Here is a 57,435-nt window from a genome sequence, read left to right on the forward strand (position 1 = left end):
CGACAAGATCGACTGGCTCGCGTACAAGGACGACTACGCGAAGATCCGCGATGCGATCGAGGCGACGCTCGACGGCTTCGACGACTACAACACGCGCATCGCGCGGCCCGGCGGCTTTCACCTGCGCGTGGCCTCGCGCGACCGCGAGTGGCTCACGCCGACGGGCAAGGCGAACTTCATCGCGCACGCGCTGCCGACCGACACGCCGATCCAGCGCGCCCGCGCGCTGCACGGCGAACGGCTGATGACGCTGATGACGACGCGCTCGCACGACCAGTACAACACGACCGTCTACGGGCTCGACGACCGCTATCGCGGCGTGTTCGGCCAGCGCCGCGTGGTGTTCGTCAACCGCGACGATCTCGCGATGCTCGGCCTTGCGGCCGGCGAATGGGTCGACATGGAAACCGTGTGGCACGACGGCATCGAGCGGCGCGCGGCGGGCTTCCTGCTCGTCGAGTACGACATCCCGCGCGGCTGCATCGGCGCGTACTACCCGGAAACCAACCCGCTCGTGCCGCTCGACAGCGTCGGCGACGTGTGCAACACGCCGACGTCGAAGTCGGTGCCCGTGCTGCTGCATCGCGCGGCCGCGCCAGCGTCGATCGCCGCCTGACGGAGCACGACGATGATCGTTCGGCCGCGCGAGCACTGGCTGCGGATGCTGCTCGTCTGGAACGGCTCGGTACTGCCGACCATCCTGCCGCAGCTCGTGCTGACGCTCGCGATCAGCCTCGTCGCGGTGTGGGGCGGCGGCCGCGTGCTCGGCGAGAAGGTGCCGCTGAACCCGACGCCGTTCACGCTGATCGGCCTCACGCTCGCGATCTTCGCGGGGTTTCGCAACAACGCCAGCTACGAACGCTATCGCGAGGGCCGGCAGCTGTGGGGCGGCGTGCTGACCGCCACGCGCACGCTGGTGTCGCAGGCGCTCTGCTACGGCGCGGTCGACCGTGACGACGCATCGCGCCGCGCGTTCGTGCGTACGGTCGTCGCGTTCGTCTACGCACTCAAGCACCAACTGCGCGGCACCGATCCGGCCGCGGACCTGCGCGGGCTGCTCGACGGCGCGACCCATGCGCGCGTCGCCGCTTCCCGGTTTCGCCCGGTCGTCATCGTGCACGCACTGCGCGAAGCGTTCGCCGCGCGCGCCGATGCAGGCCATCTCGCCGACACGCGGCTGTGGATGCTCGATGCGCGCCTCGACGAGCTCGTCGCGATGGTGAGCGGCTGCGAGCGCATCGCATCGACGCCAATTCCGTTTTCATACGACGTGCTGCTGCACCGGACCATCTACGCGTATTGCGTGCTGCTGCCGTTCGGCCTCGTCGATTCGATCGGCGCGGCGACACCCTTCGTCACGGTTTTCGTCGCCTATACGCTGATCGCGCTCGACGCGATCGCGCATGCGATCGCCGAGCCGTTCGGCGACGGGCCGAACCATCTCGCCCTCGATGCGATGACGCGGCAGATCGAGCGCACGCTGCTCGAACTGAACCGCGAGCCGCTGCCGGCCGAGGTGACGCCCGGCCCGTCCTACCGCCTCACCTGACCGGCCGCACGCTCAATCGCGGCGGCCGCGCAGGAAGTCGCCATGCTCGGCGGCCGCGTCCGCGATCCGCCGCAGCAGGACCACGCCGCTCAGCAACGCATGCGCGTCGTCGCCGTCGCGCGCGGCCACGCGACGCCGCAACAGGCGGGTCGCTGCCGCGCAGGCCTGTTCGAGCCGCGCGAAATCGGCTCGCGCGATGCGCCCACGCACCACCGCCGCTGCGCGGCGCGCAGCCGGTTCGCGCGTGGCTAGTTCGGCGAGCGACAGCAGGCTGTCGCCGAGTCCCCAGATCGCGAGCAGATCGCGCATGTCGCGCTCGATCAATGTCTGCGGCAGGCTGCCCGCGAAACCGAGCTCGCGCGCGAGACGGTCGGCCGTGCGGCTCAGCCACGCGCTCGCGGGCCACGCCCGCGGATCGCGCGCGATCCCCGTCAGATCGCGGCGCACCGCGCGATGCAGGCGCCGCCGGCTCGTGCCGGGATCGCCGGGAAACACCAGCGCGAATACCAAAGCGCCGAACGCGATGCCGAGCAGCGTCGCGAGCGCGCTATTCAGGAACGCGGCGTCGCCGATGCGCGTCGTGTTGTCCGGCGACGTGAAATTCCAGAAGAAGATCGAGAACGCGCTGCCCATCGAGGCCGTGCGCGGATGGCGCATCGCGAGGCCGGTGCCGATCAGGAACACGCCGAGGATGTAGGCGAGCATTTCGAAGCCCGACACCGCCGGCAGCAGGATGAAGTTGCAGACGACGCCCGCGACCGCCGCGCATGCCGTGCCTTTCAAGAAACCGACGATCGCACGCACCGAATTGGGGCGTGTCGAGAACAGTGCGCTCACCACGGCCGCGATCGCGACGAACCCGCCGCCCGCCGGCCACGCAGTGAAGATCCAGATCGCCGACGCGGCCAGCACCGCGATGAACGCGCGGATGCCGTTGTGGCACGCGAGCACCGGATCGCGGTGGAACGCGTAGCGCACGCGTGTGGGTGCAGGCACCGGCCCGTCGAGCAATGCCTGGCTCGCGAACGCGCGGTCGAACCCGCCGAGCAGTGCCGACAGCCGGTCGAGCGTGAGCAGGCGCGACGTGTCCGGAGCGGCCGGCGCGGCGGCCTCGGCGCGCAGCGCGTCGTCCACGCGTGCGCGCAGTGCGGCCATCCGGTGCCCCGCGTCGCCCGATGCGGCGATACCGTCGAGCACCTGCGCCACCTCGTCGACCAGCGGGTCCGGCGCATCGCCCGCACGCGCCGCGTGTTCCCCAATCGCCTGCCCCGCCGCGTGCGCAGTCAGCACACCGAGCGCCGCCGCGCGCAAATGGCCGATCGCGTTGCGCACCGGCGGTGCGCCGGCCGCCGCATATTCTGCCGCGGTGTCGAGTTCGAGCGCATCCGCGAACAGCCGATGCACGGCCGCGGCGTTCGGCTCGCGGCGCAGCGCGCCCGCGCCGACCGCCACCGCACGGTCGAGATAGCGCGCGAGCCGCGTCCGGACATCCTTCAGCGGCGCGCCCGGCGCGAACACCGTTTCGAACAGCGCGCCGCACAGGATGCCGACCACCACGTACAGGAACCGCGCGACCGCGATGTCGAACGCCTGCAGCGGCGCCGACACCGCGTCCATCGCGATGATCGCGGCCGTATAGCCGGCCAGTACCGCCGCATACGCGCGAAAATTCCGCTGGAACGTCGCGACGCCCGCACACAGGCCGATCCACGCGGCAAGCGCCGGCAGGAACAGTTCGGGTGTCTGCGCGAACGCGCCGGTCAGCGCGAGCGCGACGGCCGCACCGATCGCGGTACCGAGAATCCGATACTGACTCTTCGACAGCCCCATCCCGCGACTGCCCTGCGCGACGATCCACACGGTCGAGGCCGCCCACATCGGATCGTCGAGATTCATCCGGAACGCGATATAGAGCGCGAGCAGCGACGCGGCAGTATTGCGGAGTGCGAATGCAAGCGCGCCGGGCGGCAACGTCGGGCGCGCGTCGCGCAGCGCGGCCCGGACGGCCGCGAGCGGCGGCATGCTGGGGAATGCGAATTTCATCCGGCGAGCATACGGTCGCGTGCCGGCCGCCACTACGGGGCAGCGGCGGAATGCGTTATTGCGCCGAGCGGGATAATCGGCTCGACCTGCAGTGATCCGGCCCGCGACGGTAAGATGCGCGCATGCCGACTACTGAAACGAATCGCATGGACCTCGAGAGCATCCGGATATTCTTGCGCGTGGTGGAACGCGGCAGCTTCACCGCCGCCGCCACGCAAATCGACATGCCGCTCAGCCGCGTGAGCCGCAAGATCAGGCAGCTCGAGGACGATCTCGGCGTCCAGTTGCTGTACCGCACGACGCGCCGCGTGTCCGTCACCGAAGCCGGGCGCGACTATTACGAACGTTGCCTGCGCGCCGAGGAGATCCTGCTCGACGCGGACCGTCAGGTGCGCGCGCTGCGCACGGAACCCGAAGGCACGCTGCGCGTGCTGGTGCCCTACGCGATCGGCCTGTTCGAACTGGAACCGGCGCTCGCCGAGTTTCGCCGGCGCTACCCGCTGGTCCAGCTCGTGCTGATCTACGACAACAGCGCGCTCGACCTCGTCGAACACGGCTTCGACGTCGCGCTGCGCGCCGGCGTGCTGACCGATTCCGGCTATGTCGCGCGCTCGCTCGGCTGGTCGCACGCGAAGTTCGCGGCCAGCCCGCGCTATCTCGACCGCGCCGGCCGGCCGCACACGCCGCAGGATCTCGCCGATCACGACATCCTGTTCGTCGGCCGCGACACGCCCGGCCTGACGCTGCGCCTCACCAACGCGGCCGGCGACGTCGCCGACGTGCCGGTGCGGCCCGTGCTGATCTCGAACGAATCGCTCACGGTGCTGCGCCAGGCCGCGAGCGGCGGCGGCATCGCGCTGATTTCGACCCACTTCACCACCCGGCGGCTCGAGAGCAACGAACTCGAAATCGTGCTGCCCGACTGGCATCGCACCGACGACGTCGAGCTGCACGCGCTCTACCCGAAGCGCGCGACGCTCGACAGCAAGGTGCGCGCATTCGTCGAGTTCCTGACCGAGATCTTCACCGCGTGGCGGACCGCGCCGTAGGCCTGCAATCGATGCACGTCGACTGCATTATTGCGGCGCAGGAAAGGAATTAATGAGCGCGCAAGCGTTGATCGCCGTTCGCCGCATCGTTAGCCTGTGACGATGAAAAAAGACCACGCACGCTACGGCAGCCACGCGAGCGCTGCCCGCCGACGCGTCACGCGCGTCGCGCCTTCCTGACCGGCCTGCCTGCTTGCCGAAGCCCGTCACGGCTTCGCCGATCCGATTGAACGCCTGAACCGCACGCTGTGCGCGAGCGGCCCCTCGTTTGCCGGGCCGCTCGCGCGCGGTGCGTGTCTGTCCGCTTCGCGGCCCGCCCGCGCAGGCGTCGCACGCGCGTGCGCGGCTGCCGGCGCGTGCGCCCCGCGGCCTCTCCTTCATCACGCAGGAACACCATGTCATCTCCGTCACCCCAGGCGCCGCTGTCGGGCGCCAAGCTCGCGATCGGCTCGATCGCGGTATCGCTCGCCATGTTCATGAACGTGCTCGACTCGTCGATCGCGAACGTCGCGATCCCGACGATCTCGGGCGACCTCGGCGTGTCGGTCGACGAAGGCACGTGGGTGATCACGATCTTCGCGGCGGCGAACGCGGTGTCGATTCCGCTGACCGGCTGGCTCACGCAGCGCTTCGGCCAGGTTCGCCTGTTCGTCACGTCGATCCTGCTGTTCGTGTTCGCGTCGTGGCTGTGCGGGATCGCGCCGAACCTGCCGACGCTGCTGGCCGCGCGGATCCTGCAAGGCGCGGTCGCGGGGCCGCTCGCGCCGTTGTCGCAGGCGCTGCTGCTCGGCGCGTGGCCACGGCAGAAGTCGTCGGCGGCGCTCGCGCTGTGGTCGATGACGGCGCTCGTCGGGCCGATCGCCGGGCCGTCGCTCGGCGGCTGGATCACCTACGACTACAACTGGTCGTGGATCTTCTACATCAACATTCCGGTCGGTTTCTTCGCGGCGGCCGTCACGTGGTTCGTGTTCCGCGATCGCGAATCGGCCACGCGCCGCATGCCGATCGATACGGTCGGCCTGCTCCTGCTCGTGCTGTGGGTCGCGTCGCTGCAGATCATGCTCGACAAGGGCAAGGATCTCGACTGGTTCAACTCGCCTGTCATCGTCGCACTGGGCATCGTCGCGCTGATCGGTTTCGCGTTCTTCCTCATATGGGAGCTGAACGAAGCCAACCCGATCGTCGACCTGCGGCTCTTCACGCAGCGCAACTTCGCGGGCGGCACGATCGCGATTTCCGTCGCGTACGGGATGTTCTTCGGCACGCTCGTGCTGCTGCCGCAATGGATGCAGGGCTATCTCGGCTACCGCGCGGTCGATTCGGGGCTCGCCACCGCGCCGCTCGGGGTGTTCGCGATCCTGCTCACGCCGGTCATGGGGCGCCTGTTGTCGCGCACCGATCCGCGCTATCTCGCGACGCTCGCGTTCGTCGGCTTCGCGGTCGTGTTCACGATGCGCACGACGTTCTACACCGACGTGTCGCACTGGGATCTCGTGCTGCCGACGCTGCTGCAAGGCATTCCGATGGCGATGTTCTTCGTGCCGCTGACGTCGATCATCCTGTCCGGGTTGCCGCCGGAAAAGATTCCGGCCGCGGCCGGCCTGTCGAATTTCGGCCGCACGTTCTGCGGCGCGGTGGGGACGTCGCTGATCAGCAATGCGTGGAACGACCGCACGATCCTGCACCACGTGCGGCTCACCGAACAGGCGAGCGTCACCAATCCGGTCTTCACGCAGCAGCTCGACACGACCCGTTCGCTGATGCACCTGAGCCCCGATTCGGCGCTCGCGTTCTTCAATGCGTCGGTCGATTCGCAAGCGGCCGTGATGGGATTGAACGACATCTTCTACGTGTCGGCGATCATCTTCATCGCGATCATCCCGCTCATCTGGATCACGAAACCGGCGCGCTCGGGCGGCGGCGAGGCCGATGCGGCGGCGGCCGGCGCGCATTGATCCGCATGCGCGGCGGCGGACTGCGCGCCGGCATCGCGACGACCGAGTGATCCGCCAGTAACGGTGATAACCGGAGCAAGCGCCCGCCCGACAGCGGGCGCTTGTTGTATCGAATCGTTTCAACGCGCCAACGGCGTCAAATGCTGCGGGTATACTCCGTCGTCAGCCGCCTGTTGCATCGCGTTCCGTCAAAAACGGCCCGATTCCGGGCGGTTTCGTCGCGAAGCTTCGCGTTTCGCCACCCCGCGCCCCAGCCTCGATACGAGACACCCGACGACCGACCATGAAACGATTCCTGCTGCTCCTTCCCGCCACCCTGCTCGCCGCCTGCGGTTCCGCGCCCTCGTCCGATTCGGCTAGCTCGGGCGCCGCGCCGATGATCTACGTGTCGTCGCAACGTCCGGCCTACGCGGTCGCGAACTGCCTCGACAGCCGCCTGTCGGGCACCGAACAATCGCAGCACAACGGCGTGACCGACATCGCCGTCGGCTCGAATTCGTACTTCGTCACGCTGACGCCGTCCGGCAACGGCTCGGTGATCAAGGTCGTGCGCGGCTCGGGCAACGAGCCGGCCGAGGAAGCGATGCGCTTCGCCGTCGCGCGCTGCGCGATCTGACGTCCTTCGGCACCGGGCGCCCGCCCGGCCCACCTGCCTGCCGCTGCGCGCCAACCGGCGCGCCTGCCGAATATTTTCATCCGGGTGCCCGTCGATGAGAGAATCGCACCACGATTCCTTTTCGATGGAGCCCACATGAAGCACCTGCTGTCCCGGCTGTTCGTCAGCGCCGCGCTCGTCGCGCTTGTTCCGGCGCTGCCGGCGCAGGCTGCCACGCCGCCCGGCATCTTCGTCGTCGCCACGCAGCTCGGCGAATTCACGACCCTCGACCCGAGCGGGATCTACGAGCTGGTGCCGTCCGAATACGTCGCGAACACCTACGAACGGCTGGTGCGCGTCGACCTGAAGGACCCGACGCGCTTCGACGGACAGATCGCGCAATCGTGGACGGTCGGCGCCGACGGCGTGACCTACACGTTCAAGCTGCGCCCGGGCCTCACGTTCCATTCCGGCAACCCGGTCACCGCCGACGACGTCGCGTGGTCGCTGCAGCGCACCATCCTGCTCGACAAAGGGCCGGCCGGCGTGCTCGCCGATCTCGGCCTGACGAAGGCGAACGTGACGCAGAAGGTGCGCGTGGTCGATCCGCAAACCGTCGTGCTCGAAACCGACCGCAAGTACGCGCCGAGCTTCGTGCTCAACGTGCTGAGCGCGTGTCCGGCCTCGGTCTTCGACAAGAAGCTGCTGCTGTCGCACCAGCAAGGCAACGATTTCGGCAGCGGCTGGCTGCGCACCAACGACGCGGGCTCGGGCCCGTACCAGCTCGTCAAGTGGACGCCGAACGAGACCATCGTGCTGCAGCGCTTCGACAAATACCGCACGCCGTACCCAATGAAGCGCGTGGTGCTGCGCCACGTGCCCGAAGCGTCCGCGCAACGGCTGCTGCTGGAGAACGGCGACGCCGACGCCGCGCGCAACCTGAGCCCCGACAGCCTCGCCGCGCTGTCGAAGGCCGGCAAGATCAAGATCGCGTCGTGGCCGGTGTCGGCGCTGCTGTACCTGAGCCTGAACACGAAGAACCCGAACCTCGCGAAGCCCGAGGTGCAGCAGGCGATGAAGTGGCTCGTCGATTACGACGGCATCCAGCGCAACATCGTCAGTACGACGTACAAGGTACATCAGAGCTTCCTGCCCGAAGGCTTCCTCGGCACGCTGAATGCGCGGCCGTACAAGCAGGACGTCGCGAAGGCGAAGGCGCTGCTCGCGAAGGCCGGCTTGCCGAACGGTTTCGACGTGACGATGGACATGCCGAACGACTATCCGTACCTCGAGATCGCGCAGGCGCTGCAGGCGAACTTCGCGCAGGGCGGCATCCGCGTGAAGCTGATCCCCGGCGACGCGAAGCAGGCGATCGGCAAGTACCGCGCGCGCCAGCACGACATCTTCGTCGGCGAATGGTCGCCCGACTACATGGACCCGAACAGCAACGCGCGCGGTTTCGCGTGGAATCCGGACAACTCGGACCAGTCGCCGACCAAGATGCTCGCGTGGCGCAACAGCTGGGACATTCCGCAACTGACGAAGGACACCGAGGCCGCACTCGTCGAGCCGTCGCCCGCGAAGCGCGCGCAGCGTTACGAAGCGCTGCAGAAGGCCGTGCTCGCGAACTCGCCGTTCATCATCATGTTCGAGAAGGTCGTGCAGGTCGCCACGCGCCCCGGCGCGACCGGACCGGAAATCGGGCCGATCAACGACCTCGTGTCATACCGCACGCTCGCGAAGTAATCGCGGCCGCCCGCGCGCGCGGCCACGCCGCCGCGCAGGTATCGCCGCGGGCCGCCGTGCCGGCGCCGGGCCTGCGCCGAGCCGTGCGGCGGCGATTTACAATGACCGACATCGCGCGGATACCGCGCCGGGCACACGTAACGGGACGAGAACATGCATTCGAGCGAGCACGCAGTCTGCGTGGCGATCAACGACAACAACCGCGCGTGGTACGAAATGCTCGTGCCGTTCCTGCTGTCGCTTCGGCACGCCGACTACGACGGGCGGATCGCGGTGATCGGCTACGGGCTGTCCGACCGCAAGCGGCAAATCCTCGCGAGCCAGTCGGTCGACGTGATCGACGCGTCGGGCGCCTACGCGCTGCCGGTCGGCCGCTTCATCGAGGCCGCCGGGTATTGCGCGCGCCATCCGCAGATCCGCAAGCTCGCGCTGTACGACGCGGACATCTGGTTCTGCACGCCGCCGTTCGACCTGTTCTCGCAGATCGGCGACGACCGGCTCCACGTGTGCCCCGACCCGCTGTTCTGCACGTTCGTGGTCACGCCGCTGATCGGCGAGCGGCGCGACCATCACTGGCGCCTCGTCGTCGACGAAGTCAACGCACGCCACGGCGGTGCGCTGCAGGCCGGGCTCGTCGCCGGGACCGCCGACGCATGGGCGCGTTATGCCGACCACCTGCGCGACTGCATCGCCCGCATCGGCACCGATTTCCAGGAATGCTTCGGCATCGATACGACGTTCCTGCATCTGTGGAGCGCGCAAGGCGAAACGGCGCTGCTCGACCCGGTCCAGAACTTCGTCAGCAAGTACGGCATTCACGAATCGTTCGATGCGGGCAGCGGCAAGACGACGCTCAGGTATCACGGTGAGCCGATCCGCGCGCTGCACATGACCGGCGACATCCGCTTCCTCGACCGGTGGCGCTACTACGCGAGCCACGCCGACGCCGCGTTGCGCGACGGCCGGCCGTTCGCGCTGTCGGACGGCACGCCGGCGCCGTCCGATGCGCTCGCTGCACGCATCGCGGCGGCGGATTACGTGCAATCGGCCGGGCTGACCGTTGCGTCCGCGGCGATCGAGGCAAGCGCGGGCGCCTACCTGCAGGCGATCGACGAACCGGGCGGCACGATGCTCGTCGGCAGCGGGAACCACGAAGTCGTGTTCACCGCGACCCGCGACATCGCACGGCTGAACGTCTACGTCACGCACCCGTCCGGCTCGCCGTCGCCGCTGCTGTGCGAGGTGCTCGTCGACGGCCACGCGCAGCGCAAAGGCACCGAACTGATGGCGCATTTCTGGTACCAGGTGGCAGCCGGCGCCGTCATCACGCTGCGCGCGACGAGCCTCGGCGGCCAGCAGTGCAACGCGATCTGGCGGCTGCGCGAAGCGCCGGACATGCAGCAGTGAGGGCCGGCCCGCCCCCGTTCAATTGAAGGCCGCCCATACCAGGTACGCATTCAGCCCGACGATCACGACCGTCGCCGCGCCGGCGACGATCCGCAGCGGCATCCGCATTGCATAAGCGCCCATCACGTCCGCGCGCGCCGACAGCATCAGCAGCGCGATCATCGGCATCGGCAGCACGAAGCTCAGCACGACCTGGCTGGCCACCATCGCCCGCGTGACGTCGCAGCCGAGCGCGACCACCGCGAACGCGGGCGCGATCGTCACCGCGCGCCGCACCCAGATCGACATGCGGCGGTGGATGAAGCCCTGCATCACGACCTGCCCGGCCATCGTGCCGACCACCGAGCTCGACACGCCCGAGGTCAGCAGCGCGACGAGAAACAGCGCGCCGGCCGCCGGCCCGAGCACCGGGATCAGCGTGTGATAGGCGTCGCCGATGTCGGTCATGCCCGGCGCGGCCACGTGAAACGCCGACGATGCCATCATCACCATCGCGAGATTCACGAACCCGGCGAGCCCGAGCGCGACCACGACCTCGCGGTTCGAGAAACGCACGAGCCGCCGCCGCTCCCCGTCGTCGCGCGGCGCGGTGCGATCCTGCGTGAGGCCCGAATGCAGGTACAGCGTGTGCGGCATGATCGTCGCACCGATGATCCCGACTGCGATCGTCAGCGCCGCATGATCCGGAATCTGCGGGACCACCAGATGGAACGCGGCCGCATGCCAGTCCTGCGGCGCGATCAGCAGTTCGCCGAGATAGCACGCGCCGATCACGCCGACCAGCGCCGCGATCGCCGCTTCGAGCGGCCGGAAGCCGCGCTTTTCGAGCGCGAGGATCGCGCAGGTCGCGAACGCGGTGGCGATCATCCCCGCGAACAGCGACAGGTGGCACAACAGTCCGAACGCGAGCGCGCCGCCGAGGAATTCGGCGAGGTCGGTCGCCATCGCGGCGATCTCGGATGCAATCCACATGCCCCACACGACCGGCGCGGGGAAGCGGTCGCGGCACAGTTCGGCGAGATTGCGGCCGGTCACGATGCCGAGCTTCGCCGACATCGCCTGGAACAGCATCGCGATCGCGTTCGCGGCCAGCACGACCCACAGCAGCCGGTAGCCGTACGCGGCGCCGGCCTGGATGTTGGTCGCGAAGTTGCCGGGGTCCATGTAGCCGATCGACGCGATCACGGCCGGGCCGACGAACGGCAGCCACGCGGCGACGCCGGTGCGGCGCCCTTCCAGCGCGGCCTGCGCCGCGCCGTCGGTGTGCTCCGTGGACAGGCCCGGCAGCGCGAAGCCGCCGGCAGGTTTGCTCGGGACGGGAATCATGGTGGAGTTTCCGTTCGAATGAGAAAGGCTGATTCGGGCGCACGTGCCGCGGCCGGCCTGCCGCGTGCCGGCCATGGCAGGACGATGGCGGCGTTACAGCGGCACGACGTCGGGACGATTGCGCGGAAACTGCGCGATCACGTCCGGCGCGACGTTCAGGTGCGCTTCGACGAGCTTCGGCGGCGTATGCGCGAGCCAGTCGGACAACGACACCTCCGCATAACGGTCGGTCTTGAAGATCTCGAGGAACACGAGATCGGTCTGGCCGGTGTTCTGCACGTAGTGCCCGAGGCTCTTCTTCACATAGCCGACGTCGCCCGCGCGGAAGTCGGCCGTCTGCGCCTTCGGCCCCGTATCGAACACCGTCATCCGCGCGTCGCCTTGCAGGTAGTACTGCCATTCGTCGGCGTTCGGGTGCCAGTGCAGCTCGCGCATGCCGCCCGGATGCACGGTGACGAGTGCCGCCGCGACGGTCGTCGACACGTTGAAGTTGGTGCTGTCCGCGATCCGCACTTCGCCGCCGCGCGTCTTCCTGACCGGCTTCATGTCGCCGAGCGAAAAGACGAACGGATGCGGCGGCGCACCGGCCGACGCGGCCGACGCGCGCTGCGCGTCCGCGAGCGGGCCCGGTTCGTCGCCCTGGAAGATCCACAGGTTGTCGAGCGGCACGTTCCTGAACGCGTCGGCCGGCACGCCGAAGTTGAGCGCGAGCACGTCGGGCGGCGTATGCGCGATCCAGTCGGTCAGCAACAGCGTGTTGAATTCCGATGCGCGGCCGTTATCGAATGCGAGCAGGAATTCGGCGCCGTCGCTGCCGAGGCCCTGCAGCGAATGCGGCAGGCCGGGCGGGAAATACCAGAGATCACCGGTCTTGACGTCCTGCACCGACGGCCGCCCGAGTTCGTCGAGCACCGTGATCCGGCAGCGGCCGTCGAGCATGATGGCCCACTCGGCCTGCTGGTGCCAGTGCATCTCGCGAATGCCGCCGCGCGTCAGCCGCATGTTGACGCCGGAAATGGTTTCGGAAATCGCGAAATCGTCCTGCGTGACTTCGCGCGCCCACCCGCCATTCTGAATCCGTTTATGGGCATTATTGAAAGACGCCCAGAATAACGGCATCCCGTTGATATCGGTGGCCGGCGGATCCTGAAAAGACGGAAATTGATTGGCGATGGCCGGATTTTTAGGTCCCGGGTCGGTCAGGCTCTGGCGGTTGCGCGCATTCACCGCGCCTTCCGGCGGGCGGTCCGGATTACCGAACGAGGCGGCCTTGGCCGATACCGCGATGCCCGCGGCAGCGATGGCGCCGGCCGTACCCGCCAGCATCTTGCGTCGAGAAAGATTCGTCATGATTTCCTCTTCATTCCTACAATCGAGAGAATTTCCATTACGGAACACTTGCCGTTTTTCGAATTACCGAAAATCAAACATCCCGTGACGCAAGTTAAATCCAATTTCCACTAAAAATTAAATGAATTATTAACCTTGATTCATGAGTTAATCTGATCGGCTTTAATTTTGTAATGATTGCGATGCAGCGGGAGGGACGAATGGCGACGAGAAGAGATCGATAGGCGCACCGCGCGATGGCGGCCCAATGCCATTGATTCGGGTTTCCTGGCGCGCAAACCGGAACGGGAAAATGCGGATGCGCCGGCTTTCACCTGCCCGGCCGAGACCGGGACCGGGTCACTCTCGCGGCATGTCGGCAAGTCGTTGCGCGGCGAAGCGCAATCCGCCGAGAATGCGTTCCGCGATCCTCGCCGGAAACCCGGCCGGCAGCGCCGCGCCGACCGATTCGATCACGTGCGGCGTCATCGCGATGAGTCGTTCGACGATCGGCGTAGCGATATCGCCAAGCAGGCAATACTCCGCCATCGCTGTGAAGTGCCGGCGCGTGATATCGCGCATCGCATAGTGCTTGCGCTTGCCGTGCACGGCCATCGCGAGCTTCGCCTTGTGCCACGACCACTGGTTCGCGCCATCTCCCTCGACCGGCCAGATCGACATCACGTCGTAGAGCGGCGTCAGACGGAAGCGGCCGCCCGGCAGCAGGCGCAGACTGAAGTTCTTCGCATGCCCGTCCGGTGCGGCGAGCATCCAGAACACCACCAACGCGGCGAACAACGTGTCGAGGTCGGCCTGCGCCGTTTCCGACCGGCGCAGGATGCCGGCCAGATCGGGCACGCCGGGGCCGCCCTGCGATTCGTATTTCAGATGCGGCGGCACGCCGAGCGCCTGGCAAAAATCCTCTTGCGGCAAGCGCAACAGCCATCCGCCGTCACGATGCAGCGCACGATCGAAGCGCGCGACCGACAGCACCTTGTGTTCGCCGAAACGCAGGATGTCGGCAGCCGCCGTCGGCAGGCCGAACGCGCGCAGGATCGCGAGGCACAGCCACTCGTTTTCGACGGATGTCGTCAGATCCGTACGCTTGTTGCCGACCAGCCCGAGCGGCAACTTGAGGATATGCGTGGTCGGCGTCGCGCCATGCGGACGCATCCATCGCCCGTCGTGAAACAGCAGCGCGGTCTTTTCCTGCGCGCCGGCCAGCGACAGGCGGAAGTCGTCGTCGTCCTGCGCACCGCCCGCCGCCCCGCTCGCCTGATCGAGCACGCGCGCCACCTCGTCGTCGGACAACGGCGTACCGTCGATCCGGTCATGGCCGGTCGGGGTTTCATCCTCGCCGAGCAACTGCACCGCGCCGACACAGTCCCGGCCGAGCGCGGCGAGCAGATCGAACGGCTCGATCGTCGCCGTGCCGAACCGGGACGCAAGCCGGCGCCGAATCGCGTCGCTGTCGGGCAGCAGATTGTCGAAGTAGTGGTTCACGCGCTCGCCGCGCAACGGCGCAGGGCCGACGCCGAACGGCAGCGACAGCGACAGCGGGCGGCCGGCATCCGACTGTTTCCAGCCGGCGTCGTACAGCAGCTCCATGTCGCCGCGCGCGGGAATCCGCCACGTCCCGACCCGCTGACCGTTGGCCCAGATCGACAGCGCGCGGGTGTGCGATTTGCGCCCCATCGCTTACCACTCGACGTCGGCAGCGCCGCGCCCGTCCTTCGTGCGGATGCAGAGATCGAGACCGTACAGCGCGGTCAATTCGAGCAATTGGCTGAGCGACAGGCTTTCGGTACGCGTGGTCTCGAGCGACGACAGGCGCGACTGGCCGACGCCGATGCGCGCCGCCGCCTCAGCTTGCGTCAGCCCCTTCGCCTGACGCGCGGACGACAGAATTTCGCCCAGTTGAGCGGGGGTATTGACGATGAAATTCACGGGGGGTGTCCTGGATGCAATCCATGCAGTATATCTCTGACAGGCATAAACGCAAATTATCTCTGATAGGAATAAACGCGCAATATTTCTCACAGGAATATTTCCACGTTACGGTTCCTTGCTGCCCGGTCGTGGCGCGCACGTGCCTCGCTCCTATCACACACTGCCAAGTCATAGTTTTTATCCGCTGGCGTGATTGATTTTGGCTTTGTTAGATAGATGACATTGAATCGTTCAATGACAACGATCTAACAGACCCATGACCTGTGCATTCGCCCATACCGTCGAATCCCGCTTTGCCGAGCTGACGCCGACGGCCAAGCGCATCGCGAGCTACATGCTCGCGAACCTCGATCGGCTCGGGCTCGAAACGGCCGACCAGATCGCGCAGCAGACCGGCACCAGCGGCATTTCGGTCGGGCGTTTCCTGCGCAGCGTCGGTTACCGGAATCTCGACGACCTGAAACGCGAACTGCGCGGCGGCAGCGACCGCCCGTGGATGATCACCGACCGCCTCGACGAGTACCGCCGCGTCGCCGCCACGCAAACGACCACCGGCGAGCGCGACAGCAACGGCAGCGACGGCACGCTCGCGTCGTCGCTCGAGCGCGAGCTCGACGCGATCCGCCACGTGTACCGCCTCGCCGAAAGCCCGGTGTTCGCGCAGGTGGCCGACCGGATCGCACATGCCGACGCCGTGTTCATCCTCGGTATCCAGTCGACGCGCGGCATCAGCAACGCATTCAGCAGCTACCTCGAATACCTGCGCCCGCGCGTGTTCTATTCCGACGGCCAGTCGGGCTCGTACGTCGATTCGCTGAACTCCGAATTCGAGCGGCCGTACTGCGTCGTCACCGATACGCGCGCGTATTCGCGCAGCGCGCGCCGCTATTGCCAGGCGGCCGCCGAGCGCGGCCAGCCGTTCGCGCTGGTCACCGACCTGTCGTGCCCGTGGGCGCGCGAATGGCCGGCCGACCTGCTGCAGGTGAAGACCGACGTCGGCCAGTTCTGGGATTCGCTCGCGCCGCTCACCTGCCTGTTCAACCTGCTGATCACGGCCGTGGTCGACCGCCTCGGCCCCGCGATCGACCGGCGCGTCGCGCGCAACCGCGAACTGCAGCGCACGTTCGACCAATTCGAATCATGAGCGAGCCCACCCTGCCGATGAACGATCACCGCCTCGTCGAAATCACGCCCGCCACGCATCGCGTCGAGATCGATCTCGTCTATGCGACCGAGCGCAACCTGACCGGCAAGCCGATCTACCGCCATGCGCACTGCCTGCTGCTCGAACCGGCCGAAGCCGCATTGCGCCGCGCGGTCGACGTCGCCGCGCAGGCCGGCTTCACGCTGCGCCTCTACGACGCCTACCGGCCGCCGCAGGCGCAGCAGGTGCTGTGGGAGTTCCTGCCCGATCCGAACTTCGTCGCCGATCTCGGCCGCGGCTCGAATCACAGCCGCGGCACCGCGCTCGACCTGACGCTCGTCGGCGCGAACGGCGCGCCGCTCGACATGGGCACGGGCTTCGACGAGATGGTCGCCGCGTCCGGCCACTTCCACGCGGGGCTGCCCGAAGCCGTGCAACGCAACCGCCTGTTGCTGCTCGGCGTGATGCATGCGGCCGGCTTCGCGCATATCGATAGCGAATGGTGGCACTACGAACTGCCCGGCTCGCACGCGTTGCCGCAGATCGACAACGCGGCCAGCGGCCCGTGGCGCCTGATGTAACGACGCTGCACGCCCCCCTTTCCGTTCACGTTCAACGACTTCAACGCCCCATGGAGCGCACATGAAATTCCCGATCTCCCGGCTCGTCGCGGCGCTGGCCGCCGCGTCCGTACTCGCCGCCGTTCCGCTTTCCGCCGCCCATGCGGAAACGCCGAAGGACATGTTCGTGATGGCCACGCTGCTCGACGAATTCACGACGCTCGACCCGGGCGAGATCTACGAGCTGGTGCCGGAGGAATACGTCGCGAATACGTACGACCGGCTCGTGCGCGTCGACCTGCGCGATCCGTCGAAATTCAACGGCGACGTCGCGCAATCGTGGACGGTGAGCCCCGACGGCCTGACCTATACGTTCAAGCTGCGCTCGGGCCTCAAGTTCCACTCGGGCAACCCGCTGACGGCCGACGACGTCGCGTGGTCGATCCAGCGCGCGGTGCTGCTCGACAAGGGGCCGGCCGCCGTGCTGACCGGCATCGGCCTCACGAAGGCGAACGTCGTCGCGAACGTGAAGAAGCTCGACGACGCGACGGTGTCGGTCACGACCGACCGCAAGTACGCGCCGACCTTCGTGCTGAACGTGCTCGGCTCGTGGCCCGCGTCGGTGCTCGACAGGAAGCTGCTGCTGTCGCACCAGCAGGGCAACGACTTCGGCAACGCATGGCTGAAGACCAACGAAGCGGGCTCCGGCGCATACAAGCTGGTCAAGTGGGCGGCCGGCGACAGCATCGTGCTGCAGCGCTTCGACGGCTACCGGCTGCCGCTCGCGATGAAGCGCATCGTGCTGCGCCACGTGCCCGAAGCCGCGAGCCAGCGCCTGCTGCTGGAAAACGGCGACGTCGACGCGGCGCGCGACCTGAGCCCCGACGATCTCGCGTCGGTGGTGAAGTCCGGCAAGGCGAAGGTCATGGCATCGCCGCAGGCGACGCTGCTGTATCTCGGCCTGAACACGAAGAACCCGACGCTCGCGAAACCCGACGTGCAGGAAGCGCTGAAATGGCTGGTCGACTATGCGGGCATCCAGGGCAACGTCGTGAAGACGACCTACAAGGTGCACCAGACCTTCCTGCCCGAAGGCTTCCTCGGCACGCTGAACACGAACCCGTACAAGCTCGACGTCGCGAAGGCGAAGGCGCTGCTCGCGAAGGCCGGCGTGCCGAACGGCTTCTCGGTGACGATGGACGTGCGCAACGACTATCCGTACACGGAGATCGCGCAGGCGGTGCAGGCGAACTTCGCCCAAGCCGGCATCAAGGTCCAGCTGATCCCCGGCGACAACAAGCAGACGCTCGCGAAATACCGCGCGCGCCAGCACGACATCTACATCGGCGAATGGTCGGCCGACTACATCGACCCGCACAGCAACGCGCAGGGTTTCGCGTGGAATCCGGACAACGCCGACAAGTCGAGCTATAAAATGCTCGCCTGGCGCAACAGCTGGGACATCCCGCAACTGACGAAGGAAACCGACGCCGCGCTCGCCGAACCGACCGCCGCGAAGCGCGCGCAGTTGTATCAGACGATGCAGAAGGAAGTGCTCGCCCGCTCGCCGTTCGTGATCATGTTCGAGAAAGTCGCGCAGGTCGCGACGCGGCCCGGCGTGAGCGGGCTCGACGTCGGGCCGATCAACGATCTGGTGTCGTACCGCAACCTGAAGAAGCAATAAGGTTCGCCGCATGTCGACTCCCGCCTCCTCCCTCGAAGCACTGCGCACGCTGCCCGCGCGGCGTCCGGCCGTACGCTGGGCACTGCGCGTGCTGCGCTGGGCGCTCACGCTCGCCGTCACGTTCGCGGGGCTGCTCGCGCTGACGTTCGTGATCGGCCGCAAGGTGCCGATCGATCCCGTGCTCGCGATCCTCGGCGATCGCGCGTCGGCCGAGGCCTACGCGGCCGAGCGCATCGCGCTCGGCCTCGACAAGCCGCTCGTCACGCAATTCCTGATCTACGCGCGTGACGTGCTGCACGGCAATCTCGGCGTATCGCTGCTGACCGCGAATCCGGTGCTCGACGACATCAAGCGCGTGTTTCCGGCCACCCTCGAACTGGCGACGATCGCGACGCTGGTCGGCATCGCGATCGGCGTGCCGCTCGGCGTCGCGGCCGCCGTGAAGCACAACCGGCCGATCGACCACATCGCGCGCTTCGTCGGCCTGATCGGCAATTCGGTGCCGGTGTTCTGGCTCGGGCTGATGGGGCTGCTGCTGTTCTATGCGCGGCTGCACTGGGTCGGCGGCCCCGGCCGGCTCGATCCCGTGTACGACGGCATGGTCGACCCGCGCACCGGGAGCCTGCTGATCGATGCGGCGCTCGCGGGCGAGTGGGACGTGTTCCGCAACGCGGTGTCGCACATCGCGCTGCCGGCCGCGATCCTCGGCTACTACTCGGTCGCGTATCTCAGCCGCATGACGCGCTCGTTCATGCTCGACCAGCTGAGCCAGGAATACATCGTCACCGCGCGTGCGAAGGGCTTGTCCGAGCGTCGCGTGATCTGGCGGCATGCGTTCGGCAACATCGCGGTGCCGCTGCTCACCGTGATCGCGCTCACGTACAGCAACCTGCTCGAAGGCTCGGTGCTGACCGAGATCGTGTTCGCGTGGCCGGGGCTCGGCTCGTACCTGACCGGTGCGCTGCTGAACGCCGACATGAGCGCGGTGCTCGGCGCGACGCTCGTGATCGGCGTGATGTTCATTACCGTCAACCTGCTGACCGACGCGCTGTACCGCGTGTTCGATCCGCGTGCGCGCTGAGGGCCGCATCGACATGACCGCTTCCACTCCGCTTCTTTCATCGTCCATGCCGAAGGTCGTCCAATCATGAGCGCCGAGCGTCTCTCCCCGCGCGCGTGGCTGCTGTCCGACGCACCCGCGTCGCGCTCGCAGGCCGCGTTCGGCCTCGCGTACCGCCGCTGGCGCCGGTTCGCCACGAATCCGCTCAACCTGTTCGGGCTCGCGATCCTGGTCGCGCTGATCGCGATCGCGATCGTCGGCCCGCTGATCATGCCGCACGATCCACTGCGCCAGGTATTGTCCGATCGCCTGCTGCCGCCCGGCTCTGCATCGCACTGGTTCGGCACCGACCAGCTCGGCCGCGACATCCTTTCGCGGCTGATCGCCGGGTCGCGCCTGACGCTCGGCATCGCGCTGCTCGTCGTCGTGATCGTCGTGCCGATCGGCCTGTTGATCGGCACGACGGCCGGCTATTGCGGCGGCTTCGTCGACAGCGTGCTGATGCGCATCACCGACATCGCGCTCGCGTTCCCGAAGATCGTGCTCGCGCTCGCCTTCGCGGCCGCGCTCGGCCCCGGCGTGATCAACGCGGTGGTCGCGATCTCGATCACCGCGTGGCCCGCGTATGCGCGGCTCGCGCGCGCCGAAACGATCCGCATCGCGCAGGCCGACTACATCCACGCGGCGCGGCTGCAAGGCGCGTCGGGCCCGCGCATCCTGCTGCGCTACATCATGCCGCTGTGCATGTCGTCGGTGATCGTGCGCGCGACGCTCGACATGGCCGGCATCATCCTGACCGTCGCGGGCCTCGGTTTTCTCGGCCTCGGCGCGCAGCCGCCGAGCCCCGAGTGGGGCTTCATGGTCGCGTCGGGCCGCAACGTGCTGCTCGACGCGTGGTGGGTCGCGACGCTGCCCGGCATCGCGATCCTGCTCGTGAGTCTCGCGTTCAACCTGCTCGGCGACGGGCTGCGCGACGTCTTCGATCCCCGCCATGGAGCATGACATGCCGATGATTTCCACCGCCGCCCCGGCACCGCTCTGCGAGATCGACGGGCTGAAGATCGGCTTTCGCGGGCACGACGGCACCGTCACCGACGCCGTGCGCGACCTGTCGCTGACGCTCGCGCCCGGCGAGCGGCTCGGCATCGTCGGCGAATCGGGCTCCGGCAAGTCGCTGACGGGCCGCGCGCTGCTCGGTCTGCTGCCCGACGCCGCGCGCTGCTCGGCGCGCACGATGCGCTTCGCCGGGCACGATCTGCTCGCGATGTCGGCGAATGAACGCAGGCAGCTGTGCGGCAGCCAGATGAGCATGATCCTGCAGGACCCGAAGTATTCGCTGAACCCGGTGATGACGGTCGCGAAACAGATGGGCGAAGCGTTTCGGCAGCGTGAACCGGGCTTGCGCGGCCGCGCGCTGCGCGAGCGGATCGTCGACGCGCTCGCGGCCGTGCAGATCCGCGACCCGGCGCGCGTCGCCGATGCGTATCCGCACGAGCTGTCGGGCGGCATGGGCCAGCGCGTGATGATCGCGATGATGGTGTCGACCGGCCCGCGCCTCCTGATCGCCGACGAACCGACCTCCGCGCTCGACGTCGCGGTGTCGATGCAGGTGCTCGCGGTGCTCGACGCGATGATCGCGCGGCATGGCACGGGCCTGATGTTCATCAGCCACGACCTGCCGCTCGTGATGTCGTTCTGCGACCGCGTCGCGGTGATGTATGCCGGCCGCGTGGTCGAAACCTGCGCCGCGCGCGACCTGCGCGATGCGTCTCATCCCTATACGCGCGGGCTGCTCGCGGCGAATCCGCCGCTCGCGAACCCGCCGGACGAACTGCCCGTGCTGCGGCGCGACCCGGCGTGGCTCGATTCCGCGCCGCCGGCCGCCGCGCGCACCGATCGACAGGAGCCCGCACGATGATCGACGTCGATCACGCATCGATCCGTTTCCCGACCCGCACTGGTCATGTCGACGCCGTGCGCGACGCAAGCTTCGCGGTACGCGACGGCGAAGTGTTCGGGCTCGTCGGCGAATCGGGTTCCGGCAAGTCGACGCTGCTGCGTGCGCTGACGGGCCTCGTGCCGCTCGCGTCCGGCAGCCTGTCGATCGACGGCCGCCCGGTGGGCGGCACGCCCGATCGCGCGTTCCGCCGGCACGTGCAGATGGTGTTCCAGGATCCGTACGCGTCGCTGCATCCCCGCTTCACCGTCGACCAGACGCTGCGCGAGCCGTTGTCGATCCATGCGATCGGCGACGCCGATGCGCGGATCGCCCGCGCGCTCGCCGAGGTCGGCCTCGGCCCCGCGTTCCGCTTCCGCTATCCGCACCAGTTGTCGGGCGGCCAGCGGCAGCGCGTCGCGATCGCGCGCGCGCTGATCGTCGAGCCGCGCGTGCTGCTGCTCGACGAGCCGACCTCCGCGCTCGACGTGTCGGTGCAGGCCGAGATCCTGAACCTGCTGCGCCGCCTGCATCGCGAACGCAACCTGACGATGATCCTCGTCAGCCACAACCTCGCGGTGATCGGCTTCCTGTGCCAGCGCGTCGCGGTGATGCAGCACGGCGAGATCGTCGAGCAGCTGCGGATCGAGGACGTGCGGGCCGGGCAGGTCGCACGCGACTACACGCGCACGCTGCTGAATGCGACCGAAGGCTACCGCCGCCTCGATCCGGTGGCCGACGCGTCTGCCACGTGACATCCGCCGGACGCGGACGCATGCGATACTGCGCACGCCATGCGCCGGCTTGCCGCCGCATGGAACCCTTGTGCACCGCACGGGTCAATTTCCTTTCGTCAACAGCACAGCAATAGGGAGGCGTTCATGCTGCAATTCATCGAAACCCTGGTCGTGGGGCTCATCGTCGGCCTCCTCGCCCGCGCGCTCAAGCCGGGCGACGACAAGATGGGCATCCTGATGACCGTCGTGCTCGGCGTCGTCGGCTCGCTGGTCGCCGGCTACGTCGGCCGCGCGGCCGGCTGGTATGCACCGGGCCAGGGCGCCGGCTGGATCGCGTCGATCATCGGTGCGATCGTGCTGCTCGTCGTGGTGGGTGCGATCCGCAAGCGCGCGGGCTGAACACCGCCCACCCCGCTCCAGCGCAAAACGGCCGCTCGTTACACACGAGCGGCCGTTTTCTTTTCGCGCATCGCCATTCTCAGGATCGTCGAATCGTTGAGCGCTCAACGGTTCACCGGCGAATCCCACATCCATTGACGTGCCTCCTTCGAGCTTACGTCATCGGCAATACCCTGACTTGCGGCCACGCAAATTTGAGATAAATTGATTGAAGGAACACGGCGTCGTTTGCTCATCGCCGCTATTTCCGGTTTCTCACTCAAGAGGTTCGATGAAGTTGCCGTTTACGCATACAGCACCGCAGCGTTGACGGACTGCCATTCGAGCGGCCTCGCTGCGACGCGCTTCCTCTCTGGAGCCTGTCATGAAGCATCGTCTGTTTGCCGCCTCGTTCGCCCTGGCTGCCTCGCTTCTGGCCTCGTCCTCGTCATTTGCCGCCGGCGCGTCCGGCATCATCCACTTCACCGGCATGATCGTCGAGCCGCCGTGCGCCTTCGCGCTCGATACGGCCGACGCCGCGCATGCACACGTGCGCCCCGACTGCCCGCGCCCGGCGAGCGGACAAGTCGCGTTCGTCGACGCGGCCAGCCTGCGCACGATCAAGACCACGACCTTTACGCAGGCCTCGCGCGCAATCGTTTTACCTGACCGTCCGGGCAACGCGCGCGCGCCGATGATCGCCGTCGTGACCTACCAGTAGAGCCGCTGCCGGAGCCGCCACGCGTCAGTCGCGGTGGCGCGCGATCCAGTCGCTGAACGCGCGGATCTTCTGCTGGCTGCCGAGGTTCTCGGGGTAGACGAAGAAGTAGCGTGCGCCCGTTTCGAGCACGATGTCGAACGGCCGTTCGAGCCGGCGCGCGCTGACGTCGTCGTCGACGAGCGTCACGTCGCCGATCGCGACGCCGAAGCCCTGCATCGCCGCGTTCGTCGCGAGATCGAGCGTGTCGAACGTCGGCCCGCGCGCGGGATCCACACTACGCTCGCCCGCATGGTCGAGCCATGCGCGCCAGTCGCGGTGGTCGCGCGTCGGATGCAGCAGCGTATGGCGTGCGAGATCGCCGACCGCGCCGAGCGGCGACGCCTGCCGCAACTCGGGCGCGCAAACCGGCGTGAGCCGCTCGTCGAACAGCGGCAGCGCGACGACGCCCGGGCCCGGCGACGTCCCGTAGACGATCGCCGCATCGAACGGCTCGCTCGAGAAATCGACGACGTGCTGCCACGCGGTCGTGATCTGCACGTGCAGATCGGGATGTTCGCCCTGGAAGCGCATGATGCGCGGCAGCATCCACCGTATCACGCAGGTCGGCACCTTCAGCGCGAGATCGGTGCGCTGCCGCGTGAGCTTCATCGAGATGTCCTCGATTCGCGCGAAGCTCTCGTCGACCACCGGCAACAACTGCTCGCCTTCGGCCGTCAGCGTGAGGCCCTTCGCATGCCGCTTGAACAGCGGAAAACCGTAATGCGCCTCGAGCGTCTGGATCTGCCGGCTCACCGCGCCCTGCGTGATGCACAGCTGCTCGGCCGCGCGCGTGAAGCTGCGGTGGCGAGCCACCGTCGAGAAGATCTGCAGCGCGTGCAGGGGCGGAAGTCGGCGCATGGCGAACGGGAAACGGAAAACGGCGCGGAAGGACCACGCGCCGATACCGGCGCGCGCTGACCGACACGATAAGCCAAACGCCGGCTTTGCGCGAGCCGCCGAAGGTTCAGGCCGTCGCGGTGAGTGCGCCCGCCGCGATGCGCGCCGCCGAAGCGACGACATCCGCGCGCGCGGCGGCAGCGGCCTCCGGCTGCGTGAACGACACGGCCATCACGATCGGCGCGCGCGACGGCGGCCACAACACCGCGATGTCGGTCGTCGTGCCGAAGCCGCCGGTGCCGGCCTTGTCGGCGACACGCCAGCCGGGCGGCACGCCCGCCGCGATGCCGGTCGCCCCGCGTGCGCCGCCGACCATCCATTCCGTCAGTTGCGCGCGCTGCGGCTCGCGCAGCGCGTCGCCGAGCAGCAGCCGCTGCAGCGTGTCGACCATCGCGACCGGCGTCGACGTGTCGCGCTCGTCGCCGGGCGCGGCCTGGTTCAGTTCGGGCTCCCAGTGATCGAGGCGGAAGGTGGTGTCGCCGCTTTCGCGCGCGAATGCCGTAACGGCCTGCGGGCCGCCGAGCACGCCCATCAGCAGGTTGCCCGCGCCCTTGTCGCCCGACTGCAGCATCGCCTCGCACAGCTGCGCGATCGTCATGCCGGTGTCGACGTGGCTCTCCGTAATCGGCGAGCCGGACACGACTTCATAGCGGCGATACAGGATGCGGCGCGGCAGCAGCGACGCGTCGAGCGAGCCGCGCGCGAGCATCGCGGCGGCCGCCATGACCGCATACGTGCCGCACAGCGGGAAGCGCTCGCGCGCATGGTGCGCGATGCGCACGCCGTTCGACGTATCGAGCGCGGCGACGCCGAGCCGCCCGTTCGAGGCTTTTTCGAGCGCGGCGAGTTCGGCTTGTGCGGTGTGGGCGCGCCCCTGGTCGGCGACCGGCGCGGACGTGCATGCGGCAACGAACGGCGCGGCAACGGCGGCAAGCAACAGCGAGCGGCGTGTCGGAGAGTGTTCCATGAATGAGATCTGTTCTGTCGGAAACGGTGGCGCGAAGCAACGCGGCCGCGCATCGGCGACGCGCGACCATTCACGCCGACGGCCGGCCCGCGACGGCATTCGCCGCGCATCCCCGAAAGACGCCCGTCGGCCCCGCGCGATGGCGGGATTCGCATGAACACCTAGCGTAGCAGCGACCGCCGTCGCGTTCCAGCGAAACGGCCCTGCTTCACCCTTGCGACGAAGGCAGGTACGGCATCGGATTCACCGGCTTGCCGTCGCGTCGCACCTCGAACAGCAGCGCGACGCGCGAGTTGTCGAGGTCGCCCATCTCGGCGATCGCATCGCCCTGATGCACGATGTCGCCCGTCTTCACGAGCAGCTTGCGGTTGTGCGCATAGGCGGTCAGGAAATCCGCGTTGTGCTGGACGATGATCAGGCTGCCGTAATCGTTCAGGCCGGTGCCCGCATACATCACGCGGCCGTCGGCCGCGGCGCGAACCGGGTCGCCCGGCCGGCCGGCGATCTGGATGCCGCGGTTCTGCCCCGGCCGGAACCCTTCGACGATCTTGCCGTTTGCGGGCCACTTGAGCGCGACGCCGCCCGCATGGCGCCTGGTTTCCTTGACGACCTGGCGATCGCTCGCGGTCGATGCGGCGGCTTGCGAAGTGACTTGTGAAGCGGCCTGTGAACCGGCCTGCGCAGTGGCCTGATCACCCGCCGCGCCATTGCTCGCGACGGCCTGCGTGCCGGCCGCGCCCGCAGGCGGCAGCGGCTGCTGCTTGACGATGCGCAGCACCTGCCCCATGCGCAGCCTGCCGTTGGCGGTCAGCTTGTTCCAGGTGCGCAAGTCGGCCACGCTGCACTCGTTCGCGGAGGCGATGCCCGTCAGCGTGTCGCCGCGTTTCACGACGTACTTCTGCGCGACGAGAATCGGCGCGGGCGGCATGGCGGCGGCCGACGGTGCGGCAGGCGGCCTCGAATCGGAAGGCTGCCCCGCCAGCGTGTCGCTCGGCGGAACGGACTGCGGACTTGCACAACCGGCCATGACGAGCACGGCGGCCAGGCCCGACAGCCACGCCGCCTTGCGGTGAATCTCGCGCGTTTTCATGGACGATCCGACTCCGGTTTGACAATCTTTCAAGCATCTCAAAAACGGAACGGCCGACGTGTAACCGGATGCAAACAATGATGACAAACGATCACGCACCGGATGCCGGCCGGCATTCGCTACCGGTAATACGGTCCGATCCGGAAAAACTTGATGGTCTTTTCGCAGAAAAGCGGAAGAATTTTCGTCTCAAAAAACTATGACTGGCTTGTTTCAATAGGCGCGAGCCACGCCGTTCACCGCAACCATGCGACGAATTCGGCACCGGCCCATGCGACGCCGATGCACAGGAACAGCAGATGCAGCGCGATCTTGAACGACACACCCCAGGACGAATCGATCTGCATGACAGGCTCCCGGTTGACGTGCGTCCATCATCGGCCATCGATCGCACCCCGAAAATGCGGAAGCGGCGAACCGGGTCTCAGGCTGCCCCTGAGACCGGCGCGGCGGTTCCTGCTAACTTATCGGCCATTCCCACCCATCGCTTCGCCCATCATGCGCTTCGACCTGACCGACCTGCGGCTCTTCCTGAACATCTGCGAAGCCGGCACGATCACGAGCGGCGCCGAACGGACGCACATCACGCTGCAGGCGGCGAGCGAACGCATTCGCGGGATGGAGGACGAACTCGGCGTGCCGCTGCTGCACCGGACCAAGTCGGGCGCGCAGGCAACCGATGCAGGCCGCGCGCTCGAACACCACGCGCGCACCGTTTTGCAGCAGATCGACCACATGCGCGGCGAACTGCAGCAATACGGCCAGGGGTTGCGCGGCCATATCCGGCTGCTGTGCAATACCGCGTCGCTGAGCGAATACCTGCCGGACGCGCTGGCCGATTACCTGCCGCGCCATCCGAAGCTGTCGATCAGCGTCGAGGAACGCTCGAGTCAGGAGATCGTGCATGCGATCCGCAACAAGACGGCCGAGGTCGGCATCGTCGCCGATTCGGTCGGGCTCGGCGGGCTCGAACAGAAGCCGTTCCGCGAAGACTGGCTGATTGTCGTCGTGCCGGCCGCGCATCCGCTCGCGTCGCACGACAAGGTCGCGTTCGACGACATCGCCGGCGAAGACTTCATCGGCCTCACCGATGGCAGCGCGCTGCAGGTGCATCTCGCCGACCAGGCGCGCGCGCTCGGCAAGCGGATCCGCTACCGCGTGCAGTTGAAGAGCTTCGACGCGATCTGCCGCGTAATCGCGAGCGGCGTGGGCATCGGCATCGTGTCGCGGCATGCGGCCGAGCGCGCGATGCAGACGATGGACGTGCGGCTCGTCGAACTGTCCGATCCGTGGAGCCATCGGAAACTGACGCTGTGTGCGCGGTCGTTCGACGCGCTGCCGAAGTACACGCGCGAGTTCGTCGCGTTCTTGTCCGGCGACGCACCGCCGCGATAACGCGCGCCGCACTCGACTCGCCCCCCCTCGACGTACGGAGACATGCCCATGACCGATACCGACCTCGCCACCCGCTATCGCGCGTATATCGACTGCCTGAACCGGCAGGACTGGCCGGCGCTCGGCGAGTACGTGTCCGACGACGTGATCCACAACGACCGGCCGCTCGGCCTCGCCGGTTACCGCGCGATGCTGGAACAAGACTTCCGCAACATTCCCGATCTCCGTTTCGAGATCCGGCTGCTCGCGTGCGAGCCGCCGCACGTCGCGTGCCGCCTCCGCTTTGCGTGTGCGCCGAAAGGGACGTTCATGGGGCTCGCCGTCAGCGGCCGCAAGGTCACGTTCGCCGAGAACGTGTTCTACGAGTTTCACGAAGGCAAGATCCGCCAGGTGTGGTCGGTGATCGACAAGGCGGCGATCGAGAAGCAGCTTTGAACGTCGTCGAAACGGCGGGCCGTCGCCCGCGGCGGCCGGTGGCCGGTGGCGGCTCAATGCACTTCGGTTCTTATGGATAACGTTTTCTCTCGTCATGCATCGAGAACCCGTTTCCATGCCATGCGCCCGCCCGCCGCTTCAAAGCCGCTCTCTCTCACGCGATGAACACTCTATCATCAGGAAAAATCCCGATGATTTCCGCATAATTCCGATTCCCCTCCCGCACCCTCCGCTCTCGCCATTCGGGTTTCTACCGGCGCATCCGATGTGAAAGTTCATTGACATCACACCGCTCGATGCCTAAATTTGGAAAACGTTTTCTATCACTCGAGCGCGACGCCGGTCATGGCCCGCGCAGGGGGAACGTTTGCCCGCTCGATGTGTGATTCAGGCCGACCGTCTTCAGGGAACAGGTTGCAAGACGGAGGCCGGGTACGGGCCTCGAGCGCGGCGTCGGCCACACGTGCCCGTCCTTCACCATTATTCAAAATCGGAGACACCATGCATCCCCGCAGCAGATTCGCGCTCGGCGCCGCGCTCAGCGCCCTTTCCGTCGTGCTCGTCAGCGCGTGCGGCGGCAACGACGTGACCGACACGCCGCCGTCGCCCCCTTCGCCCACCCCGCCCGCGCTCGCATCGAACTCGCTGCAGGCGCTCGTCTATGGCGCGCCCGACACCAGCGTGCCGGCCGGTGCGAACATCCCGGTCACGATGATGGGCCAGATGCGTGCGCTGTTCGACCTGATCCGGAAATCGCCCGATTTCACGCAGGTCGTGATGGATCTCGGCGACGGCACGCCCGTCCACGTGCTCGACACGAATACCGGCGACAAATTCCTGCCCGGCAAGCTCGCGCTCGGCCTGTCGTACATCCTGATCGACATGAAGTCGAAGAACGACCCGCAATACGCGAGCTACCTCGCGACGTACCAGACGATCACGACCGCGATGATGGCGCAGTCGGGCAGCAACTACACGTATGCGAACACGTCGTGGGGCGAGTACTACTACCTCGTCGCGCTGAACAACCTGAAGGCGCACGGGATGCTCAACGAAGTCTTCAGCGACGCGATGCTCGCGACGCTGCAGCAACGGCTCACCTTCTGCGACATGTTCGGCCCCGATGCGAGCGGCAAGACCACGACGTGCCCGGCCGCCGGCACGCCGATCGACATCGCGTCGCTCAACACCGCGCAGAACTACTATGCGGTGTCCTACGGAATTGCCGGGCTGCGCCAGAAGCTCGGCTGGAGCAGCCCGTCGTTCGCGTCGAAGACCGATCCGGCGGTCGCGACGATGAGCGCACGCGACGCGCTGCTGTACACGCTGACGAACCACATCCGCAACGACTCGTCGGGCGGATTCTCCGACGAAGCATCGAACACGCACACGACCTACTACGACCAGGCGCGCTTCGACCGCTACAGCACGCTGCTGATCGGCGAAGTGGTCGAGCGCACGTTCGAGATGGGCAACGAAGCGAATCTCACGCCGGAGCTGAAGGGCTATCTGCGCAAGTCGGTCGACCTGATCCTGCCGCAGCTGAACGCCGACGGCCAGGGCTTCAACTACGGCCGCTCGATCGGCCCGTACGGCGATTCCGCGTTCATGGAGGTGCTGACGGCCGCGGCCAATGCCGGCGTGCTGACCGATCGCGAGAAGCAGGTTGCGTATGCGTTCATCTACCAGGCCGCGCGTCGTTTCGACACGTACTGGTACGACCCGTCGCTGCCGACGCCGTCGGTGAACATGTGGGTCAAGGGCCGCGGCACCGACACGTATCGCGGCAAGCCGCGCGTGATGGGCGAGAACTTCAGCCTGCTGCACCAGTACCTGTACGTGAACGCGTGGTGGAACAAGCTCGGCTTCGGCGGCCAGGCGCCGATGGCCGATACGGACTACCGCGCGTGGCTCGACGCGCTGCCGCGCTACACGCTCACCTGGTACAACCAGCCGGGCGACGCCGCGCATCCGTACAGCGCCGCGCTGCTCACCGTACGCGACGGCCGGCGCGTGATCAACCTGAACCTCAGCCAGGCGCCCGACTACAACGCGTACACGCCGTATTACCCGGTGCCGTTCTCCGACAAGCTGATCTACGGCACGACCGACCTCGGCTATGCGCTGCTGCTCCCGCAGGTGACGTACAACGCGAAGACCTATATTCCCGTCACGTATTACAAGAACCTGAACGTGCAGCAAGGCAACGGCCAGGTGATCGTGTCGTTCGATACGACGAAGTTCCGCCTCGCGTCGAAGAACGCCGCCTACACGACAGATCTCGACCTGCAGGTGCACACGGTGCTGACGTTCGCGCACGGCACGGTCTCGCGCAGCGATACGCTGAGTTCGGGCACGCTCGCGGGCAACCTCGCGGTCGAGACGGACTTCACGTCGTTCGCGGATTTCGCGTCGACGCAGGCCAATGGGGACGGCGTGTCGGTGACGTACGCGAACAGCGCCGCGACCGGCTATGCGGCATCCGGGTTCGACACCTGCGCGCTGTCCGCCTTCGACACGGCAAACGGCACGACGAATCCGCTGTCGACGACGCCGGTCGGGCAACTGCATTCGAACTTCGCCTGCACGACGAAGCCGTTTGCGCTCGGCGCGGGCGCGACCCGCACGGTCGGGTGGACGCTGAGGTACGCCGATCCTGCGTAAGCGGAGTAAGCACCACCACGTGACCGATCCCGAAGCCGGCCGCCGATACCGGCTTCGGGATCATTCAGCGCCCGGGCGCGCGTTCACCACCACCCCGACCCCGCCATATACGCGCCGAGCGCAATCAGCCCGACGAAGAAGCAGCGCTTGAACATCTTCTCGCTCATCACGCGTCGCGCATATTGCCCGCCGGCCATCCCCGCCAGCGCGGACACGAGCGCGAGCGCCGACACGCCGAGATCGACCGTCTGCAGTGCGCCCGTCACGCGCAACTGCAGGCCGAGCACGATCGTCGATGCGGTGAACGACAGCCCGAGCGCCTGGATCAGATCGTCCTTCGACAGCCGCAGCGCCTGCAGGTACGGCACGGCCGGTACGACGAACACGCCGGTCGCGGCCGTGACGACGCCCGTCAGGTAGCCGACCACGGCCGACAGCCATTTTTCATGGCGCCCCGGCGCGGGCAGCCGCGCCGCCGCCAGCCCCCACAGCCCGTACAGCACCAGCACGACGCCAAGCGCCGCGTGCGTCCACGTGCTGCCGGCCGCGAGCGCCGGCAACCCGCCCGCCAGCGTGCCGACCGTCAGGCCGGCGAGCAGCGGCCACAGCCGGCGCAGCAGCGCGCCGAACGACGGGCCGAGCCCCAGCTGCCACACATTGGTGATGAACGACGGCACGAGCAACAGGCTCGCCGCGGCCGACGGCGGCATCGCGAGCGTCAGCAGCCCCATCGCGATCGTCGGCAGCCCGAGACCGATCATGCCCTTCACCGCGCCGGCCAATAGGAAAACCAGCACGATGATCGTCAGCGTATGAATTTGCATGGCAGGCATTCCGTCCATTGAGTACGGCGCCGATAGTGCCTGCCCGCCATGCCGCCCGCCATCTGGCTTTGCCTGAGGCTGGCTCGGGCCCACCGGCCGGGGCTTTCAGGCCCGTCGATCCGGCCCCATGAATCACCCCCGGCCCTGCTCGCTGTCGAGGTGCGCCATCTGCGCGGCCGGATAACGGTCGCCGGCAGCCGCCCCGGCGGGAACCGCCGCTTCGATGCGCTTGAGATCATCGACCGTTAGTTGCAATTCAGTCGCCAGCAAACCGTCCTGCAATTGCGTGCGCTTGCGCGCGCCGACCAGCGGTACGATATCGGCGCCGCGCGACAGCACCCACGCGATCGCGACCTGCGCCGGATTGCTGCCCTTTTCCTCCGCGATCGCGCGCAGCGCATCGACCAGCGCGAGGTTGTGCTCGAGGTTCTCGCCCTGGAAACGCGGGCTGGCCGCTCGGAAATCGCGCTCGCCCTGCCGCGCCGTGCTCCAGCCGCCGCCGAGCAACCCGCGCGACAGCACGCCGTACGCCGTCACACCGATCCCGAGTTCGCGGCACGCGGGCAGGATGTCGGCCTCGATCCCGCGCGACAGCAACGAGTATTCGATCTGCAGATCGGCGATCGGCGCGACGGCGGCCGCGCGGCGGATCGTGTCCGCGCCGACTTCCGACAGCCCGATATGGCGCACGTAGCCAGCCTTCACGAGATCGGCGATCGCGCCGACCGTCTCCTCGATCGGCACCGCCGGATCGACGCGCGCCGGCCGGTAGATGTCGATATGGTCGGTGCCGAGCCGCTTCAGCGAATACGCGACGAAGTTCCGGATCGCCGCAGGCCGCGCGTCGTAGCCGACAAACCCGCCGGCCGGGTCGCGCAGCGCGCCGAATTTCACGCTGATCAGCACCTGGTCGCGCGCCCGGCCGCGCAGCGCGTCGCGGATCAGCATCTCGTTGTCGCCCATCCCGTAGAAGTCGCCGGTATCGAGCAGCGTGATCCCATGGTCAAGCGCCGCGTGCAGCGTCGCGATGCTTTCGTCGCGATCCGCCGGCCCGTAGAAATCCGACATCCCCATGCAGCCGAGCCCGATCGCCGATACCTGCGGGCCGGTGCGGCCCAGTTGACGCTTGTCCATGTCCGTGTCCTTGCGGTGGTAACTGAATCAACCGGATTCTGAACGCATCGCGGCGCGCGATAAACGCGAAACCCCCAACCAATTTATTCAACGGTGGTTAACAATGGAGCCTGTTCCAATCCGCCACGCTCCCGCCCCCGCATGGACCACCTGCAAGCAATGCGCATCTTCGCGCGCGTCGCCCATCTCGGCAGCTTCACGAAAGCGGCCGAGCAACTCCAGCTGCCGCGCCCGACGGTCAGCAACGCCGTCCAGTATCTGGAAAAGCACCTGAAGATCCGCCTGCTGCAACGCACGACGCGGCGCGTCGCGCTGACCGCCGAGGGCACGACCTACTACGAGCGCTGCGTGCGGTTGCTGGCCGATCTCGACGACGTGGAAACGCTGTTCGAGGATGCCGGCGCGTCGCCGCGCGGCGTGATCCGCGTCGACCTGCCCGAACGTTTCGCGCTGAACCAGGTGATTCCGGCGCTGCCGGATTTCCACGCGCGCTACCCCGACCTGCGTGTCGTGATCAGCACGACCGACCGCTTCGTCGATCTCGTCGCGGACGGCATCGACTGCGCGGTGCGGGTCGGCGTGCTGTCCGACACGTCGCTCGTCGCGCGGCGCGTCGGCGAGATGGTTCAGATCAACTGCGCGTCGCCCGCCTATCTCGCGCGCCACGGCACGCCGCGCTCGCCGGACGAGCTGCCGGACCACGTCGCGGTCGGCTATTTCTCGAGCCGCACGGGCCGCGAGCTGGACTGGGAATATGCAGACATGGATTCGGGCGAGATGCACACGGTGAAGATGCACAGCGTCGTGTCGGTCAACAGCTCGCAGGCGTATCTCGCGTGCTGCCTCGCGGGCCTCGGACTGATCCAGGCGCCGCGCGACGGGCTCGCGCCGCTGCTCGCCGACGGTTCGCTGGTCGAGGTGCTGCCGGAATGGAATGCCGGGCCGCTGCCGGTGTCGGTGGTGTTCCCGACCGGCCGGCATCTCGCGCCGCGCGTGCGGATCTTCGTCGACTGGCTCGCGGAAACGCTCGGCGGCCCGCACCGGGCAGACTGACGACGGCCGTGCCGGGGCCCTTCGCCCCGGCGCCGGCGCGCGATCAGAACTTGTGGCGGATCGCGGCGCGCACCGAGAACTGGTTCGACGACGCCGACGGGCCGTCCGTCCCGACGACGTAGCCGCCGTCGGCTGCCGTGCCCGTCTTGTCGCCGCCCACCTTCTGCCACGCGCCCTGCAGGTACACGTCGGTGCGCTTCGACAGGCTGTAGTCGGCCATCAGGCCGACCGTGTGGTACTTCGGCTTGAACGAACCGGCCGCGGCATCGTACTTGCCGTCCGTGTACACGTACTGCGCGCCGAGGTAGAAATCGGGCGTGAGCTGGTACTTGCCGTTGATCTCGAAGTTCTGGAACTTCGTCGCGGTCAGCCCGAGGCCGGCGAACGTCGACGCCGGCAGGTAGACCGTCGACACCGGGTTCTTCATGTCGGTCTTCGTATAGACGACGCCGACCGTGGCCGGGCCGAACGTATAGTTGACCCCGCCGCCGAAGATGCGCAGCCGATCGGCGACGAAGTTCGCGTCGTCGGCCGCGATCGCGCCCGCGCTGCCGACGCCCGGGTTGTTCGCCTGCAGGTACGCGGCCGCGACCTGCAGCCCGGCCAGCGAATACTGCGCGCCGATGCTGTACTGGCGGTTGTTCGAGAAGCCCGTGCTGTTGCTGAAGCTGTACGTGCCGCCGAACGACAGGCCGTTCCAGTCGGGGCTCGCGTACTTGACGGTGTTGTTGACACGGAACGAATTGTCCGTGTTGTCGTTGTCGAACGGGTGCGAGAACAGCGTGCCGCCCCAGTTACCGTTCGCGGTCAGCGGCGCGAGATAGTCGACGACGGAATCGTACTGGCGGCCGAACGTCAGCGTGCCGAAGCGCGATTCGGAAAGCCCGACGAACGCCTGACGGCCGAACATGCGGCCGCCCTGGCCGAGCCGGCCGTTGTTCACGTCGAAACCGTTTTCCAGCGTGAAGATCGCCTTCAGCCCGCCGCCGAGATCCTCGCTGCCCTTCAGGCCCCACCGGCTGCCCTGCGCATAACCGCTCGCGAGCTGGTAATTCGTCTTTCCGACCCCATTGACGTTGACGTTGTTCGTGTAATTGAAGCCTTCGTCGATCAGGCCGTACAGCGTCACGCTGTTCTCGGCAAAGGCCGGCGCGGCGAACGCAGCGAGCGCGGCGACAAAAATGACGTGCTTCTTCATGACGGATCTCCGGAGCCGAGGGCCGGGCGGGCCGAACGCCCGGCGAATGTTTGAGCTGTTGTATGTGTGGCCCGCAGGGCGGACGACGCGGTGTGCGGCCGCGTGAGGACAAAATGGTGTCACGACGCAAACCGTCCGTCCATCGGGTGCCGAGCATCGCGCGCAAAGCGTTGCGCTCGTCCAACTGCCCCGTTGCGCGGACGGCCTGAGCGGGCTTATCGGCAGCGGCAGGCCGGCCCGCCATCCGCGTAAACCCGACAGGCGTCGCATCGGTGGCACAATGCGCATCCGTTCGCCATTTCTCCACGAAGTCATGCTTCCCCCCGATTCATGCGCGGCGCGTGCCAGCCGTGCCCGCGGCCCGCGCCGGAAGGCGCGCCGATGACCGCGCCGGCCCGGGCCGGCCGCTACGCCGAGCTCGATTTCTTCCGCGGCCTCGTGCTGCTCGTCATCGTCGTCGACCACATCGGCGGCAGCATCCTGTCGCGCGTCACGCTGCACGCGTACGCGCTGTGCGACGCGGCCGAGGTGTTCGTGTTCCTCGGCGGCTTCGCGACCGCCATTGCGTACAACTCGCTCGCCGAGCGGCACGACGAGGCCGCCGCGCGCCAGCGTTTCATTCGGCGCGCGTTCGAGATCTACCGCGCGTTCCTCGTGACGGCCGGCCTGATGCTGCTGATCACCGCCGCGCTGAATGCGTTCGCGATCGACGGCCCGAACATGCCGACCAACGATCTCGACGGGCTGCTGCACAAGCCGCTCGCCGCGCTGCGCGACATCCTGCTGTTCCGCCGCCAGCCGTACCTTGCGTCGGTGCTGCCGATGTACGCGTTCTTCGCGCTGCTCGTCCCGCTCGCGCTGCCGCTCGCGCGCACGCAGCCGTGGCTGATGCTCGCGTTCAGCGGATCGCTGTGGTACACGGCGCCGCACGTCGCGCGCTTTTTGCCGACCGTCGAAGGCGCACCGTGGGATTTCAATCCGTTCGCGTGGCAGTTCCTGTTCGTGCTCGGCGTGATCGCACGCTGCCAGCCCGTCTACCAGACGCTCGCGCCGAAGCCGCAGGGCTGGCTCCTGACGGCCGCGTCGCTCGCGATCGTCGCGGCCGGCGCGTACTACCGGCTGCGCATCGAGCCGTTCCCGACCGATCCGTCGATCAAGCAGAACCTCGGCGCGCTGCGGCTCGTGAACTTCCTCGCGATCGCGTGGCTCGCCGCCAAGCTCGTGCACCTGGGCTGGATGAAGAAGGTCGCGCACACGATGCCGTGGATCGGCACGATCGGCCGGCAGGGATTGCTGTGCTTCGTCGCGGGCACCGGCATCTCGCTCGCGGTCGATTCGCTGCTCTACCAGGCGACCGAAGGCTATCTCGACGTGCCGCTCGGCCTGACCGCCGACGCCGTCGCGATCGGGCTGCTGTATCTCGTCGCCAAACTCTACGGGCCGCTCGTCGCGCGGCTGCCGTTCCGTTCGCGGCCATGACGCGCCGCGCCGTCATGCGCCGCTGCTACGATAGCCGGCGCCTCTCCTGAAACGATTCGCCATGCGCCGACTCGCCCTTCCGTTCGCCCTCGCCCTGATCGCCGGCGCCATCGCCACCGCCCATGCCACGCCGCCGTCGGCCGCGCCTGCTCCCGCGCCGGCGGCATCGCCCGCGCCGCCGGCCGTCCAGACCGCGACGACGCCGTCGGCCGCGCAGGAGCCGTCCGTCAATCCGGGCAGCAGCGTCGTGCTGCGCACGTTCCGGTCGGCGTCGCTGAAGCGCGACTGGTCGTACACGGTCTACCTGCCGCCCGGCTACAACCCGGAAGGCGCGCGCTACCCGGTGATGTACCTGCTGCACGGCAACGCGGGCAACGCGAACGACTGGGTCACGCAGGGCCGGCTGCAGGCCACTGCCGACACGCTGATCGAGCGCCACGACATCCCGCCCGTCGTGATCGTGATGCCGCAGGGCGGCACCGACTGGTACGTCGATCGCAAGGAGAAGATGCAGAGCGCGTTCCTCAACGACCTGCTGCCCGAAGTCGAAGCGCACTTCGCGGTGTCGAACCAGCGCGCGGGCCGCGCGATCGGCGGCGTGTCGATGGGCGGCTTCGGCGCGCTGCGCTTCTCGCTGCTCGAGCCGGGGCTGTTCTGCGGCGCGATGCTGCTGAGCCCCGCGATCTATGCGAACGAGCCGCCGCTCAATTCCGCCGCGCGCTACGTCGGCGTGTTCGGCGACCGGCAGTTCGATTCACGCGTGTGGCATGAGCTGAACTACCCGGCGCTGCTGCGCGGCTATTTCGCGCGCAGCTGGCGCGTGCCGATGTTCATCGCGGCCGGCGACGACGACCTGACGATCCAGGCGGAATCGAGCGTGCTGTACACGCACCTGCGCCGGGCGCAGAACCCGGCCGAGCTGCGCGTCGTCGACGGCGGGCATACGTGGGACGTCTGGCGCGGGTTGCTCGGGCAGGGGTTGAAGTATTCGCTGGAGTGCGTGAAGTGACGGCCGGCGGGCGTGGCCTCGACCGCTTTGGGCTGGCGGGTCGATAGCCGCCCTCCCCTGCGCACCGCACTTCGGCGCGCCGCCCGCCCCTCAAAGCCACGTCCCGCCCTGCCGCTCGCTCGGCTCCGCATCGAGCGCATCGAAATCGTGAATCCAGTCCAGGTGATGCAGCACGCTGTCGCGGTCGGCCAGACGTGCATTGCGCGCCTGCGCGGCCGGCCCGTCGGGAAGATGCAGCACGTCGGCCGCCGAGATCGACGCGTATTGCACCTTGCGCGTCCGGCCGCGACGCAGCCGCTCGTACGCTTCCTGCGCTTCGCGCCAATTGCCCGGCCCGGCCATCGCCAACTGCGCGGCCAATACCACCGCATCCTCGATCGACTGATTCGCGCCCTGCCCATGGTGCGGCACCAGTGCATGCGCGGCATCGCCGATCAACGTCACGCGCCCGCGGCTCCAGCGGCCGAGCGGCGGACGGTGGAACAGCCCCCAGCGCTGGCTGATCGGCACGGCAGTGATCATCTGCACCACCGCCGGATGCCAGGCGCCGAATACGCGCAGTTGCTCGCCTTCCTCGGCCGGCATGACCCAGTCGCGCGACGGCCACGGTGAAGGATGCCGCTCGACCAGCAGGAAATTCTGGTCGCCGTTGTCGCCGATCGGATAGTGCAGCAGATGCCCGTGCGGCCCGACCCAGAACTGGATCGCGTCGGGATCGGGCAGCAAATCCATGCGCGCGGCCGGCACCACGCCGCGAAAGCCCGAGCAGCCCGAATACAGCGCATCGTCGTAACCGAGCATCCAGCGCCGCGTGATCGAGCGTGCGCCGTCCGCGCCGATCATGAGATCGGCAACGACGCGCGCACCATTGTCGAACGACAGCGTCACGCGATCGGGGTGCTGCGTCAGATCGACCAGCCGATGGCCGAGATGGATGCAGCCGGGACCGACCGCCGTCGACAGCACGGCCTGCAGATCCGCGCGATGCACGCCCCAGTACGCGCCGCCGAATTGCCGGCGGTAGTCGGGTTCGCCGCGATGATGGCCGATCAACGCGCCGCTGCGCCCGTCGCGATAGACGAGCCCCGGGATGTCCGCGCATACCGCATCGAAGGCCGCGCGCAAGCCCATGCGTTCGTAGAAGCGCGTCGCATTGGCCGACAGCGCGACGGCCGCGCCGACTTCGCGCAATTCAGGGGTCTGCTCGTAGAGTTGCGCATCGATGCCGTGCTCGCGCAATGCAAGCGCGAGGGTCAGGCCGCCGATACCGGCGCCGACGATCGCAATCTTCAGGTTCGTCTGCATGAAGGTGTCTCCGATATTCATGGGTGAGGTGCGCGACTTGCGCGGCGGTCATGTCGAATGCATGCGCCGTATCGGTATTTTCAGGAGTGGACTTTTATCCAGCAATAAAATGAAATGAATCTGCTTCATCACTGAATGCAATGAACCGGGCGACGCAAAACCGATGGAACTGAGCGATATCGACCTCAACCTGCTGCTGCTTTTCCAGCGGCTGATGCAGGAGCGGCGCGTGTCGAGCGTCGCCGAGCAGATGAACATGAGCCAGCCGGGCGTCAGCAATGCGCTCGCCAAGCTGCGCCGCCGGCTCGGCGATCCGCTGTTCGTGCGCGGGCCCGGCGGCGTCGTGCCGACGCCGTTCGCGCTGCGTCTCGCCGAACCCGTGTCGCATGCGCTCGCGACACTGCATGCCGCACTGAACCCCGAGACAGGCTTCGATCCGAGGCGCGCCACGCGCACGCTGACCATCGGCATGACCGATATCGGCGAAGTCGTGTTCCTGCCCGCGCTGCTCGAACACCTGTCGCATGCGGCGCCGGGCATCGCGCTCAATACCGTGCGCAACACGAGCGTCAATCTCGGCGACGAAATGGCCGACGGCCGCGTCGATCTCGCGATCGGCCTGCTGCCGCAACTGAAGGGCGGGTTCTATCAGCGCCGGCTGTTCGATCAGCGCTATGTATGCCTGTTCCGACGCGGGCACCCGCTCGAGCGGGCGCCGCTGACGGTCGACGCGTGGCGCGACGCCGAACATCTGGTCGTGGTGTCGGCCGGCACCGGCCACGGGCAGGTGGACGAATGGTTGAAGCGGCGCCGCGTGAAGCGCCAGGTGCGGCTGACGGTGCCGCATTTCATGAGCGTGGGCTACATCCTGCAGCGCACCGACCTGATCGCGACGGTGCCCGAGCATCTCGCGCTGCAGCTCGCCGCGCCGTTCTCGCTCGGCTGGCGTGCGCTGCCCGTCACGCTGCCCGGTGCGCCGATCCATATGCTGTGGCATACGCGGGTCAATCAGGACGAAGGGAACCGCTGGCTGCGCGACGTCGTGGTCGAGTTGTTCGCGGAAACCGGTGCGCGTGGCTGGAAAATCGCGCCCAGCCGGAAGAAATAGTCGGCGTCGCCGTCTCGTCTAGCGCATTTCGACTACATTGCCGGAGTGGCGACGGCATCGACCATCGGCCACCTCCCCGTCATTCAACCCGCAGGAAATCACGCCATGTCTGTCTCGAAGAAATTCGCCGCCGTCACGGGCGCCGGCTCCGGCATCGGTCGCGCCGCGGCCATCGCGCTGGCCCAGGCCGGCTTCACCGTCGCGCTGCTCGGGCGCACGGAGGCATCGTTACGCGAAACGCAGGACGCCATCCGCGCCGCCGGCGGCGACGCGCAGGTGTTTCCCGCCGACGTCACCGACGAAGCCTCGGTCGACCACGCGTTTGCGCAGATCGCGCAACGGTTCGGCCGGCTCGATGTCCTGTTCAACAATGCCGGCCGCAATGCCCCGGTCGTTTCCCTCGACGCATACGAACTCGACGTGTGGAACAGCGTCGTCGCGACGAACCTGACCGGCGTTTTTCTGTGTGCGCGGGCCGCGTGGCGGCTGATGAAAACGCAGACGCCGCAGGGCGGCCGAATCATCAACAACGGCTCGATCTCGGCGCACGCGCCGCGCCCCGATACGATCGCGTACACGGCCACCAAGCACGCGGTGACCGGGATTACGAAGTCGCTGGCGCTGGACGGCCGCCGGTACAACATCGCGTGCGGCCAGATCGACATCGGCAACGCCGCGACGTCGCTCACGGAACGCATGACGCAAGGCGTCCCGCAAGCGGACGGCAGCCTGGCGCCCGAGGCGCGGATGGACGTCGCGCATGTCGCGAACGCGGTCGTCCAGATGGCGAACCTGCCGCTCGACACCAACATCCTCAACATGACGATCATGGCGACGGCGATGCCGTTCGTCGGGCGCGGATAGCGCGCGCCGCGACCTGCGCCGGGAGGCAGCGTTCACGCACCGACTGCTGCCGAATCACCCCGTGGTGGCAACACCGAATGCAAGCGCGTTCACGACGCAGCTTCAGTGAGGCAGGCTGAGCGCCTGCTGCTCGTCTTCGAGCAGTCGCGTCAGCGAACCGTGCAACCGTTCAAGGCTGCGCGGCGGTAGTGCGAAGCTTGCCCAACCGAGCCCGCTATGACGCAGTAGCAACACCACGCCACCCTCCAACGGATGGCGCTCGGCATACCAGCAGGGATCCATTTCCGTCACGAATTGCTGCGCGTGCGGCGGACGTTCCGGCACGGCAGGCTGCATCGACGCGCGCAGCAAGCTCAAGTACTGGATGACTGCGTCCACATCTTCCGGATCGAGCACTGCCGTGCCTCGTTCAATCGACATCAGCACCACGGGCTTGCCGCGCTCTTCGATCATCTTGATGCTCAACGGTTGGGCCATTTTCGTCGTCCTTGCCGCAGTTACGTGATCCCATTATGGACCTCGGTACACCTTAGCCGCCTGAAGATTTGTGATCAACGCATGAATCTTTTTTTAGAAAGCTTTGGAAAACGCGTCGCGCCGTCGTCTATCGGGCTCTGCCGCTTTCTAAACGAAATTTCATCCGGCCAGCACTGTTTCTTTAGCGTCCCGCACCCGCGCGCCTTCCATAATTGATTCGCTGCCCGCCCCGGCAGGCACAGTGCAATGCGCCGACGTAGCCCGATGAAGACGGACGCGCCGCCCCGTATTTCCGGCAAATCCATTCCCCGCCGATCATGAACCAACTGCAAGCGATGCGTGTCTTTATGCGCGTGGTCGAGTTATCGAGCTTCAGTCTCGCCGCCCGTCAGCTCGGCATGTCGGCCGCCGCGGTCACGCGCAGCGTCGGCATGCTCGAGGCCCATCTGAACATGCGTCTGTTGAACCGGACCACGCGCAGCCTGTCGCTCACCGAGACAGGCCGCGACTATCTCGACGGCTGCCGCACGATCATCGAGAAGCTCGACGAGATCGAATCGAATCTCGCGCAGGTCAATCGCGACCCGCACGGTACGCTGCGCATCGCCGCGTCGGCCACCTCGGTTGCGGCCGGGCTTTGCGCGCTGCTGTCCACGTATCGCCTCGCGCATCCGCGCGTGCGATTCGACGTGACGACCTTCGATATCCAGGTCGACATGGTAGAGGGCGGCTACGACGTGTGCTTCTGCGACGATCACCGCCTCGTCAACTCGACCTTCGTGTCGCGGACCTTGACGCGCGTGCGCGACGTGGTCGTCGCGTCTCCCGACTACCTCGCGCGCCACGGCACGCCGGTCGAGCCGGTCGAACTGAATACGCACAGCCTGCTGACCGTGTCGAACGGCGCCGCGCGCAACTGGGAGTTTTCGGATATCGACGGTTCCTGCCGCATCTATACCGGCAATGCGCTGGCGTCGACCAGCAACATGACGGTGCGGATCGCGGCACTCGATCACATGGGCATCGCGCAATTGCCGCATCCGCTCGTTGCCGACGATCTCTCGCGCGGCACGTTGTTGCCGATTCTCGAACGCTACGAAGTGAACGGCGGCCCGCGCTGCGTATCGATCCTCTACCCGAGTCGCAATTACCTGTCCACGAAAGTGCGCAGCTTCATCGACTACGTGGTCGACCACTATCGCACGCCCGACCGCACCGCCCTGCAGCTTGCCGCTGCCTGATTCCGCCGGATCGCGCACGCCATGGCACACATCCTGACGATCGAGGACGATCCGCTGATTGCGGATCACATTGCGCACACGCTGCGTGCCGAAGGCCACCGGATCGACGTCGCGCGCACCGGCCGGGACGGCATGGCCAGGGCGTTGAGCGCGGACTACGACGTCGTCACGCTCGATCGCATGTTGCCTGACCTCGACGGGCTGACGATCCTCGCGACGATGCGCGGCGTCGGCCTCGATACGCCGGTGCTCGTGATGAGTTCGATGTCCGAGGTCGATCAGCGTATCCAGGGGCTGCGCGCAGGCGGCGACGACTACCTCGTCAAGCCGTTCTCGCTCGAAGAGATGTGCGCGCGCATCGACGTGCTGATTCGCCGACGGCCGCGCGGCACGCACGTCGAGACGGTGCTGCGCGCCGGCGAGCTGGAGCTCGACCTGGTGCGGCGACGCGCCACGCTGGGCGCGCACGAGCTCGCACTGCTGCCGACCGAGTCCCGCGTGCTCGAATTCATGATGCGCAACGCCGGCCGCGTGCTCACCCGCACGATGATCTTCGAGGCCGTGTGGGGCTGCCGCTTCGATCCGGGAACGAACCTGATCGACGTGCACATCGGCCGCCTGCGCAAGAAGGTGAACCGGCCAGGCGCGGCGCCGCTGATCCGCACGATCCGTGGCGCGGGCTACCTGCTCGGTTGAATCCGCTCGCTACTTAAAACTTGTTTCATCTTTTTTGCGACCGGCTGTTAGGGGCCGCTCCGCAGAATGCGGGCATCGGATGCGCATCGGTGTTTTCCCGAAGACGTGCGCATCCGGCTCTTCTACGACGATTTTGAACGGAGCAGCACCTCATGCTGAAAATTGTCCGGCTCGCGCTCGCCCGGCCCTATACGTTCGTCGTACTGGCGCTGCTGATCCTGATCGCAGGCCCGCTCGCGGCAGTCCGAACGCCCATCGACATCTTCCCGGACATCCGCATTCCGGTGATCAGCGTCGTCTGGAACTACGCCGGCCTGCAGCCGGACGACATGTCCGGACGCGTGATCACGTACTACGAGCGTACGCTCGGCACGACGGTCAACGACGTCCAGCATATCGAGTCGCAATCGTTCCGCGGCTACGGCATCGTGAAGATCTTCTTCCAGCCGACCGTCGATATCCGCACGGCGACCGCGCAGGTCACGTCGATCTCGCAGACCGTGCTCAAGCAGATGCCGCCCGGCACCACGCCGCCGCAGATCCTGAATTACAACGCGTCGACCGTGCCCGTGCTGCAGATCGCGCTGACCAGCAACACGCTCGACGAACAGAAGCTGGAGGATTATGCGGTCAACTTCATTCGACCGCAGTTGCTGTCGGTGCCTGGCGTCGCGATTCCGACGCCGTACGGCGGCAAGGCACGTGAAGTGCAGATCGACCTCGACCCGCAGGCGCTGCAGTCGAAAGGGCTGTCGGCGCAGGACGTCGCGCACGCGCTCGCGCAGCAGAACCAGATCATCCCGGCCGGCACGCAGAAGATCGGCCGCTTCGAATACAACATCAAGCTCAACAACAGCCCGCTCTCGCTCGACGCGTTGAACGACCTGCCGATCAAGTCGGTCGACGGCACGACGATTTACATCCGCGACGTCGCGCACGTGCGCGACGGCTTCCCGCCGCAGGGCAACATCGTGCGCGTGGACGGCCACCGCGCGGTGCTGATGAGTATCCTGAAGAACGGCTCGGCATCGACGCTCGACATCATCGCCGGCGTGAAGGCGAAGCTGCCGCTGGTCGAACAGACGCTGCCGCCGGGCCTGAAGCTCGTCACGATGGGCGACCAGTCGACCTTCGTGAAGGGCGCCGTCAGCGGCGTGGCGCGCGAAGGCATCATCGCCGCCGCGCTGACCTCGCTGATGATCCTGCTGTTCCTCGGCTCGTGGCGCTCGACGCTGATCATCGCCGCATCGATCCCGCTGGCCGTGCTCTCGGCGATCGCGCTGCTCGCGGCCACCGGCGAAACGCTGAACGTGATGACGCTCGGCGGCCTCGCGCTCGCGGTCGGGATCCTGGTCGACGATGCGACGGTGACGATCGAGAACGTGAACTGGCACCTCGAACAGGGCAAGGACACGCGCATCGCGATCGTCGACGGCGCGAAACAGATCGTGATGCCGGCGCTGGTCTCGCTGCTGTGCATCTGCATCGTGTTCGTGCCGATGCTGATGCTCGACGGCATCTCGCGCTTTCTGTTCGTGCCGATGGCCAAGGCGGTGATCTTCTCGATGGTGTCGTCGTTCGTGCTGTCGCGCACCTTCGTGCCGATGCTCGCGCAATACCTGCTCAAGCCGCACGCATCGGCCGGTCACGCATCGGGCGAACTGGCCGCGGTCATGGATCCGCACGCGGGCCATGCCGGCGCGCACGACGTCCCGCCGTCGCGCAATCCGCTGGTGCGCTTCCAGCGTGCATTCGAGCGCCGATTCGAGGCCGTGCGCGGGTCGTACCGGATCCTGCTGGGCCTCGCGCTCACGCGCCGCAAGCCGTTCGTCGTCGCCTTCCTCTGCATCGTGGCGGCGTCCTTCCTGCTGGCACCGTGGCTCGGTCGCAATTTCTTCCCGACCATCGATTCCGGCGAGATCGCGCTGCACGTGCGTGCGCCGGTCGGTACGCGTGTCGAGGAAACCGCCGCCGAGCTCGACCGCATCGAGAACACGATTCGCGGCGTGATCCCGCCCGCGCAGTTGCGCGAAGTGATCGACAACATCGGCCTGCCGAACAGTGGGATCAACCTGACCTACAACAACAGCGGCACGCTCGGGCCGCAGGACGGCGACATCCTGATCTCGCTGTCGCACGATCACGCGCCGACCGCCGACTACGTGCGTGAGCTGCGCGAACGCCTGCCGCGCGCCTATCCGGGCACTACGTTCTCGTTCCTGCCCGCCGACATCGTCAGCCAGATCCTCAACTTCGGCGCACCGGCCCCGGTCGACCTGCAGGTGGCCGGCCCCAACCAGCAGGCAAACCTTGCTTATGCGCACGAGCTGTATCGCAAGCTGCGCCTGATCGCCGGTGTCGCCGACCCGCGCATCCAGCAGGCCAGCACCTATCCGCAGTTCACGGTGACGGTCGACCGCACGCGCGCCGACCAGCTCGGCATCACCGAGCAGGACGTGACGAACTCGGTGGTCGCGACGCTGGCCGGCACCAGTCAGGTCGACCCGACCTACTGGCTCAACCCGCACAACGGCGTGTCCTATCCGATCGTCGCGCAAACGCCGCAGTACAGGATGACCACGCTGTCGGCGCTGCAGAACCTGCCGGTCACCGGCGCGAATGGCCAGTCCCAGTTGCTGGGCGGCCTGGCCACGATCACGCGCGGCGTCGGCAACGCGGTGGTGTCGCACTACAACATCGAACCGCTGTTCGACATCTACGCGACCACCCAGGGGCGCGACCTCGGCGCGGTCGCGGCCGATATCGACGATATCGTCAAGGCCACCGCGAAGGATCTGCCCAAGGGCTCGACCGTCACGCTGCGCGGCCAGGTGCAGACCATGAACGGCGCGTTCGCCGGCCTGCTGCTCGGCCTCGTTGGCGCGATCGTGCTGATCTACCTGCTGATCGTCGTGAACTTCCACTCGTGGGCCGACGCATTCGTGATCGTCTCGGCCCTGCCGGCGGCGCTGGCCGGCATCGTCTGGATGCTGTTCACCACGCATACGCCGCTGTCGGTGCCGGCGCTGACCGGCGCGATCCTGTGCATGGGCGTGGCCACCGCGAACTCGATCCTCGTCGTCAGTTTCGCGCGCGAGCGCCTGGCCGAAACCGGTAACGCGCTGGCCTCCGCGCTCGAAGCCGGTTTCACGCGCTTCCGCCCGGTGCTGATGACCGCGCTCGCGATGATCATCGGCATGGCGCCGATGGCGCTCGGCCTCGGCGACGGCGGCGAGCAGAACGCGCCGCTCGGCCGCGCCGTGATCGGCGGCCTCGCGTGCGCGACGATCGCGACGCTGTTCTTCGTTCCTGTCGTGTTCAGCCTCGTGCATCGGCGCGACGCGCTGAAGCACGACGCTTCCCGCGCTTCCTCCCCTTCCGCGTCCGGAGCTTCCCATGTCCACTGAGATCGATATCAAGTCGCCGAAACGGCTGCCCAACCTCAAGCTCGTCGCCACGATCACCGCGCTGATCGCGGTCGGCATCGTGGCGACCGGCATCATCGGCCGCGCGCACGCGAAACAGGAAATGACCAGCTGGTCCGCCGAACAAGCGGTGCCGACCGTGGTCGCGTACACGCCGTCGACCGGCGGCGACAGCACAACGCTCGTGCTGCCCGGCCACCTGTCCGCGTTCGAGAGCGCACCGATCCATGCGCAGGTGTCAGGCTACCTGCGCGCGTGGTACACCGATATCGGCGCGCACGTGAAGTCGGGGCAACTGCTCGGGCTGATCGATACGCCCGAGCTCGACCAGCAACTGCAGCAGGCACGCGCCGACCTGCAAAGCTCGCTCGCCAACGAGAAGCTTGCGGCGTCCACGGCCGCGCGCTGGACCAGGATGCTCGCGCAGGATTCGGTGTCGCAGCAGGAAACCGACGAAAAGACCAGCGACCTCGCGGCCAAGCAGGCGATCGTCGCGGCCAACGAGGCCAACGTGCGGCGCCTCGACGCGCTCGAGGCATTCAAGCGCATCGTCGCGCCATTCGACGGCGTCGTCACCGCGCGCAAGACCGACATCGGCCAGTTGATCTCGGCCGGCGGCGGCGCCGGCCCGGAGCTGTTTGCGGTGTCCGACGTACACCGGATGCGCGTCTACGTGAGCGTGCCGCAGAACGAGGCCGCCGCGATCCGGCCCGGCATGACGGCCACGCTGACCGTGCCGGAGCATCCGGGCGAGACCTTCCGGGCGACGCTCGCCGACACCGACGACTCGATCGCCGATTCGACCGGCACGCTGCTCGTCCAGTTGATGGTCGACAACCCCGACGGCAAGCTGATTCCCGGCGAATACACCGAAGTGCATTTCGCGCTGCCGGCCGGCAGCACCCACGTTCTGACGATTCCGGCCAGCTCGTTGATCTTCCGGCAGGCCGGCCTGCAGGTCGCCGTGGTCGGCAAGGACAATCGCGCGGTATTCAAGCCCGTGACGATCGCGACCGACCTCGGCACGCACGTGCAGATCGCGACCGGCCTCGCGCCGGACGATCGCGTGATCGACAACCCGCCCGACTCGCTTGCCGCCGGCGACCCGGTCAGGCTCGCGGCGCCGGCCCGCACCGTCGCGTCGGCCGCGCACGATACGGAGCGTGCGAATGGCTAACCGGCTTCGGCTCTGCGCGATGCTCGCCGGCGTCGCGTTCCTCTCCGCGTGCTCGTTCGCGCCCGCCTATCACGCACCGCAGACGGCGCTGCCGGCCAGCTTCAAGGAAGCGGGCGGCTGGCAGGCCGCGAAGCCGGCCGACCGCATCGCGCGCGACGGCTGGTGGAAGGCGTTCCGCGATCCCGTGCTCGACCGGCTCGAAGCACGGGTGGCCGCGGCTAACCCCGACGTGGCCGCGGCCGTGGCTCGCCACGACGAAGCGGCCGCGCTGTTCGATCAGGCGCGCTCGGGGCTGTTCCCGACCATCGGCCTCGGCGCGCAGGTCTCGAGCAACCGTCAATCGGCCACGCGGCCGCTACGCGGCTCGAACCAGCCGAACGTCTATGGCAACAACACACTCGACGCCGGCTTCGACTACGACCTCGACTTGTGGGGGAAAGTCCGGAACGAAGTCGCGGCCGGGCGCGCCGACGCACAGGCCAGCGCCGACGATCTCGCGTCGGTGCGGCTGAGCCTGCAGGCCAGCCTCGCCAGCGCGTACTTCAGCCTGCGCGGGCTCGACCAGCAGCAACAGCTGCTGAGCGACACGATCGACACCTACCAGCGCGCGCTGCACCTGACGATGAGCCGGCACGCGGGCGGCATCGCGTCCGATCTCGACGTCTCGCGCGCGCAGACGCAGCTCGATTCGGCCCGCGCGTCGGCCGAGGACGTACGGGCGCGGCGCGCGCTTGACGAGCACGCGATCGCGACGCTCACGGGCGTACCGGCATCGTCGTTCTCGCTGACGCCGGACCTGAACGCGGCGTATCTGCCGACGATCCCGACCGGCATTCCCGCGACGCTGCTGCAACGGCGTCCCGACGTCGCGGCCGCCGAGCGGCGCATGGCCGCCGCCAACGCGAAGATCGGCGTGGTGCGCGCGGCGTTCTTCCCCGACATCACGCTCGGCCTGGTCGGCGGCTACCAGAGCTCGGGCCTCGGCCACTGGCTCAGCGCGCCGAACGAGATCTGGTCGATCGGGCCCAGCCTCGCGCTGACGCTGTTCGACGGCGGCCGGCGCCAGGCGCTCACCGACCAGGCGCACGCACAGCTGGCCGAGAACGGCGCGAAATACCGCGCAGTGGTGCTCGATGCGTGCCAGCAGGTGGAAGACAACCTCGCACTCACGCACCACCTCGGCGACGAAGCCGATCGCGAGCAGGAGGCGCTCGACGCGGCCGAACGCACGTTGCAGCTGTCGATGTCGCGCTATCGGGACGGCGTCGTCAGCTATCTCGACGTAGTGACGGCGCAGACCACCGAACTCGATACGAAGGTCGCGATGCTGGCGCTGGACACGCGCCGGCACCTGGCGGCGGTGGGGTTGATCGCCGCGCTGGGCGGCGGGTGGTCGACGGATGAAGCCGTATCCGGTCCGCAAGCACCGGCCGCGATGCCGGCCCGTTCAGCGAACTGAACCCCTTGCGACATGTACGAGGCGTGTCGCATTTTCAAGGCACCCGTCGCGATGACGGGTGCCGTTTTTTTACGCCAGCCCGGCCACTCAGAACTTGTGACGGATGCCGGCCGCAACCACGGCCTGACGATCGTTGCCTGATGCCGCCAGGTTGAAGATCCCCGCGTTGCCGAGCACCTCGACGCCGTCCGCACCCGTCACGCGCTGGTACACGCCTTCCAGATAGAGGTCGGTACGGCGCGACAGCGCATAGTCGGCCTGCAGCATGAACTGGTTCCACTTCGGCGCGATGCTGCGGCCCGCATCGTCGAAGCGGCCCTGCGTGAACGTATAGGCGCCGCCCAGCGAAAAGGCCGGCGTCAGGAAATAGCGCGCATTCAGTTCGTAGTTGCTGAACGTCAGCAACTGGCCGTTCACCGTGCCGTACGAACCGCCTTGCGACAGTTCGCGCGGATCGTTCAGGATCGTTCTCGTATAGACCAGACCGACCGTCGCATGGTCGAACGCATAGTGCGCACCCGCGCCGAACGTGCGCCAGCGGCCGCCGGCCAGCATCGCATCGCCGTCCGAACTGCTCAGCGAACCGCCGGTGTTCTTCGGCGTGTTCACGCCGCCCGGCTGGTTCGACTGCAGGTACGCGACGGCGAGGTCGACCGGGCCGTTCACGTACTGCGCGCCGACGCTGTACGCGTTGTCGTTGCTGAACCCGCCCCCCTGATTGCTGAAGCCGTACGCGCCGCCGAACGTGAAGCCGCCGTAGTCCGCACTGCGGAACTTCACCGCGTTGTTCATGCGCGTATCGTTGGCGAGGTTGTCGTTGTCGTACGGATGATCGGCGAGGTTGCCGCCGAATCCCGACCCCGTCGCCGACAGCGGCGCGACGAAGTCGACCAGGAAATCGTACTGGCGGCCGAGCGTGACCGTGCCCCACTGGCGGCTCGCGAGGCCGACCCACGCCTGGCGGCCGAACTCGTCGCCGCCGTTGCCGAACTTGCCGTTCGCGACGTTGAAGCCGTTCTCGAGCGTGAACACGGCCGCCAGGCCGCCGCCGAGATCCTCGTTGCCGCGCAACCCCCAGCGCGACGTGCTGACGTTGCCGCTCTGGACACCGTAGACGGGCCCCGCGCCCGCGGCCGATTTCTGGTTGCTGATGTAGTCCAGGCCCGCGTCGATCGTGCCGTACAGCGTCACGCTGCTCTGCGCATGCGCCGCGCTCGCAAGCAGGCATGCGACCGCCGCCGGAATTGCCAGATATTTCTTCATGATGGTTTCATTAGAGTGGATCGGTCTGCTCGCATCGCCGGCCCGTGTGGCAGGGCCGCTCGTGCGCGATGCGATGGCGCACAATTTAGGCAGCGGGCATGACAGCGCCGTTATCGAAACGGCCCGCAAAATGAAACCTGCTTCATCTTCACGACATGCCGGCTTCATGTCTGCGCGAATGCACGCCGGCGCATGAATTTCTTTTCACGTTGCGTATGCCGATCCGTTAACGTCCGTCCTCTATGCTTGTCCTCAACCCGTGCGCGACACCGACACGCCGCGCCGGGGGATCGACCCAGTCAATCATCATGAGGACTCCCAACATGAAGACCGCCAATATCGTCGCCGCCGCCCTGCTCGCCGCCATCGGCACGCTGTCCGTTCCCGCGTTTGCACTGACCGGCAAGCCGATGCAGATGTCCCCGGCCGCCACCAAGGACGGCGCGCCCGGCACTCAGGCTGCCGGCCAGTGGGTGCCGCCTTACGGCCAGCCGATCCACGAGAAGACACGCGCCGAGGTCCATGCCGAGCTCGTGCATGCCGAACAGGACGGGCAGCTCAAGTACCTGAACTCGACGCTCTACTCGCATTGATGCGCTCGACCGTGCGGCCGCGAACGGCGCCCGGCTCATGCCGTCCGTGCCGCTCTCGCCGCCAGCAGCGACGCCCCCCATCCACCGAATTGCTCGCCATCGATGAAGCTTCGTCCGTTGCTCGCTCGTTCTGCCCGTATCGCACTCGTCGCGATTGCTGCCGGCGTCGTGTTGTCCGGCTGTGCCGCCGCGCAGCCCGACGGCCCCGGCGATTGTGTCGGCCCGCCCGACTTCTGCGTACCGTTCTTCGGCTCGTAAACGGACATGACGGGCGCGCCGCCATCGGCAGCGCGCCCGTCATGTCCGTTGCGTGGCCGGAGCCGCGCGTTCATGCGTCCGGCAGCGTCACCTGGTAGCCGTAGCGGCTCACCGTATCGATCCGGACGTCGGGCAGATGCCGCGCGAGCTTGCGGCGCAGCCGCGACACCACGAGATTGACGCTCGATGGATCGACATCCTCCTTGTCCTGCCATACATACCGGATCAATTGGTCGCGCGGCACCGGCGCGTTCGGATGGCGCATCAGGCATTCGAGCAACAGGAATTCCCGGTGCGTCACGGCGACGCGCAGCTTGCCGTCCTTGAGTTCGCGCGCCAGGGCTTCGAACGCGGACGCTGCCGCGATCGAACGGTCCGCATCGCGCGGCCCGGCCAGCCGCCGTAACGCCTGCAGGCGTTCGTTCAGCTCGATGAACGAATACGGTGCGCCGAAACACGCATCGGCGCCCGCGCGCAGCACATGAATGCGTTCGCGCGCCGACGCCTCGCCGATCAGCACCACGAGCGCGGCGCCGCCGCCGTCGGCGACGAAACGCGGCAGCATCGCAATCAGCGCGGCATCGCTGCCGGGCTCGAAGGCGGTCGCGACGATCGCGTCGAACGCCTCCTGCGACGCGAGGAACAGGCCGTCGCGCAGATCGTCGGCGCGCTGCAGGCTATGCCCGCTTTCCTGCAGCGCCTTGTGCAGCCACGACGCTTCCGGATGCGGCGAAGTCACGAGCAGGACGCGCATCGTCAACTTGCCCCACGGCTGAAATATGCAAACACGTGCAGCCTTATCAGGACGGCCATCATCCGAGCGACTTCGGCCAACATTCGATCGTCACGCGCGTGCCGGGCTCGGCATCGCCTATCCGCAGCGTGAAATCGTGCACGTTGACGACCGTCGACACGATGCTCAGGCCCAGCCCGGCCCCGGCGAGATGCCCGGTACGGCGGCTGCGGTAGCGATGCCGCAGCACCGCCTCGCGCTCGTCGGCCGCGATGCCCGGGCCGTTGTCGATTACGTCGATGCGTGGGCCGGACGGCGTGTCATGCAGTTCCAGGCGGACGGTATCGCCCGACGTCGTGTACTTGAGCGCATTGTCGAGCAGGTTGCTCAGCGCCTCGAACAGGAGTGCGCGATCGCCGTGAATCCGCGCGACCGGGTTGACGGACTGCACGAAGTGGATCGCACGACTGTCCGCGAGCGGCTCGAACAACTGCCCGACGTCCATGATCAAATCCTCCAGCGACAGCTCCGCGAATCCGCCTCGCCGCTGCAAGGAACCTATTTCGGCGATACGCAGCATCGCCCGGAAACGACTGAGCAACACGTCGGTCTCGTTGCGCGCACGCGAAACGAGACCCGCCAGCACGGCATCGTCGAACCGCGCCGCACGCAGCGCCGCCTGCGCGAGCAGCGTGTGCACGTGTACGAGTGGTGTCCGCAAGTCATGTGCGATGCCGTCGCAGACACCCTTTACCTCATTCATCAGGCGCTCGATCTCCTCGAGCATATGGTTGACGAGATGGGACAGCAGATCGATCTCGTCGTGTCCGCCGACCGGCAGCCGCTGGCCGAGATCGCCCTGCGCAATACACTGCGTGATACGCCGGACCTCCTTCAGACGCCGCATTTGCCGCACACTGAGCATCAAGCCGCCGACGACGCCCGCGCCAAGGCAGAGCAGCCCGCCGCCGACCAGCGCCTGGATGATCGCCGCGCGGATCCGCAGGATATGCGTGAGGTCGCGTCCGAGCACCAGCACGTCGCCGTTCGTACGCCGCTCCGCCATCGCGCGGACGACCGGCGGCACCTGGTCCCCCGCGATCGGCATCGTGTGATCGAGCGTCACGCCGTTTCGGGTCGGCCGTATGCCGGCGGGCAACGCCAGCACATCGCCGGCAATATGCCTGCCGTCCGCGGTAAAAAGTCCGTAGTAGTTGGTGTGCATCCGCTCGTGCTCGATCCGGTGCAGGATCGCGGCGGGAAGTTGGTCGTCCTGTATCGAATCGAAGTAGATCATCTGCCAATCGATCACCGTGTCGGTTTCCCGCTCCATGTCGTGCGTGATCACCGATGCGATGAAACCGAGCAGCAGCATGACCGACACGGAGAACGTGACGGCATAGACCGACACGAGCCGAAACGTACTCGAGTACCAGCGTCGCTTGGGTGCCGCGGGGACGTGATCCGCGACGGACGTCACGGTAGCCGACTCAGCCAAGGCGATACCCTGCCCCGCGTACCGTCTGGATCATCTGCTTCGCATCGGGTGGATCGATCTTCCTGCGCAACCGGCCCATGTGCACTTCGATCAGGTTTGTGCCGGGATCGAAGTGATAGCCCCATACGGCCTCGAACAACATCGTCCGCGTGATGGTTTGCCCGGCATTGCGCATCATGTATTCGAGCACGCGGTACTCGGTCGGCAACAACACGATTTCTTCGCCATCGCGAAACACCTTGCGTGAGATCAGGTCGAGCTTGAGCGGGCCGACGGCCAGCGTCGTGTCAAGCGCGGCCGGTGCAGCGTGGCTCCGACGCAGCAGCACCTCCAGGCGCGCAGCCATTTCCTCGGGATCGAACGGTTTGGTCAGATAGTCGTCGCCCCCCGCGCGCAGCCCGCGAACCCGCTCGTCGACATCACCGAGCGCGCTCAGCATCAGCACGGGTGTGCGCACGCCGACGCTGCGCATCGTGGTCAGGATCGTGAGGCCATCGACGACCGGCAGCATCCGGTCGAGCGTGATCACGTCGAACTCGTTGCCGAGCGCGCGGACCATGCCATCGCGCCCGTTCGCCACCCATTCGACCGTAAAGCCGCGCCCCTTCAGCTCCCTCACTATTTCGTTCGCGGTGATTTCGTCGTCTTCGATCGTGAGTACGCGCGCGATGGCCGTACTGTCCTCGGCCAGCTTGTCAGGCAGGGCCGGCTCGTTACCCGGGGAAGCTGATGATGCCATTTACGATTCTCGTCTTCATCGAAGGGACGTCTGCGTTTCGATACCCGACGGTAGAACGCGCTCGAGTCGAGCTTATACGCGCACGCGTAAAAGATGCGCATCCGCTTCATGAAGAAAGTTTCATGTCCGGCAGCATCGCTGCGGGGCCGTCGTCGTCGGCCCTGGCTGGCGTGCCATTGCAACGAAGGTGGAAACGCCTCCGCATGCGGGCCGTTGCGACACGATGCCGTACCGCGGCCTTCGGCACGCGCCAGCCGCTGCGATCGGCTGCGTACCGAACGCCGCAACGCGCAATCAGCCCTGGTGCGATCGTGTGCCCGATCTGTCCGCGCGATGCGAGGCGAGATCACGTGCGGCATCGATCGCACGATCCCTATGTTCGGCCTTCACGTGCGCGAGCGTCACATCGGCGATCGCGAGCCCTGTTCCCTGAACCTTCGCGAACGCCGGCAGCGACGAACATACCAGCGCAATCAGTCCAGCCATCATGACGGTTAATTTCATTGCAATACCCCAGTGCGCACCGCGCGGTGCGCGGCAACGATTGATCCATCGCTCGACGATACGCCGCTGCGCCTAACTATCCGGGAACACGCGCATGAAGGATTCTTTAACTTTCAATGCACTCGGCAGCCCGTGCATGGCCCGATCCGGGCTTGCCTAAAACATGTTTCATCATCGCGCTGCCGTTTAGATAGTCCGCTGTCCCTAATCTTCGTCCTGCGGCCGACGCAGGCATCCTGCCGTACGGCCTCGACCCAACGCTATCCAGGAGCCGAAGATGAATCATCCCGTCCGTTACCTCGTCTGCGCCGCCATGCTCGCATTGAGCGTCTCCGCGCATGCCGAGACGAAGCTCACGTCGGCGCAATGCCATGACTATCCGTTCGTGCACACGAACGGCCAGGTCTCCCACCGACAGCTCGTCAACGAACTGAACGAGCTGGAATCCGTCGGCTACAACCCGTCGTCCGGAGACGAGAGCAGCTATCCCGACGATATCGATTCGGCGCAGGCGCGCCTGATGCAGAAGTACCAGCACGATTGTGCCGGGGCGGCCAATACCGTCGCGTCGAGCGGTAACTGAATCGTCCGCTGCAACCGTTCTCCGACTTTGCGCGCGAGCCTCGTGGCCGCGCGCGTTTTTTTTGTGAAGTTGATCCGACGCGATCGTCGACAGCACGCGCTACCGGTTCCTCGGGAATAAAATTTTCATGTCAACCGGAGGAAATTATAAAAACAACACATCGCAGAGTGTTCGATAGCAGTGCAACTCAACAGCCCCCATCTTTCCGCGTGACATCGATCGGCGCATGACACTTTCGATTACTGAAAGATTGTCTTTCCAAGCGCGGTGCGGCGACCGTTTTTCCCTCTGCCTACACTGCCCCGTCCGCTGAGATCGCATTTCGGGACGACACCGAAGTCAGCGCCATTCCGCGCTGACTACCCAGCCACACAATCAGAGGAACTAAATGAAACATCAAGCGATGAAATTGTCCTGGTTCGTATTCGCGCCGGCACTCCTGCTCGCCGGTACGGCGCACGCACAACAGAGCGTCACGCTATATGGACTGATAGACGAAGGCCTCAACTTCACGAGCAACGCAGGCGGTCATAGCGCATGGCAGATGTCGAGCGGTGACACATTTGGCAGCCGCTGGGGCTTGAAAGGCAGTGAAGATCTGGGTGGCGGCGACAAGGCCATTTTTCAGCTCGAAAATGGCTTCAATGTGAACAACGGCAAGCTGGGTCAGGATTCGAGCATGTTCGGCCGTCAGGCGTTCGTGGGCCTGTCGTCTGCACGGTATGGCACGCTCACGCTCGGACGCCAGTACGATACCAGCGTCGATGCGCTCGGCTTCGGCAGTATCACGGCGGCTGGCAACTGGGCGGGCGACATCAATACCCACCCGTTCGATAATGACAATACGGATTGGGATTTCCGCGTCAACAATGCCGTCAAGTATGTCACCCCGACATACCGTGGATTCACCGCGGAAGCGATGTACGGCTTCAGCAACCAGCCCGGCGGATTCTCGAACAATCGCGTCTGGGGCGCCACGCTGAACTACCAGAACGGCAACCTGACCGCGGCAGCGTCCTATCTGAAGCTCAACAATCCCGGGCTCGCGGCCGGTGGCGCGGTCAACAGCGGCGACCTCTTCAACGGGTCGTCGCAGCAGGACATCGGCGTAGCCGCTTCATACCAGTTTACCCACGTACTCGTCGGCGTCGCGTGGTCCCATGTCGATGTCTATCACCCCGGCGGCAATGCATGGATGGACAATACCACCCTGCAGAATGGCGCGACGTGGAATGCGTGGAAATTCGATAACTTCGAACTCAACGCGCAGTACTACTTCACTCATGCCATGTGGCTGGGAGCGGCCTACACTTTTACCATGGCGCATCTGTCCACGTCCGACACGAAATATGTGCCCAAGTGGCACCAGATCGGCCTGATGCTCGACTATGACCTGAGCAAACGCACTTCGCTGTATCTGCAAGGCGCGTGGCAGCATGTCGTCAGCGCGCATACCGGGACCAGCTTTGACGAAGCACAGATTGTGGACGCGTCGGCGGGAGCGTCGTCAGGACCCAACCAGATGGTCTATCGCATGGGCTTGTTGCATCGCTTCTAACCACCCGGGCTCCCGCACCGGAACCTGCTCAGCGCGGCTTCGGTGCGGCCGACGGTGGGTCAATCGAAATTTGATGCGAATCGCCCGCCGGAATCGCAGCATAAACCGATCTAAGATTTTCGCCCCACTAGGGTACGTTTCGCGCCATGCCGACCCGGCGTGGTCACTTTTCACGTTCCGCCATTTCCCATCGTCCTGATTTCAAGTCTGCAAGCGAGTCATCGCCGGCGAGACATTGCCGCGTGCGACAAAGTACGGCGTCACATCTTAGTGAAAGAACGGCTGAATTGATTTAAATGTCGAAATTATTTTGAATGACCAAATCATGAATGGATAATCTGAAATCTCATTTCGACGAATTCGGTGAATATGTAATTAGTCCTTTGCGCGCGGCACGATCCATGCGCTGGTGGGTGAGACCCGCCTCTTCATCTCCGGAACGGCGAGTATCCGGTCGCACGAAACCATCGGCTCGACGGTGGACGAACAATTGAAGATCACGTTCGAGAATATTGAAACCCTGGTCGAGAATGGCCGACAGAAGTTGATTACCGAGGGCCGCCGGATCCGCGGCGGACATTTCGAGTCCGCGAAGATCTAT

Annotated in this window: 51 protein-coding genes (2 of these 51 only partly in view); 34 read left to right on the plus strand and 17 right to left on the minus strand. The window is 66.8% G+C overall.

Annotated elements, in window-relative coordinates:
* Positions 1–616: the 3' portion of an FdhF/YdeP family oxidoreductase gene (locus HWW87_RS18765; protein ID WP_175821596.1), read on the plus strand. 1,709 nt of this gene lie to the left of the window's left edge; 616 of the gene's 2,325 nt are visible here — the last part of the coding sequence; its start codon lies off the left edge, out of view; it ends in the stop codon at positions 614–616.
* Positions 617–628: 12 nt separating this feature from the next.
* Positions 629–1,549 carry a bestrophin family ion channel gene (locus HWW87_RS18770; RefSeq protein ID WP_175821597.1) on the plus strand — a complete coding sequence of 307 codons (921 nt, stop codon included), beginning with the start codon at positions 629–631 and terminating at the stop codon, positions 1,547–1,549.
* A 12-nt stretch (positions 1,550–1,561) separates the two neighbouring features.
* Here HWW87_RS18770 and HWW87_RS18775 read toward each other — a convergent pair whose 3' ends face one another.
* Entirely contained in the window at positions 1,562–3,592 is a 2,031-nt protein-coding gene (locus HWW87_RS18775) for an FUSC family protein (RefSeq protein ID WP_175821598.1), read from the minus strand.
* Positions 3,593–3,738: 146 nt separating this feature from the next.
* Between HWW87_RS18775 and HWW87_RS18780 the strand changes: the two genes are divergently transcribed.
* The 5 genes from HWW87_RS18780 to HWW87_RS18800 all read left to right on the plus strand — a co-directional run bounded on the left by HWW87_RS18780 (position 3,739) and on the right by HWW87_RS18800 (position 10,344).
* On the plus strand, positions 3,739–4,641 hold the full coding sequence (locus HWW87_RS18780; protein WP_175822104.1) for a LysR family transcriptional regulator: 903 nt from the start codon (positions 3,739–3,741) through the stop codon (positions 4,639–4,641).
* A gap of 395 nt (positions 4,642–5,036) precedes the next feature.
* Positions 5,037–6,596, plus strand: a complete 1,560-nt coding sequence (locus HWW87_RS18785) for a DHA2 family efflux MFS transporter permease subunit (RefSeq protein ID WP_175821599.1) — start codon at positions 5,037–5,039, stop codon at positions 6,594–6,596.
* Between the two features lie 283 nt (positions 6,597–6,879).
* Positions 6,880–7,212 carry a sugar ABC transporter ATPase gene (locus HWW87_RS18790; protein WP_175821600.1) on the plus strand — a complete coding sequence of 111 codons (333 nt, stop codon included), beginning with the start codon at positions 6,880–6,882 and terminating at the stop codon, positions 7,210–7,212.
* 135 nt (positions 7,213–7,347) lie between these two features.
* Positions 7,348–8,937 (plus strand): ABC transporter substrate-binding protein, encoded by a 1,590-nt coding sequence (locus HWW87_RS18795; protein ID WP_175821601.1) that lies wholly within the window; start codon positions 7,348–7,350, stop codon positions 8,935–8,937.
* Between the two features lie 153 nt (positions 8,938–9,090).
* Positions 9,091–10,344, plus strand: coding sequence for a hypothetical protein (locus tag HWW87_RS18800; RefSeq protein ID WP_175821602.1), 1,254 nt, complete (start codon positions 9,091–9,093; stop codon positions 10,342–10,344).
* An 18-nt stretch (positions 10,345–10,362) separates the two neighbouring features.
* On the opposite strand, the gene HWW87_RS18805 is transcribed toward HWW87_RS18800, so the two are convergent.
* The 4 genes from HWW87_RS18805 to HWW87_RS18820 all read right to left on the minus strand — a co-directional run bounded on the left by HWW87_RS18805 (position 10,363) and on the right by HWW87_RS18820 (position 14,946).
* Positions 10,363–11,670, minus strand: coding sequence for an Nramp family divalent metal transporter (locus tag HWW87_RS18805; RefSeq protein WP_175821603.1), 1,308 nt, complete (start codon positions 11,668–11,670; stop codon positions 10,363–10,365).
* Between the two features lie 93 nt (positions 11,671–11,763).
* Positions 11,764–13,020 (minus strand): oxalate decarboxylase family bicupin, encoded by a 1,257-nt coding sequence (locus tag HWW87_RS18810; RefSeq protein ID WP_175822105.1) that lies wholly within the window; start codon positions 13,018–13,020, stop codon positions 11,764–11,766.
* Positions 13,021–13,359: 339 nt separating this feature from the next.
* Positions 13,360–14,694 (minus strand): type II toxin-antitoxin system HipA family toxin, encoded by a 1,335-nt coding sequence (locus HWW87_RS18815; RefSeq protein WP_175821604.1) that lies wholly within the window; start codon positions 14,692–14,694, stop codon positions 13,360–13,362.
* 3 nt (positions 14,695–14,697) lie between these two features.
* Positions 14,698–14,946 carry a helix-turn-helix transcriptional regulator gene (locus tag HWW87_RS18820; RefSeq protein ID WP_174430212.1) on the minus strand — a complete coding sequence of 83 codons (249 nt, stop codon included), beginning with the start codon at positions 14,944–14,946 and terminating at the stop codon, positions 14,698–14,700.
* A 259-nt stretch (positions 14,947–15,205) separates the two neighbouring features.
* On the opposite strand from HWW87_RS18820, the gene HWW87_RS18825 reads away from it, so the two are divergent.
* The 9 genes from HWW87_RS18825 (at position 15,206) to HWW87_RS18865 (ending at position 23,169) form a co-directional block, all read left to right on the plus strand.
* Complete coding sequence (locus HWW87_RS18825) at positions 15,206–16,093, plus strand: MurR/RpiR family transcriptional regulator (protein WP_175821605.1); 888 nt, start codon at positions 15,206–15,208, stop codon at positions 16,091–16,093.
* Positions 16,094–16,110: 17 nt separating this feature from the next.
* Complete coding sequence (gene ddpX / locus HWW87_RS18830) at positions 16,111–16,674, plus strand: D-alanyl-D-alanine dipeptidase (protein WP_174430234.1); 564 nt, start codon at positions 16,111–16,113, stop codon at positions 16,672–16,674.
* Between the two features lie 61 nt (positions 16,675–16,735).
* Entirely contained in the window at positions 16,736–18,337 is a 1,602-nt protein-coding gene (locus HWW87_RS18835; RefSeq protein ID WP_175821606.1) for an ABC transporter substrate-binding protein, read from the plus strand.
* A 10-nt stretch (positions 18,338–18,347) separates the two neighbouring features.
* On the plus strand, positions 18,348–19,418 hold the full coding sequence (locus tag HWW87_RS18840; RefSeq protein WP_175821607.1) for an ABC transporter permease: 1,071 nt from the start codon (positions 18,348–18,350) through the stop codon (positions 19,416–19,418).
* A 66-nt stretch (positions 19,419–19,484) separates the two neighbouring features.
* A complete protein-coding gene (nikC, locus tag HWW87_RS18845; RefSeq protein ID WP_175821608.1) occupies positions 19,485–20,399 on the plus strand; it encodes a nickel transporter permease in 915 nt (304 codons plus the stop codon).
* Between the two features lies 1 nt (position 20,400).
* Positions 20,401–21,315: an ABC transporter ATP-binding protein gene (locus HWW87_RS18850; protein WP_175821609.1), complete on the plus strand. Its 915-nt coding sequence runs from the start codon at positions 20,401–20,403 to the stop codon at positions 21,313–21,315.
* Entirely contained in the window at positions 21,312–22,088 is a 777-nt protein-coding gene (locus HWW87_RS18855; RefSeq protein ID WP_175821610.1) for an ABC transporter ATP-binding protein, read from the plus strand. Before HWW87_RS18850 ends, HWW87_RS18855 begins: the two co-directional genes overlap by 4 nt.
* A 126-nt stretch (positions 22,089–22,214) precedes the next feature.
* The gene (locus HWW87_RS18860; RefSeq protein ID WP_006478831.1) at positions 22,215–22,469 is read left to right on the plus strand and encodes a GlsB/YeaQ/YmgE family stress response membrane protein; all 255 of its coding nucleotides are present in this window, start codon (positions 22,215–22,217) and stop codon (positions 22,467–22,469) included.
* Between the two features lie 364 nt (positions 22,470–22,833).
* The gene (locus tag HWW87_RS18865) at positions 22,834–23,169 is read left to right on the plus strand and encodes a type 1 fimbrial protein (RefSeq protein WP_175821611.1); all 336 of its coding nucleotides are present in this window, start codon (positions 22,834–22,836) and stop codon (positions 23,167–23,169) included.
* A gap of 24 nt (positions 23,170–23,193) precedes the next feature.
* Here the strand turns inward: HWW87_RS18865 and HWW87_RS18870 are convergent, their stop codons facing one another.
* From HWW87_RS18870 to HWW87_RS18880, 3 genes are all read right to left on the minus strand, one after another.
* Positions 23,194–24,066, minus strand: a complete 873-nt coding sequence (locus HWW87_RS18870; protein WP_174389283.1) for a LysR substrate-binding domain-containing protein — start codon at positions 24,064–24,066, stop codon at positions 23,194–23,196.
* A 106-nt stretch (positions 24,067–24,172) separates the two neighbouring features.
* On the minus strand, positions 24,173–25,072 hold the full coding sequence (gene bla / locus HWW87_RS18875; RefSeq protein ID WP_175821612.1) for a class A beta-lactamase: 900 nt from the start codon (positions 25,070–25,072) through the stop codon (positions 24,173–24,175).
* A 208-nt stretch (positions 25,073–25,280) separates the two neighbouring features.
* Entirely contained in the window at positions 25,281–26,162 is an 882-nt protein-coding gene (locus tag HWW87_RS18880) for a peptidoglycan DD-metalloendopeptidase family protein (protein ID WP_175821613.1), read from the minus strand.
* A gap of 498 nt (positions 26,163–26,660) precedes the next feature.
* On the opposite strand from HWW87_RS18880, the gene HWW87_RS18885 reads away from it, so the two are divergent.
* The 3 genes from HWW87_RS18885 (at position 26,661) to HWW87_RS18895 (ending at position 30,656) form a co-directional block, all read left to right on the plus strand.
* On the plus strand, positions 26,661–27,557 hold the full coding sequence (locus HWW87_RS18885; RefSeq protein WP_174389281.1) for a LysR substrate-binding domain-containing protein: 897 nt from the start codon (positions 26,661–26,663) through the stop codon (positions 27,555–27,557).
* 48 nt (positions 27,558–27,605) lie between these two features.
* Complete coding sequence (locus HWW87_RS18890; RefSeq protein ID WP_175821614.1) at positions 27,606–27,992, plus strand: ester cyclase; 387 nt, start codon at positions 27,606–27,608, stop codon at positions 27,990–27,992.
* A 501-nt stretch (positions 27,993–28,493) separates the two neighbouring features.
* Complete coding sequence (locus HWW87_RS18895; protein WP_175821615.1) at positions 28,494–30,656, plus strand: hypothetical protein; 2,163 nt, start codon at positions 28,494–28,496, stop codon at positions 30,654–30,656.
* Positions 30,657–30,739: 83 nt separating this feature from the next.
* Here HWW87_RS18895 and HWW87_RS18900 read toward each other — a convergent pair whose 3' ends face one another.
* Complete coding sequence (locus tag HWW87_RS18900; RefSeq protein WP_175821616.1) at positions 30,740–31,480, minus strand: sulfite exporter TauE/SafE family protein; 741 nt, start codon at positions 31,478–31,480, stop codon at positions 30,740–30,742.
* Positions 31,481–31,612: 132 nt separating this feature from the next.
* Entirely contained in the window at positions 31,613–32,614 is a 1,002-nt protein-coding gene (locus tag HWW87_RS18905) for an aldo/keto reductase (protein WP_175821617.1), read from the minus strand.
* Positions 32,615–32,755: 141 nt separating this feature from the next.
* Between HWW87_RS18905 and HWW87_RS18910 the strand changes: the two genes are divergently transcribed.
* A complete protein-coding gene (locus HWW87_RS18910) occupies positions 32,756–33,667 on the plus strand; it encodes a LysR family transcriptional regulator (RefSeq protein WP_175821618.1) in 912 nt (303 codons plus the stop codon).
* A 43-nt stretch (positions 33,668–33,710) separates the two neighbouring features.
* Here HWW87_RS18910 and HWW87_RS18915 read toward each other — a convergent pair whose 3' ends face one another.
* Complete coding sequence (locus HWW87_RS18915; RefSeq protein ID WP_175821619.1) at positions 33,711–34,865, minus strand: porin; 1,155 nt, start codon at positions 34,863–34,865, stop codon at positions 33,711–33,713.
* Between the two features lie 381 nt (positions 34,866–35,246).
* Here HWW87_RS18915 and HWW87_RS18920 point away from each other — a divergent pair, with 381 nt between their 5' ends.
* Both HWW87_RS18920 and HWW87_RS18925 read left to right on the plus strand, forming a co-directional pair.
* Positions 35,247–36,344: an OpgC domain-containing protein gene (locus HWW87_RS18920; RefSeq protein WP_175821620.1), complete on the plus strand. Its 1,098-nt coding sequence runs from the start codon at positions 35,247–35,249 to the stop codon at positions 36,342–36,344.
* 61 nt (positions 36,345–36,405) lie between these two features.
* On the plus strand, positions 36,406–37,353 hold the full coding sequence (locus HWW87_RS18925; protein WP_175821621.1) for an alpha/beta hydrolase-fold protein: 948 nt from the start codon (positions 36,406–36,408) through the stop codon (positions 37,351–37,353).
* Positions 37,354–37,443: 90 nt separating this feature from the next.
* Here HWW87_RS18925 and HWW87_RS18930 read toward each other — a convergent pair whose 3' ends face one another.
* Positions 37,444–38,658 (minus strand): FAD-dependent monooxygenase, encoded by a 1,215-nt coding sequence (locus tag HWW87_RS18930; RefSeq protein WP_175821622.1) that lies wholly within the window; start codon positions 38,656–38,658, stop codon positions 37,444–37,446.
* 163 nt (positions 38,659–38,821) lie between these two features.
* Between HWW87_RS18930 and HWW87_RS18935 the strand changes: the two genes are divergently transcribed.
* Together HWW87_RS18935 and HWW87_RS18940 are read left to right on the plus strand one after the other, a co-directional pair.
* Positions 38,822–39,766 carry a LysR family transcriptional regulator gene (locus HWW87_RS18935; RefSeq protein WP_175821623.1) on the plus strand — a complete coding sequence of 315 codons (945 nt, stop codon included), beginning with the start codon at positions 38,822–38,824 and terminating at the stop codon, positions 39,764–39,766.
* Between the two features lie 105 nt (positions 39,767–39,871).
* Positions 39,872–40,630, plus strand: a complete 759-nt coding sequence (locus tag HWW87_RS18940) for an SDR family oxidoreductase (RefSeq protein ID WP_175821624.1) — start codon at positions 39,872–39,874, stop codon at positions 40,628–40,630.
* 102 nt (positions 40,631–40,732) lie between these two features.
* Here HWW87_RS18940 and HWW87_RS18945 read toward each other — a convergent pair whose 3' ends face one another.
* Complete coding sequence (locus tag HWW87_RS18945) at positions 40,733–41,107, minus strand: hypothetical protein (RefSeq protein WP_175821625.1); 375 nt, start codon at positions 41,105–41,107, stop codon at positions 40,733–40,735.
* Between the two features lie 317 nt (positions 41,108–41,424).
* Between HWW87_RS18945 and HWW87_RS18950 the strand changes: the two genes are divergently transcribed.
* The 5 genes from HWW87_RS18950 to HWW87_RS18970 all read left to right on the plus strand — a co-directional run bounded on the left by HWW87_RS18950 (position 41,425) and on the right by HWW87_RS18970 (position 49,105).
* Complete coding sequence (locus tag HWW87_RS18950; protein WP_174430187.1) at positions 41,425–42,348, plus strand: LysR family transcriptional regulator; 924 nt, start codon at positions 41,425–41,427, stop codon at positions 42,346–42,348.
* 21 nt (positions 42,349–42,369) lie between these two features.
* Positions 42,370–43,044 (plus strand): response regulator transcription factor, encoded by a 675-nt coding sequence (locus HWW87_RS18955; protein WP_175821626.1) that lies wholly within the window; start codon positions 42,370–42,372, stop codon positions 43,042–43,044.
* A gap of 152 nt (positions 43,045–43,196) precedes the next feature.
* The gene (locus HWW87_RS18960; protein ID WP_175821627.1) at positions 43,197–46,451 is read left to right on the plus strand and encodes an efflux RND transporter permease subunit; all 3,255 of its coding nucleotides are present in this window, start codon (positions 43,197–43,199) and stop codon (positions 46,449–46,451) included.
* Positions 46,441–47,646, plus strand: coding sequence for an efflux RND transporter periplasmic adaptor subunit (locus HWW87_RS18965; protein ID WP_175821628.1), 1,206 nt, complete (start codon positions 46,441–46,443; stop codon positions 47,644–47,646). The genes HWW87_RS18960 and HWW87_RS18965 overlap by 11 nt, the downstream gene beginning before the upstream one ends.
* Positions 47,639–49,105, plus strand: coding sequence for an efflux transporter outer membrane subunit (locus tag HWW87_RS18970; protein ID WP_175821629.1), 1,467 nt, complete (start codon positions 47,639–47,641; stop codon positions 49,103–49,105). The genes HWW87_RS18965 and HWW87_RS18970 overlap by 8 nt, the downstream gene beginning before the upstream one ends.
* An 87-nt stretch (positions 49,106–49,192) precedes the next feature.
* On the opposite strand, the gene HWW87_RS18975 is transcribed toward HWW87_RS18970, so the two are convergent.
* On the minus strand, positions 49,193–50,368 hold the full coding sequence (locus tag HWW87_RS18975; RefSeq protein ID WP_175821630.1) for a porin: 1,176 nt from the start codon (positions 50,366–50,368) through the stop codon (positions 49,193–49,195).
* Between the two features lie 323 nt (positions 50,369–50,691).
* Here HWW87_RS18975 and HWW87_RS18980 point away from each other — a divergent pair, with 323 nt between their 5' ends.
* Together HWW87_RS18980 and HWW87_RS18985 are read left to right on the plus strand one after the other, a co-directional pair.
* Positions 50,692–50,961: a DUF4148 domain-containing protein gene (locus tag HWW87_RS18980; protein WP_175821631.1), complete on the plus strand. Its 270-nt coding sequence runs from the start codon at positions 50,692–50,694 to the stop codon at positions 50,959–50,961.
* Positions 50,962–51,078: 117 nt separating this feature from the next.
* Positions 51,079–51,219, plus strand: a complete 141-nt coding sequence (locus HWW87_RS18985) for a hypothetical protein (RefSeq protein ID WP_175821522.1) — start codon at positions 51,079–51,081, stop codon at positions 51,217–51,219.
* Between the two features lie 70 nt (positions 51,220–51,289).
* Here the strand turns inward: HWW87_RS18985 and HWW87_RS18990 are convergent, their stop codons facing one another.
* The 3 genes from HWW87_RS18990 to HWW87_RS19000 form a co-directional block, all read right to left on the minus strand.
* Entirely contained in the window at positions 51,290–51,973 is a 684-nt protein-coding gene (locus HWW87_RS18990) for a response regulator transcription factor (protein WP_175821632.1), read from the minus strand.
* 58 nt (positions 51,974–52,031) lie between these two features.
* The gene (locus HWW87_RS18995; protein ID WP_244107317.1) at positions 52,032–53,363 is read right to left on the minus strand and encodes a HAMP domain-containing sensor histidine kinase; all 1,332 of its coding nucleotides are present in this window, start codon (positions 53,361–53,363) and stop codon (positions 52,032–52,034) included.
* A gap of 79 nt (positions 53,364–53,442) precedes the next feature.
* The gene (locus tag HWW87_RS19000) at positions 53,443–54,120 is read right to left on the minus strand and encodes a response regulator transcription factor (protein WP_175822106.1); all 678 of its coding nucleotides are present in this window, start codon (positions 54,118–54,120) and stop codon (positions 53,443–53,445) included.
* A gap of 850 nt (positions 54,121–54,970) precedes the next feature.
* Here HWW87_RS19000 and HWW87_RS19010 point away from each other — a divergent pair.
* From HWW87_RS19010 to HWW87_RS19020, 3 genes are all read left to right on the plus strand, one after another.
* Positions 54,971–55,276 carry a DUF4148 domain-containing protein gene (locus HWW87_RS19010; protein WP_175821635.1) on the plus strand — a complete coding sequence of 102 codons (306 nt, stop codon included), beginning with the start codon at positions 54,971–54,973 and terminating at the stop codon, positions 55,274–55,276.
* 388 nt (positions 55,277–55,664) lie between these two features.
* Positions 55,665–56,834 carry a porin gene (locus HWW87_RS19015; RefSeq protein ID WP_175821636.1) on the plus strand — a complete coding sequence of 390 codons (1,170 nt, stop codon included), beginning with the start codon at positions 55,665–55,667 and terminating at the stop codon, positions 56,832–56,834.
* Positions 56,835–57,243: 409 nt separating this feature from the next.
* On the plus strand, positions 57,244–57,435 hold the 5' portion of the coding sequence (locus HWW87_RS19020; protein ID WP_175821637.1) for a hypothetical protein. Its footprint extends 159 nt past the window's final position; only the first 192 of its 351 coding nucleotides appear in the window; it begins with the start codon at positions 57,244–57,246; the stop codon falls past the right edge of the window.

Source organism: Burkholderia sp. BCC0419 (assembly GCF_902830285.1).
Lineage (GTDB): Bacteria > Pseudomonadota > Gammaproteobacteria > Burkholderiales > Burkholderiaceae > Burkholderia.

Excerpts from the sequence above, each read along its gene's own strand:
- HWW87_RS18770 (WP_175821597.1), top strand. The coding sequence starts at position 629 with ATGATCGTTCGGCCGCGCGAGCACTGGCTGCGGATGCTGCTCGTCTGG.
- HWW87_RS18775 (WP_175821598.1), bottom strand. The coding sequence starts at position 3,592 with ATGAAATTCGCATTCCCCAGCATGCCGCCGCTCGCGGCCGTCCGGGCC.
- HWW87_RS18780 (WP_175822104.1), top strand. The coding sequence starts at position 3,739 with ATGGACCTCGAGAGCATCCGGATATTCTTGCGCGTGGTGGAACGCGGC.
- HWW87_RS18785 (WP_175821599.1), top strand. The coding sequence starts at position 5,037 with ATGTCATCTCCGTCACCCCAGGCGCCGCTGTCGGGCGCCAAGCTCGCG.
- HWW87_RS18790 (WP_175821600.1), top strand. The coding sequence starts at position 6,880 with ATGAAACGATTCCTGCTGCTCCTTCCCGCCACCCTGCTCGCCGCCTGC.
- HWW87_RS18795 (WP_175821601.1), top strand. The coding sequence starts at position 7,348 with ATGAAGCACCTGCTGTCCCGGCTGTTCGTCAGCGCCGCGCTCGTCGCG.
- HWW87_RS18800 (WP_175821602.1), top strand. The coding sequence starts at position 9,091 with ATGCATTCGAGCGAGCACGCAGTCTGCGTGGCGATCAACGACAACAAC.
- HWW87_RS18805 (WP_175821603.1), bottom strand. The coding sequence starts at position 11,670 with ATGATTCCCGTCCCGAGCAAACCTGCCGGCGGCTTCGCGCTGCCGGGC.
- HWW87_RS18810 (WP_175822105.1), bottom strand. The coding sequence starts at position 13,020 with ATGACGAATCTTTCTCGACGCAAGATGCTGGCGGGTACGGCCGGCGCC.
- HWW87_RS18815 (WP_175821604.1), bottom strand. The coding sequence starts at position 14,694 with ATGGGGCGCAAATCGCACACCCGCGCGCTGTCGATCTGGGCCAACGGT.
- HWW87_RS18825 (WP_175821605.1), top strand. The coding sequence starts at position 15,206 with ATGACCTGTGCATTCGCCCATACCGTCGAATCCCGCTTTGCCGAGCTG.
- ddpX (WP_174430234.1), top strand. The coding sequence starts at position 16,111 with ATGAACGATCACCGCCTCGTCGAAATCACGCCCGCCACGCATCGCGTC.
- HWW87_RS18835 (WP_175821606.1), top strand. The coding sequence starts at position 16,736 with ATGAAATTCCCGATCTCCCGGCTCGTCGCGGCGCTGGCCGCCGCGTCC.
- HWW87_RS18840 (WP_175821607.1), top strand. The coding sequence starts at position 18,348 with ATGTCGACTCCCGCCTCCTCCCTCGAAGCACTGCGCACGCTGCCCGCG.
- nikC (WP_175821608.1), top strand. The coding sequence starts at position 19,485 with ATGAGCGCCGAGCGTCTCTCCCCGCGCGCGTGGCTGCTGTCCGACGCA.
- HWW87_RS18850 (WP_175821609.1), top strand. The coding sequence starts at position 20,401 with ATGCCGATGATTTCCACCGCCGCCCCGGCACCGCTCTGCGAGATCGAC.
- HWW87_RS18855 (WP_175821610.1), top strand. The coding sequence starts at position 21,312 with ATGATCGACGTCGATCACGCATCGATCCGTTTCCCGACCCGCACTGGT.
- HWW87_RS18860 (WP_006478831.1), top strand. The coding sequence starts at position 22,215 with ATGCTGCAATTCATCGAAACCCTGGTCGTGGGGCTCATCGTCGGCCTC.
- HWW87_RS18865 (WP_175821611.1), top strand. The coding sequence starts at position 22,834 with ATGAAGCATCGTCTGTTTGCCGCCTCGTTCGCCCTGGCTGCCTCGCTT.
- HWW87_RS18870 (WP_174389283.1), bottom strand. The coding sequence starts at position 24,066 with ATGCGCCGACTTCCGCCCCTGCACGCGCTGCAGATCTTCTCGACGGTG.
- bla (WP_175821612.1), bottom strand. The coding sequence starts at position 25,072 with ATGGAACACTCTCCGACACGCCGCTCGCTGTTGCTTGCCGCCGTTGCC.
- HWW87_RS18880 (WP_175821613.1), bottom strand. The coding sequence starts at position 26,162 with ATGAAAACGCGCGAGATTCACCGCAAGGCGGCGTGGCTGTCGGGCCTG.
- HWW87_RS18885 (WP_174389281.1), top strand. The coding sequence starts at position 26,661 with ATGCGCTTCGACCTGACCGACCTGCGGCTCTTCCTGAACATCTGCGAA.
- HWW87_RS18890 (WP_175821614.1), top strand. The coding sequence starts at position 27,606 with ATGACCGATACCGACCTCGCCACCCGCTATCGCGCGTATATCGACTGC.
- HWW87_RS18895 (WP_175821615.1), top strand. The coding sequence starts at position 28,494 with ATGCATCCCCGCAGCAGATTCGCGCTCGGCGCCGCGCTCAGCGCCCTT.
- HWW87_RS18900 (WP_175821616.1), bottom strand. The coding sequence starts at position 31,480 with ATGCAAATTCATACGCTGACGATCATCGTGCTGGTTTTCCTATTGGCC.
- HWW87_RS18905 (WP_175821617.1), bottom strand. The coding sequence starts at position 32,614 with ATGGACAAGCGTCAACTGGGCCGCACCGGCCCGCAGGTATCGGCGATC.
- HWW87_RS18910 (WP_175821618.1), top strand. The coding sequence starts at position 32,756 with ATGGACCACCTGCAAGCAATGCGCATCTTCGCGCGCGTCGCCCATCTC.
- HWW87_RS18915 (WP_175821619.1), bottom strand. The coding sequence starts at position 34,865 with ATGAAGAAGCACGTCATTTTTGTCGCCGCGCTCGCTGCGTTCGCCGCG.
- HWW87_RS18920 (WP_175821620.1), top strand. The coding sequence starts at position 35,247 with ATGACCGCGCCGGCCCGGGCCGGCCGCTACGCCGAGCTCGATTTCTTC.
- HWW87_RS18925 (WP_175821621.1), top strand. The coding sequence starts at position 36,406 with ATGCGCCGACTCGCCCTTCCGTTCGCCCTCGCCCTGATCGCCGGCGCC.
- HWW87_RS18930 (WP_175821622.1), bottom strand. The coding sequence starts at position 38,658 with ATGCAGACGAACCTGAAGATTGCGATCGTCGGCGCCGGTATCGGCGGC.
- HWW87_RS18935 (WP_175821623.1), top strand. The coding sequence starts at position 38,822 with ATGGAACTGAGCGATATCGACCTCAACCTGCTGCTGCTTTTCCAGCGG.
- HWW87_RS18940 (WP_175821624.1), top strand. The coding sequence starts at position 39,872 with ATGTCTGTCTCGAAGAAATTCGCCGCCGTCACGGGCGCCGGCTCCGGC.
- HWW87_RS18945 (WP_175821625.1), bottom strand. The coding sequence starts at position 41,107 with ATGGCCCAACCGTTGAGCATCAAGATGATCGAAGAGCGCGGCAAGCCC.
- HWW87_RS18950 (WP_174430187.1), top strand. The coding sequence starts at position 41,425 with ATGAACCAACTGCAAGCGATGCGTGTCTTTATGCGCGTGGTCGAGTTA.
- HWW87_RS18955 (WP_175821626.1), top strand. The coding sequence starts at position 42,370 with ATGGCACACATCCTGACGATCGAGGACGATCCGCTGATTGCGGATCAC.
- HWW87_RS18960 (WP_175821627.1), top strand. The coding sequence starts at position 43,197 with ATGCTGAAAATTGTCCGGCTCGCGCTCGCCCGGCCCTATACGTTCGTC.
- HWW87_RS18965 (WP_175821628.1), top strand. The coding sequence starts at position 46,441 with ATGTCCACTGAGATCGATATCAAGTCGCCGAAACGGCTGCCCAACCTC.
- HWW87_RS18970 (WP_175821629.1), top strand. The coding sequence starts at position 47,639 with ATGGCTAACCGGCTTCGGCTCTGCGCGATGCTCGCCGGCGTCGCGTTC.
- HWW87_RS18975 (WP_175821630.1), bottom strand. The coding sequence starts at position 50,368 with ATGAAGAAATATCTGGCAATTCCGGCGGCGGTCGCATGCCTGCTTGCG.
- HWW87_RS18980 (WP_175821631.1), top strand. The coding sequence starts at position 50,692 with ATGAAGACCGCCAATATCGTCGCCGCCGCCCTGCTCGCCGCCATCGGC.
- HWW87_RS18990 (WP_175821632.1), bottom strand. The coding sequence starts at position 51,973 with ATGCGCGTCCTGCTCGTGACTTCGCCGCATCCGGAAGCGTCGTGGCTG.
- HWW87_RS19010 (WP_175821635.1), top strand. The coding sequence starts at position 54,971 with ATGAATCATCCCGTCCGTTACCTCGTCTGCGCCGCCATGCTCGCATTG.
- HWW87_RS19015 (WP_175821636.1), top strand. The coding sequence starts at position 55,665 with ATGAAACATCAAGCGATGAAATTGTCCTGGTTCGTATTCGCGCCGGCA.